Raw genomic sequence first — 57,671 nt, forward strand, 5'->3', positions numbered from 1 at the left:
AAGGATACTGTTGGGAAGACATCATCAACTCAGTGGTGGATAAGCTGGCTAAAGCAATGCCGGTTATCATGATCCTCATCTGCGTGGGTGGTTTGATTGGCACCTGGATGTTTAGTGGCACCATTCCCTACATGGTGTACTGGGGGCTAAAACTCATAAGCCCGGAATATATTTTGATTGCAGCCTTCTTTTTAACCAGCGTGGTCTCCGTCTGTACCGGTACATCGTGGGGATCCGCCGGGACGGTTGGCGTTGCGTTAATGGGGGTTGCCGCCGGGCTGGACGTGTCTCTTGCAGCAGCAGCTGGCGCCGTCGTTTCTGGCGCTTATTTCGGCGACAAAATCTCACCGTTGTCCGACTCGACTAACTTTGCCGCGATTGTCGCAGACACTACTCTGTTTGAGCATATTCAGCATTTACTTTGGACGACCCTGCCAAGTTTCCTGCTTGCCGCCGTGGTTTATCTTATCGCCGGACACAGTAATATGCTGGGCGAGGTGGCCACGCCGCAGCGCGTTACGGACATCATCCACTCGCTGGAGTCGCTATACCATTTTAATATTGTTCTTATTTTGCCGCCGGTGATCGTACTGTGGGGCGCAATTCGCAAGAAGCCTGTCATCCCATTAATGTTAAGCGCCTGCGTACTTGCCTTGTTCCTCGGCGTCATCATGCAGGGACTGAGCATCAAACAGGGACTGGACGCTTTCATTGATGGATTTGATATCGCCATGTTCCCACAAGGCGCAGAAGGTGTCGTGGCCGATGTTCCGCGACTGCTAAACCGGGGCGGAATGTTCTCGATGATGGGAACAATACTGTTAGTTTTCTGCGCTTTTTCATTTGCCGGAGCGCTAACGTTAACCGGCGCGTTAACGATCATCATTAACCGACTGCTGACCATTATTCATAGCGTTGGTCAACTCATTGCCGCCACTATCGGCACCACAATTTTGGTCACAGGAGCGACCAGCGACGGTAAACTGGCATTGTTAGTTCCCGCCGAACTGTTTAAAGATGCCTATCGTCGTATGGGGCTGGATACTAAAAACCTTTCACGGACGATAGAAGATGCCGGTACCGTTATCGAACCTCTCCTGCCGTGGACCTCGGCTGGCGTCTACATGGCAACCACGCTGGGCGTTAGCACGCTTGATCTTCTGCCCTGGGCTATCCAATGCTATGCGGCAATCTTCTTCGCATTAATTTATGGTTTTAGCGGAATTGGTATTGCCAGAACTGCCTCCGCCTCAGAAAAGTCGCCGCAATCGTCAGTGACGGAATAATAAGGAAACAAGATGGATTTTAACCAGATTATCAATCGCAACAATACTGGTTCGGTAAAGTGGGATTTTATTGAGCGTCACTTTGGCGATGGCGCAGGGAAACTGCTGCCGATGTGGGTTTCTGATTTCGATTTTGCCTGCCCGCCTGAGGTTCAGGCGGCATTGCATCAGCGAATCGAGCACGGCGTATTTGGCTATAGTGAACGTGATGAGGCCTATTTTAACGCCCTGCTTCACTGGTTTTCGTCACGCCACCAGCTCACGTTAAAACAGGAATGGGTATGCAGCGTGGAAGGCGTCGTACCAGGGTTGGCGCTCTTAGTGCAAATGTTGACGCATCCAGGCGACGGCGTAGTGGTACAGGGACCATACTATGGCTCCTTCGCCAAAATAATCACGCTTAATGGTAGAAAACTGCTGGAGAATCCCCTTAGCGAGTCGCCGGACGACGGCTACCAGATGGATTTTTGCCAACTGGAAAGGCTGTTTCGCCATGAGCGCCCTCCGCTGATGATTTTGTGTAATCCACATAATCCAACCGGGCGTTGCTGGTCGGCCAACGAGCTGGAGCAACTGCTTTTATTATGTGAAGCTTATGATGTCACTCTCATCTCGGATGAAATATGGGCCGATCTATTGCTGCCCGGCGAAACCTTTACCTCGGTACTGCATTTAGGGGAGCGCTGGCATAAACGGGTCATCTCCGCCACTGCGGCCAGCAAAACGTTTGGCTTATCGTCGTTGCGAATTTCTAATTTTCTCATTCCCGATCCTACGCTTCGCCAGCGTTTCCTGTCTCGTCTGGACGCTCATGGGCTGGATGTCTTTAACGCCCTCTCCGTTCAGGCGGCGACTACCGCATGGAATGAAAGCAGACAGTGGCTGGATTCGCTACTGGATTACCTGGCGGAAAACCGCCGCTGGTTTGTTGAACAGGCGACAGAGCACCTTCCCTGGGCAAGAATTGTCCCGGCGCAGGGAACCTATTTATTATGGATGGATTGTAAAAAACTGGGACTGGATGACGAACAGCTAAAATGGGTAATGGCGGATGTCGCGGGTATTGCTCCTTCAATGGGCAGCGGCTTTGGCCCGGCGGGCAGCGGATTTATCCGTTTAAATCTGGGATGTCCACGTACCTACCTTGAAATGGCAATAGACGGCCTGAAGCGAATATCGGTGAAGACAATCAAAGGAATACCAACAGGCGGATGAATTTTTCGGGCGGTAAACTGACAACGGTGTTATTTCTGCGACATGATATCGCCTGAGCGCCAGTAAAAAAACCGGCCATCAAGGCCGGTTGGGTCCGGAGCGCGGTTTTACTATCAGGGGCGTCTGAATAATACGATGCTGCGCCCGGCCAGATCGAAATCCATTTCTTCGGTAATCCGCATTCCCTGCTGCGCGTTATCGGCAGTCGTCAGTTCAAGTACCCAGCCGCCTTCTCCCCACATCGGAATACGGAACGGTACGCTGCCTTCAAACGGATTGAAAAGCAGTAAGGCGTCATGCCAGATCCCCGCTTCCGGCTGGAGATCGGGACGACTAATGCATACGCCTATGGTCGATCCCTCATCCCATTGTTCGGATTGCTGCGCCCCTCCGCCGGCGTTAAACCAGCGGATCTCCAGACCGTCACGCCAGCTCTCCCGGCGCAGCAACGGTTGCGTGGCGCGCAGTTGAATCAGATGACGGGTAAACTCCCGTAGCGCATTGGCGGTTTCCGGCAAATTATCCCAGTGGACCCACGATATTTCACTGTCCTGACAGTAGCCATTATTATTGCCCATCTGACTGCGGCCAAACTCATCGCCCGCTAATAACATCGGCGTGCCGTGCGAGAAAAGCAAGGTGGTCAGGAAATTGCGTTTCTGTTGCTCGCGTATCGCATTGATGCCTTCGTCGTCGGTTGGTCCTTCTGCGCCATAGTTACAGGAGCGGTTATCATTATGCCCGTCATTATTATCTTCGCCATTGGCTTCATTATGTTTGTCGTTATAAGACACCAGATCGTTCAGCGTGAAGCCGTCATGGGCAGTAATAAAGTTAACGCTTGACCAGGGGCGACGGCCGCGCAAATCATAGAGATCGCCGGAACCCAGCAGGCGTGCGGCGAAATCATTTGTGACGTTGTCACCTTTCCAGTATTCGCGTACCGTATCGCGGTATTTATCATTCCATTCGCCCCACCCTGGTGGAAAGCCGCCAACCTGATAGCCGCCCGGTCCGATATCCCAGGGTTCGCCAATCAGTTTCAGTTTTGCCAGCACCGGGTCTTGCGTTACCGCATCAAAAAAGCCGCCTCTCTGATCAAAGCCTTCCGGCTCACGACCAAGAATGGTGCCCAAATCAAAACGAAAGCCGTCGACATGCATTGACTCCGCCCAATAGCGAAGGGAATCCATCACCATTTGCAGTACCCGTGGATGAGAGGTATTGACGGTATTACCTGTCCCTGTATCGTTAATGTAATAGCGATGCTGATCGGGCATGGTGCGATAGTAAGAGAAGTTATCGATACCTTTAAATGACAGCGTGGGGCCAAGTTCATTCCCTTCTGCCGTATGGTTATAGACCACGTCCAGTATCACTTCGACGCCGGCATCATGGAAAGCGCGCACCATATCGCGGAATCCCTGAATACCTTTTGGACCATAGTAGCGCGTCGCCGGCGCAAAAAAGCCCAGCGAGTTGTATCCCCAGAAATTTTTCAGTCCTTTATCGAGCAGATGCTGATCGTCCGGGAACCAGTGAACGGGTAAAAGCTCGACGGAGGTAATACCCAGACTTTTAATGTAATCCACGCTGGCTTTATGCCCCATGCCCTCAAACGTACCGCGTAGAGGCTCAGGGATCGCGGAATTAAGCTGGGTAAAGCCTTTTACATGCGTTTCATAAATAATGGCGTTCGACCACGGTATGGAAGGCCGTTGTCTATCCTCCCAATTCGCCTCAGCCGGATCAATCACCCGGCATTTAGGCGTAAATGGCGCGCTATCCTGGTCATCAAAGGTCAAATCTTTATCGTCATGAAGTAATTGATACGCGAAATGCGCATCGTTCCACTGAATATCGCCCACCAGCTCACGGGCATAAGGGTCAATAAGCAGCTTGTTGGGGTTAAAACGATGACCATTTTCCGGGTCATAAGGACCGTAAACGCGGTACCCATACAGCGCGCCGGGCTGCAACTTCGGGACATAGCCGTGCCATATTTCGTCGGTATATTCCGGTAACTCCAGACGAGCGATTTCATGCTCCCCGCTCGGATCGTACAGACAAAGCTCGACGCGTTCCGCATGGGCGGAAAAAATAGCGAAATTCACACCTTCGCCGTCATAATTTGCGCCAAGCGTATGGTTGTATCCTGATCTGATTTCAAAAGCCCTGTTTGTTGTCATTCTCTTTCTCCACCCACGGTAAACGTTGTCCTGTCACGGCACATCAACACATAAACTCAGTCGCTCATTAAAACCAGTACGCCGCCCTGATGTGAGGCCAACGACAGGTGTTCACCAGCCATTAACCTCTCCTGGGTAAGCACATTGCGATAACGATGCTGATTAAGCTGTCCGGGTATAATAATGTCGGTTCCTGCCCAGAAACCGCTATGCGATTGTGACAATAAGCCGTCACATTCGGCGAACACCAGTCGGGGCGCAACAACAATCAGCGCATCATCATGATTGACTCTGGCGTAAGCGATGACCTTGTCGGCACGCTGACCAACAGCCCGCAGCGGTATATAGTCGCCAAAACGGAAGAGCTCATGATTCTGCTGACGCAAACGCAGTAATGCAGCGGTGACATACTGATTCACCTGCCCGTTCAGCCAACTCTCTTCGCGCGAGAAAACTCCCGGCGTTAGCTGGTCTAACTGCTGCGCCAGCGTGGCGAAATCCGGTTCGCGGCGGTTGTCGGGATCGACAAGGCTAAAATTCAACGCCTCGCTCCCCTGATAGATATCAGGTACTCCCGGCGCGGTTAATTTGATAACGGTCTGCGTCAGGCTGTTAACCAGCCCTGCGCGGATGAAGGGTTGCAAGGAACGATAAAAATCCTGCAAAAATGTCTGATTATCCGGCGCCAGTAAATAACGGGCGTAATCAAGCATTGCCGTTTCGTAAGCCTCATTACTGTCCACCCAATCGGTACGTAGCTTCGCTTCGCGTAGCGCTTTCTCCACAAAGGCTTCAAAGCGTGTTTTCAGCGCGTTTAAACCTGTTTCGTCCTGTGGTTGTAGCATCGGGGGCCAGACACCGGTCAGCGCCTGATATAACATCCACGTATCCGCCGATTTTGGCGCAGTGCCATCATTCAAAAATTTGACATGGGTCTGGTTCATCTGCCGCCAGCGGGCAAGGCATTCGCTCCACTGTTCCGGCGCTTCGGTAAGCGTATACAGGCGTGCTCGCGCATCCTCGCCTCGCTTGGTATCGTGGGTCGACGTACCGGATAACGCATCAGGCTGTCGCGACTGTCGGGTTTTCATCTCATGGTGAAAGCGTTCAATGGAGAAGTGATGCGTGACGGGCTCGGCGCCGACTTCATTTAACGCCAGTCCCATGTTTTGACGAAAGAAAAGCGTATCCTCTACCGATTTCGCCATCAGCGGACCGGTGAGTTGTTGGAACCGAACGCGAAACTGTGTCGCCTCCTCCTGGCTGGAGGTGGGAACATCGCCGGTAAGAAGACGGCTCAGAAATGTAAGCGCTTCTGGCTGCGGAGGGTTTTCAAGCGTCTTTACCCGTTCCACAATACGATGTAACAGGCAAATATCGGTCGGCGGTAGCCCTTCTGCCGTGCCGTAAGTGCGATATACGGGAAAGGCAATTAATAACTCGCGTAACGCCTGCCGAACGACGCTCTCTTCCTGTGCGATCTGTAGCTCGCTGGCAATCGACAGCGCAAGCGCGAGCAGCCGGGTAAATTCCCCCTCGAAATTGCGATCGACCATCAGCAATTTAGCTGCCCGTAATTCCGCCCGCATATCCACTGGCGCGCCTTTAACGGTCTCGTAAGCCTGGCGCAAATTGTCTATCTGCGCATCGTCAACCAGCACCTCCGCCAGCGAGGCGATGAATTCATAGCCTGTGGTGCCGGAAACCGGCCAGTCATCAGGAAGTTGCTCGCCTTTAGCGAGAATTTTTTCCACGGTGATATAGCACGCCGGCCCCACTTCCTGACGTAAACGCGCAAGATAGGCTTTCGGATCGGCAAGGCCGTCGATATGATCGATACGTAAACCGTCAACCGCCCCCGTTCTGACCAGCTCCAGAATCAGCCGATGTGTATCGTCGAAGACGGTTTTATCTTCCACCCGCATTCCTACCAGCCCTGTGACCTCAAAGAAACGCCGATATGAAAGCGAGCGAGCGGCATCGCGCCAGGACATTAATTTCCACGGCTGGCGCTCATGCAAATCAGCAATAGCGGCTTTATCGGTAAGCGCCAGTATTTCGGCCTCGCGCCCCTGCCACGTCGCCGGCGCAAGCGGATAATAGTTATCATAATAGGCGAACGTGGGTTTACCCGTAGCGGGATCGGGCTTGATCGCAATTTCTCCGTTTTCCAGCACGGCGTCAAACGTGTCGCCTAAAAAAGGCAGCGTCAGTCGGCGCGACCAGTCAATATCGAAATGGCGCGCGTAACGGCTCTCCTTGCCATATTCAAGCACGTCGCGCCACCAGGCGTTTTCCAGCGAGCTGGCCATGTGATTAGGCACAATATCGATGATCAATCCCAGACCTTGTGCTTTAAGTTCAACCACCAGTCTTTCAAATCCTTCGCGCCCGCCAATAGAAGGCTCAATCTCATTCGCATCGGTGACATCATAACCATGCGTTGACGCTTTGGTGGCGGTAAAGATGGGTGAGGCATAAAGATGGCTGATACCCAGATTTTTAAGGTAAGGCACCAGCGCCGCAGCGCGATCGAAGGTCATGCCATTGCGAAACTGAAGACGATACGTTGAAGTTGGGATCATGATGCAGACTCTCCCTGGGCTAAGCGGACAATAAGAGAATGTTGGGAAAGCGACCCGGTGGATTCATTCGGCCAGGCGAAGAGAGTCTTACCCGGTAAATCGGGCAGCAATACCGTCGTGGCGCTAATATTCAGCGCCAGTGACAGTGTTCCTCCCGGAAAACGCCAGCTAACGGCAATAAACCCGGGCGCGGTTTGCAATACCGTTCCTGAGCTCTCACGGGCAGCGGACAACAGCGGCACGATATGCTTCTGGCGCAAAAGCAGTAGTTCGCGGGTAAACGCCAGCCACGCTTTACCCTCTTCACTGTGCTGTTGCTTCCAGTTAAGTTTTGAGCGTTGAAAGGTCTCTGGCGCATTCGGGTCCGGAACATTTTCCCCTGCATGATCGGCAAACTCTTTTGCGCGACCTTCACGAACGGCGCGGGCTAAATCCCCATGGAAATCGGTAAAAAAAAGAAAAGGACGGCTTTCGCCATACTCTTCGCCCATAAAAAGCAGCGGAATATGCGGTGAAAGCAGCAACGTGGCGAGCAATACTTTTGTTCGTTCAGCACCCGCCAGGGTTATCAGTCTGTCGCCCTGGGCGCGGTTACCGATCTGATCGTGATTCTGAATAAAATCCACAAAAGCGACCGGGGGTTGTCCGGTACTTTTTACGCCGCGAGGTTCGCCGGTTTGTGGTGAAATTTCTCCCTGATAAGCGAATCCTTCGGCCAGCGCTCTTGCGAGGTGTTTTTCCGGGGCATCAGCAAAATCGTTGTAGTAGGCCTGGGTCTCTCCGGTCGCAAAAACGTGGACGGCATTATGAAAATCGTCATTCCATTCGGCGGTAAACAGCGGCGCATTGCCATCCTGATCTCGGGGATGCAGAGAAATAATATTGCGGCTATCTTCGGTGGTCAGATGAATGGGTCTGTCGGTAATGTCTTCCCGAATACGTTGTGCGATTTCAACCAGCACATGCCTGGCGCTACTGTCCTCAATCTGATCGATAGCGTCAAAGCGTAAGCCGTCGAGATGGTATTCTGTCAGCCAGTATAACGGCGCCTCGATGATATAGCGCCGCACGGCGTCGACATCATAGGCGATACCATTTCCCCACGGCGTCATGCGCTCTTTGTGGAAAAACGCCGGCGCCAATAGCGGTAAATAATTTCCCTCCGGGCCGAAATGGTTCAGCACAATATCCAGGACGACGGAAAGACCATACCCATGCGCGGCGTCAATAAACGCTTTGAAATCATCCGGCGTCCCATAGGCTGAATGCGGCGCGTAAAGCAGTACGCCGTCATAGCCCCAGCCGCGTTCGCCGCCAAATTGCGCAACGGGCATCACTTCAATAACGGTAACGCCGAGTTCAGCGAGATAAGGCAGCTTCGCTATTGCGGCGCGGAAGGTGCCTTCCGGAGTGAACGTGCCTGTATGCATCTCGTACACCACGGCCTGCTCCCAACGGCTACCTTTCCACCCGGTGTTGCGCCACGCGTAGCTGCCTGGATCAATCACATATGACGGACCGTTGACGTCAGTTTTTTGGGCGCGGGAAGCCGGATCGGGGACCACCATGCCATCGCTGAGTACAAAATTATACTCCGTACCTGGCGTCACCCCGGAGACGTCCAGCGTAAACCAGCCGTCACCGCTCGCCTGCATTTCCTGGTCTTTACCCGCAAGCCTGAGCATAACCTTTTGCTGACCGGTGGCCCAAAGACGAAAGCGGACAACATCAGCGGCGATATATTCAGCCCCCCAGCTTTTGCAAAAAATTTTTGAACTCATTTGTCGCTCCGTTTAACCCATAACCTCTACAACATCCGAAGAACAAGCATAGACTATGGGGCTAATCTTTACGTGACGCTGTCACTTAACAGGCGTTCTTTTTCGTATCTGCGTGTAAAAGCGTGGAATTATTGTCGGGATTGCTCAGATGTACCGAAGTGCGCGGTATCGCCTCGCCCGTGTTCGCCAGCGCCCTGAACACGCTGTAGCTGGATAACTTCTCCCTGCTCCCAGGCGTTAGCCCCCTTGATAACGGGATGTTCAGGCAGATCCTGCCGCTCGCGTTTAATGGCCTGGGTATCAATTCCCAGACGGCGATCCCGATCGGCCAGCAGCGCGGGGTCAAGCTGCCCGTCGCCAGTAAAGCCCATCATCAGCGCAGGGATACCCATTGGCAGGGTTTTATCCCGGTCGGTATGCCAGGTGTGCCAGGTCTTGCCATAAGTATTAACAATCTTACTCATCAACGCCTTATCAGCGACCTGCGGTAAGCCAGGCGCCACCAGGCTACCGGATTTCACCTCGTACTGGTGGCTGTGCCACAGTTTTTTCTCCTCGGGAGGAAGCGTTTTAAATAAACGTTCGCTGATAATGTACTCCACCCCCATCAGGCGCGCGTTTTTCGTATTGCCGTCGTAAATCACCGCCTGCATGACATCTTCGTTCAGGACGGTAACGTAATGGTGCGCTTCCATCTGTCCGTTTTTATCACCGCTATAAAAATGGAACCCGTCAAGGTAGGTACTGATGGCATCGACAGGTGGTCTGGATTGAATAGCCGCCGCGCCTGTTTCCAGGGTACGTAATTTGGCAGATGTTTTTTCCCCGGGAATAGGCGTTTGCGGCGGCGTATTATTGGCGCCACATCCGGCCAGAAAAGGAATGATAAAGAGTGCCAGCGGTAAAATTTTCATTAGGTCTCCATATAGTGAAAGGGCTCTAATGAAAATAGTGCAATACCACGTGATTGGTAGAAGAAATGGAAGATGTTATTTGTGACGGTGTCACAAATAGTAAAACCCGACACACAGGCCGGGTTTTGATATCAGTTTACTCTTATTTTGAGAGTTCTTTCTTGATTTCGTCTTTTATTTTGCTTAATTCACTCTGCGGGTTTTTCTTACAAAGCTCAACGGCTAGCGGCACTGCTGTCGTCTCAGTTTCCTGGAAATCAACGTAGTCCCCGCCTTTAAAATCTTCATCTTCATTCAGCACCCAGAAAGCGACTGGCGCCATCGTCTGCGGATTGAGGTCAACAAACTCCTGGCAGCTCATACCTTTAGGCGTAACGTTTGTTTTAGTAGTATCTGTTGCCGCATTCACGCTAACACTGGTTACCAGCGCTGCCACGATAATACCTGCTGTAGCAAGGGAGAATTTATTCATTGTTGTTGCTCCAATAATTATATAAATAACCTCTACATCTGCGCGTTAACCCGTTAATGTAGAACGCAGAAAATAATACCCCTCCTCTCTCAGGAATAAAGATCACCCTCCGTGATATGGCTATTATTGATATTTACGTTGACTGATTTTGATGTTTGATGAATAAAGCAACATGGCGAGCAGATTTTAGGGCGAAAAAGTAGACCACGACAATAGCAAATGACGAGGTATGCGCTACGTTGAGCTGATGAAAGAGAACTTCGCTCTGACATGCTGTCGCAATCGCGCCAGCCAGACACAAACGGTGGGCAGAACAAACATCGTAAACAGATTGCCTGTCAGCATTCCGGAGGCAACCACCAGCCCTGGCCAAAACGGCTTGCGGCGTCTACGCCGCTGGCGAACCCTATCAGGGCTAAACCAACCACTATTGCCCCGGTAGTCATCAGCACCGGGCGCAATCGGATCTACAATACAATTTCATAGCATTTACAGATAGTCGGACAATTTCAGGTTTCCGTAATCATAAAAAACACCTTTCGTACACAAACTGTATACTTCCAGTAGATTTATTGTTATTTAGCACTATAACTGCAAGCAGTTGAATCCAAAGGGTAATAATTCAGGTATTATTAGGAGGGAAATTTATATAATTAAGATAAATAAATGCTTATCGGTGAAGTGAGCGACGTTTAAGTTTTGTTGCAACCACGGCTTTATACTTTTTACGAGTGCTATTTTTTTGGCTAATTAAAAAGGTAAAGTTAATGAAACTATCCGTAACATTGGCGTTTTTCGGTTACATGATGGTATCCAGTATGGCACAAGCTAGCGATATCAATATGTGGCGTGAACCCAAACCTGTTGTGAAAGAAGGTAAATATTACAGCTTAATCATGGATCGTGGCGAGTTGCAGAAAGCAGTAAAAAGCAGCAATAACAACTATCTCTTTTCCGAAAAAGGTGCAGGAGTGAAACCGCTGGTATTGATCGGCTCTCCGGTAGAGATTAGCGAATTTATGTTGCAAAATAAAACTCGCAGCATTGAAAACCACATTAAAGGTCTACCTGACATTTATATGGGAGTGACAAAATATAAACCCAAACAACGTTTTACCGGCTTATTTCCGCTACAGGATATATTGACTCAAACTGTTGATCAGGTATCGAAATTTGTGCCCGGTACCGATATCACCGATGCGGTGGGTATCCCCTCCGACCTAAAAGCATTACAGCAAGCCATTTTGGCTATGAAGCCAAAAGATAAAACCAGCAACAATATACTGTACGTCAAATTTAGCTACTTACCGGAAGATGGGATGGTGAAAGTAGGAAGCAAAACAGTTTCTTTTGGTCGTATTCTGGAGAAAATGCAGCAGAGTAATCGTACCCAGCGTAGATAAGCAGGAAGTTGGCAGTATTTCCAGCATTCTGGAATGCTAACTTAAGCTACAAAAGCTGTCTGGAGGTAATAGGTGGGAATAAGTTATAAAACAATAGCTTAATTGCAATTTATATATTTAAAGAGGCAAATGATTATGACTGGAATATTTGCAGAACAAACTGTAGAGGTAGTTAAAAGCGCGATCGAAACCGCAGATGGGGCATTAGATTTTTATAACAAATACCTCGACCAGGTCATCCCCTGGAAGACTTTTGATGAAACCATAAAAGAGTTAAGCCGTTTTAAACAGGAGTACTCGCAGGAAGCTTCTGTTTTAGTTGGTGATATTAAAGTTTTGCTTATGGACAGCCAGGACAAGTATTTTGAAGCGACACAAACTGTTTATGAATGGTGTGGTGTCGTGACGCAATTACTCTCAGCGTATATTTTACTATTTGATGAATATAATGAGAAAAAAGCATCAGCGCAGAAAGACATTCTCATCAGGATATTAGATGATGGCGTCAATAAACTGAATGAAGCGCAAAAATCTCTCCTGGGAAGTTCACAAAGTTTCAACAACGCTTCAGGAAAACTGCTGGCATTAGATAGCCAGTTAACTAATGATTTCTCGGAAAAAAGTAGTTATTTCCAGTCACAGGTGGATAGAATTCGTAAGGAAGCTTATGCCGGTGCTGCAGCAGGCATAGTCGCCGGTCCGTTTGGATTAATTATTTCCTATTCTATTGCTGCGGGCGTGATTGAAGGGAAATTGATTCCAGAATTGAATGACAGGCTAAAAGCAGTGCAAAATTTCTTTACTAGCTTATCAGCCACAGTGAAACAAGCGAATAAAGATATCGATGCGGCAAAATTGAAATTAGCCACTGAAATAGCAGCAATTGGGGAGATAAAAACGGAAACCGAAACAACCAGATTCTACGTTGATTATGATGATTTAATGCTTTCTTTACTAAAAGGAGCTGCAAAGAAAATGATTAACACCTGTAATGAATACCAACAAAGGCACGGTAAGAAGACGCTTCTCGAGGTTCCTGACGTCTGATACATTTTCATTCGCTCTGTTTACTTTTAACGCCCGATAGCGTGAAGAAAATGAGAGACGGAGAAAAAGCGATATTCAACAGCCCGATAAACAAGAGTCGTTACCGGGCTGGCGAGGTTATCAGGCGTTAAGCTGGTAGTCGAGGGTGATTTCCGCATTCAGAACCTGCGATACCGGGCACCCGGCTTTTGCTTTCTGGATGATTTGATCGAAAGTTGAAGCATCAATATCTGCTACCGCAACTTTGCTTTGTAGCGCAATTTTGGTAATGGCGAAGCCCGCATCCACCTTATCAAGCGATACGTCAGCGGTTGTGTCAATGGATGTCGGCGTAAATCCAGCCTCTCCCAGCATGAGTGATAGCGCCATGGAGAAACAGGCCGCATGTGCGGCGCCAATTAACTCTTCCGGGTTGGTTCCCTGCGCGCCTTCGAACCGGGTATTGAATCCATACGGTTGTTGATTAAGCACGCCGCTTTCTGTTGATACAGTGCCTTTACCTCGTTTGATATCGCCTTCCCAGTGTGCCTGACCTTTCTTATGGATTGTCATTTTTGCTCTCCTGTTGGCTCAAAAAATAAAGTATAGACCATGCTGCTAATCTGCGTTGTCCATGCCGATGGAGGTAGCATGTTGTCGATTACCCGCACTTCAGATATAGAAAATAGTTGTATGCTTTTTCAGTGATGAATATTAAACCAACAGGCCTCCCTTTCTTTAAAGAATATATCCTTCTTTTTATCCTTACTTTTTCTTCCGGAGGCGTATTCCATTATGTATATTTTCATTCAAATCAAGATTTGTCTCATCTCGTTGTAATAAAGGATAAAAATCGCAATAAGTAGCCTTTTGAATGTATATTAATTGACCACTACTAGTATGAGGATATGTAATTGGCAAACGTAATATATTTTCTTCTGGGGTAAGCAATTAGAGCTCCGCCTTGCGTTAAAATAACTCCAGGACTAATCTTAACCACAGCCGCAAAATTATTTGCCATGCTGAATACGAATTAATTTTCTGCGAGCCGTACTAAATAAATACATGTTCACGGAGGCATTATATGTTTACTTATCACTCAGCAAATACCTCAGCAGCACAACCGGCCCTGGTCAACGCGATTGAGCAAGGATTACGCGCGGAGTTAGGCGTTGTCACTGAAGATGATATTTTAATGGAGCTGACCAAATGGGTTGAGGCTTCCGACAATGACATCCTCAGTGACATCTACCAGCAGACCATCAACTATGTGGTAAGCGGGCAGCACCCGACTCTGTAAAACCTGCTATGCTGTATCGGCAACCTTAGGGGTTACGTTTCTTTCGCGTAAGCGAATTTGTCCTTAAAACTAGCAACAGGATTGAGGAGTTAACATGAAATCGAACCGTCAGGCTCGTCATATACTTGGACTGGATTACAGAATTTCCAACCAGCGTAAGGTTGTTACTGAAGGCGACACCAGCAGCGTGGTGAATAACCCAACCGGCAGAAAGCGCCGCGCCGATAGCCAAAAGTAATCGTACAGTCCTGAAATGACGTTAAACACCATTGCATCTGCAATGGTGTTTTTGTTTATAGGAATGACCTTAACGTCTCACAATGCTTTATACTCAGGGTCGGTTCCCTGGTGGAAGGCAATATATGATGATAAACGACGGTGCCAGGGACAGTTATTCGAAAAAGAGTGAGTAACATGGAAACTACAACCAAGAAAGCACGTTCCCTTTATATCCCTTACGCTGGCCCTGTATTGCTGGAATTCCCCCTGTTAAACAAAGGCAGCGCTTTTAGCGTAGAAGAGCGCCGCAACTTCAATTTGTCAGGGCTGCTGCCGGAGGTCGTCGAGTCGATTGAAGAACAGGCCGAACGCGCCTGGCTCCAGTATCAGGGGTTTAAAACAGAAATCGATAAGCATATTTACCTGCGTAACATCCAGGATACCAACGAAACGCTCTTTTATCGACTGGTGCAAAACCATCTTGAAGAGATGATGCCGGTTATCTATACCCCGACCGTGGGCGCGGCCTGTGAGCGCTTCTCTGAGATTTATCGCCGGGCGCGCGGCGTATTTATCTCTTATCCGAACCGTCACAATATGGACGACATTTTGCAGAATGTGCCTAACCACAACATTAAAGTTATTGTGGTGACGGATGGCGAGCGGATTCTGGGGCTTGGCGATCAGGGCATCGGCGGGATGGGGATCCCTATCGGTAAGCTGTCATTATACACCGCCTGCGGCGGCATTAGTCCGGCCTATACCCTTCCCGTTGTGCTGGATGTCGGCACCAACAATCAACAGTTACTCAACGATCCGCTTTACATGGGCTGGCGTCATCCGCGCATTACCGACGATGAGTATTATGCGTTTGTCGATGAGTTTATTCAGGCCGTTAAGCAGCGCTGGCCAGATATCCTGCTACAGTTTGAAGATTTCGCGCAGAAAAACGCAATGCCACTGTTGACGCGCTATCGTGATGAGATTTGCTCCTTTAACGATGATATTCAGGGCACCGCAGCCGTGACCGTCGGTACGTTGATCGCCGCCAGCCGCGCTGCCGGCAGTCAGCTTAGCGAGCAGAAAATCGTTTTCCTCGGCGCGGGTTCCGCCGGATGTGGGATTGCTGAACAAATCATCGCGCAGACTCAGCGTGAAGGTTTAAGCGAAGATGCCGCCCGACAGAACGTTTTTATGGTCGATCGCTTCGGCCTGTTGACGGACCGGATGCCTAATTTATTGCCGTTCCAGGCAAAACTGGTGCAGAAATGCGACAATCTCCAGCACTGGGATACCGAAAATGACGTGCTGTCGCTGCTGGATGTGGTGCGTAACGTGAAGCCGGATATTCTGATCGGGGTTTCCGGCCAGACTGGGCTCTTTACTGAAGAGATCATCCGCGAGATGCATAAGCATTGCCCTCGCCCGATCGTCATGCCGCTCTCTAATCCCACCTCTCGCGTGGAGGCCACGCCACAGGACATTATCGCCTGGACGGAAGGCAACGCGCTGGTGGCAACTGGCAGTCCATTCTCGCCGGTCATCTGGAAAGATAAGGTTTATCCGATCGCACAATGTAATAACGCCTATATTTTCCCCGGCATCGGTCTGGGGGTTATCGCTTCCGGCGCATCGCGCATTACTGATGAAATGCTGATGTCAGCCAGTGAGACGCTGGCGAAACATTCTCCGCTGGTGAATAACGGCGAAGGATTAGTGTTGCCAGCGCTTAAAGACATCCAGGTCGTGTCGCGCGCTATCGCTTTTGCCGTAGGCAAAATGGCGCAGCAACAAGGTGTAGCGGTGAAAACCTCTGCGGAAGCGCTGCAACAGGCGATTGACGATAACTTCTGGAAACCGGAATACCGCGACTACCGTCGGACTTCCATTTAATACGTACCCGGCGGTGAATGCCGCCGGATATCACTTTCTTCTTTAGTTTTGGCGAGTCTGTCGACACACCTGAATTCCTTTCCCTGCTTATTTGTCAAGCTACTAATATTAGCTACCTTTATGTATTGAACGGGGATTTATCAGGATAATCCTGGCTAAACTATTACATTGTATTTCTGCCGCCTTGCATAACTCATCAGAAATATTAATCCTAAAGAGGTAATAGCACCTTACCTGCTATTACCTGCTATGCAGTTCACTATTAATAAAAGGAGAAGGTTATGAAAGCTGCTGTTGTCACACAAGATCATCAGGTTGATGTTACTGAGAAAACGCTGCGTCCCCTTCGCCACGGTGAAGCTTTGCTAAAAATGGAGTGCTGCGGCGTATGCCATACCGATCTACACGTGAAAAACGGAGATTTCGGTGACAAAACCGGCGTCATTCTGGGACACGAAGGCATTGGCGTCGTGGCGGAAGTCGGTCCCGGTGTCACCTCGCTGAAACCCGGCGATCGCGCGAGTGTCGCGTGGTTTTATGAAGGATGCGGACACTGTGAGTATTGCAATACGGGCAATGAAACCTTATGCCGCAACGTGAAAAATGCCGGTTACACGGTAGATGGCGGCATGGCCGAAGAGTGTATTGTCGTCGCGGATTATGCGGTGAAAGTACCGGAAGGTCTGGACTCTGCGGCGGCAAGTAGTATTACCTGCGCGGGCGTTACCACGTATAAAGCGGTGAAGATTTCTCATATTAAACCTGGCCAGTGGATTGCCATCTACGGTCTGGGCGGTCTGGGTAATCTGGCCTTGCAGTACGCGAAAAACGTTTTCAATGCGAAAGTGATCGCCATTGATGTCAATGATGGACAACTGAAACTGGCCGAGGAAATGGGCGCAGATCTGACCATTAATTCACGTACGGAAGATGCGGCTAAAATTGTGCAGGAAAAAACCGGTGGCGCGCACGCAGCGGTGGTTACCGCGGTCGCTAAGGCGGCGTTTAATTCCGCAGTAGATGCCGTTCGCGCCGGAGGCCGCGTGGTGGCAGTCGGGCTGCCGCCAGAAGCCATGAACCTTGATATCCCTCGCCTGGTGCTGGATGGCATTCAGGTTGTCGGTTCGTTGGTGGGGACACGCCAGGATCTGACCGAAGCCTTCCAGTTCGCGGCGGAAGGAAAAGTCGTGCCAAAAGTCGCTTTACGTCCGCTTGAAGATATCAATGTTATTTTTAAAGAGATGGAACAAGGGCAAATTCGTGGCCGTATGGTCATCGATTTCCGTCGTTAAACGATTTGCTGTGGTCGTCTGAGTATACAGACAGCAGATGAAAACAAGGCGCTACGAGGATAGCGCCTTGTTTATCAGATCGCGAAAGAATTACTGAATACCTTTTTCGCTCTCCTTTTTTGCTTCCGCCTTCTCGATTTCACGATACCAGCGTGGGTGATGTTTCTTCGCCCAGCGACGGCTGACCTTCCCTTCGATCATGCCTTTAATCGAGCCTTTCACCCAAAACGCCATATACATATGGATGAGGATCGCGTGCATTAAAATAATGCCCGCCGCCGCATGAATTAACAGGCTATAACGCACCACCTGCATGGGGAAATACTGCGCGAAATACGGACGCCAGATAATCACGCCAGTCACCAGCAGCACAAAAATCATGCTCATAATGGACCAGAACATCATCTTCTGTCCGGCATTGTATTTGCCGACATCCGCCACCTTATGCTCATTGCCTTTCAATACTTCGACAATATTTTTCAGCCACGGAATGTCTTTTTTATCCGGGATGTTGTGGTGGACGAAACGCACGAACATAAACATCAGCGCGATGAAGATGGCAATACCGAAGAACGGGTGCAAAATACGTCCCATCTGCGGCGTGCCGAAAGTTTGCGTCAACCATTGTAGCGTCGGGAAGAAAAACGAAATCCCCGACAGCGCTACCAGGAAGAAGCAGATCACCACCGTCCAGTGACAGGCGCGGTCGACAAATTTCGTGCGCACAATCATTTTCGACTTACTCATGATGATCCTCCTCATCGTCGTCCGTTTCTTTATTCGGGCCAATACCGATGTAGTGGTAAATCAGACCGGCGAAAGTGGCGATAAAGCCCGCTGCGGCCAGCGGTTTTAGCGCCCCTTTCCACAGATTGATTGAGGTATCGATCTGCGGATCTTTCGGCAAGCCGTGGTACAACTCCGGCTGATTGGCATGGTGCAGCACATACATGACGTGCGTACCGCCAACGCCCTGCGGGTTGTAGATACCGGCATGTTCAAAGCCGCGCGCTTTTAACTTCTCCACGCGTTGCTCACCCAGTTCCAGCATCTCTTTTTTGGTGCCGAAATGAATAGCCCCGGTCGGGCAAGTTTTGACGCAGGCCGGTTCCTGGCCCACGCTGACGCGATCGACGCAAAGCGTACATTTATAAACGCGGTTGTCCTCTTTGTTGAGGCGCGGAATATTAAACGGACACCCGGCGATACAGTAACCACAGCCGATACAGTGTTCAGATTGAAAATCAACAATCCCGTTCGCGTACTGGATGATAGCCCCGGCAGATGGACAGGCTTTAAGACAGCCTGGATCTTCACAGTGCATACAACCATCTTTACGAATCAGCCACTCCAGCTTGCCGTTCTGCTCGGTTTCGGTAAAGCGCATCACCGTCCAGGACTTGGCGCTGAGATCGGCAGGGTTATCGTACACCCCGACACAATGGCCAACGTTATCGCGAATATCGTTCCATTCAGAACAGGCTACCTGGCAGGCTTTACAGCCGACACAGGAGGAGACGTCGATCAGTTTCGCGACTTCGGCTTTGTAATCACGCGCCTGCGGAGGCGGCGTGATGGCGTTTGTTGCGGACCGTTTAATAATGTCCTGCGTTTCCATAGACATATGTTCGCCTCCCTTACGCCTTCTCGATGTTAACTAAAAACGCTTTGTATTCCGGCGTTTGCGAGTTGGCATCACCGACATTTGGCGTCAGAGTATTGGCGATATAGCCTTTGCGCGCGACACCCTCAAAGCCCCAGTGAATCGGGATCCCCACCGTTTCAACCTGCTGACCGTTGACATGCAGGGTGCGAAGACGACGAGTTACCACCGCGACTGCGCGAATAAACCCGCGTTTACTACTCACCTTCACATAGTCGCCGTTAGCAATACCTTTCGCTGCCGCCAGCGTCTCACTGATCTCCACAAACTGTTCCGGCTGAGCGATAGCGTTAAGTAGCGCATGTTTGGTCCAGGTATGGAAATGCTCTGTGAGGCGGTAAGTCGTGCCCACGTACGGAAACTGCTCCTTCTTACCCATGCGCAGCGCATCTTCTTCATACAGACGCGCCGCCGGGTTCGAGACTACATTCGGGTGCAGCGGGTTAGTGCCCAGCGGCGTTTCCATCGGCTCGTAGTGTTCAGGGAACGGCCCTTCCGCCATTTTATCAATAGCAAACAGACGTCCCAGCCCTTCCGGCTGCATGATAAACGGATTGGTCCCGCTCCCCGGCGCCGCGTTGTTAAAGTCCGGAATATCGTTCCCTGTCCACTTCGCGCCATTCCACTGGATCAGCATCCGTTTTGGATCCCACGGTTTACCCTGCGGGTCCGCCGAAGCGCGGTTATACAATACGCGACGGTTTAGCGGCCACGCCCACGCCCAACCCAGTGTATTGCCAAGCCCTGACGGGTCGGCGTTATCACGTCTGGACATCTGGTTGCCCTGCTCCGTCCAGCTACCGGTATAAATCCAGCAGGAGGAGGATGTCGTACCGTCATCGCGCAGTAATGCAAAACTACTCAACAACTGGCCTTTCCTGGCAAGCAGTGTACCGTTGGCGTCATAGAGATCTTCCAGCGCATAGCCGTTGTTCTCTTTCGCCACTTCTTCCGAATGCGGTTCATCCGGCTGCTTGTAGTTCCAGCTCATCTTCAATAGTGGTTCGGCGCCTTTACCGCCTTCTGCGCGATACATTTCACGCAGACGATGGTAAATTCCGGCCAGAATCTCGCCGTCGTTACGCGCTTCGCCCGGCGCGTCCTGACCTTTCCAGTGCCACTGTAACCAGCGACCGGAGTTAGCGATAGAGCCATCCTCTTCCGCAAAACAGGTAGACGGCAGACGGAAGACTTCGGTCTGAATCGTTGTCGGATCGACATCGTTAGATTCGCCGTGGTTCTGCCAGAATGTTGACGTTTCAGTCACCAGCGGATCGATAACGACCAGATACTTCAGTTTGCTTAAGCTTTGCACCACTTTGTTTTTGTCCGGGAAGGACGCCACCGGGTTAAAGCCCTGACAGAAATAGCCGGTGACTTTCCCGCTATCCATCATGTTGAAATATTTGATCACGTCATAGGACTGATCCCACTTAGGCAGCCAGGCAAAGCCCCAGTCATTCTCTTTCTGCGCCGCATCGCCATAGAAAGATTTCATCAGGCTGACGAAGAACTTAGGATAATTGCCCCAGTAGTTGACCTGATCGGCCAATGTCGCTTTTGGCGTGTTCGCGGCCAGATAAGTTTGCAGATCGGCCTGTTTTTCCGATGGCAGCGTCAGATAACCCGGCAGGCTGGTGGAGAGCAGTCCTAAATCCGTTAAGCCTTGAATATTAGAGTGGCCGCGCAAGGCGTTCACACCGCCGCCAGCCATCCCCATATTACCGAGCAGCAACTGGATCATCGCCATGGTACGGATGTTCTGCGCCCCGACGGTATGTTGCGTCCAGCCCAGCGCATACAGGAAGGTGGTAGTGCGATCCGGAACGCTGGTAGAGGCCAACACCTCACACACCTTCAGGAAGTCCGCTTTCGGCGTACCGCAGATGTTTTCCACGACGTCCGGCGTATAGCGCGAAACGTGCTGCTTCAGCAGATTCCACACACAGCGTGGGTGCGTCAACGTTTCATCACGTTTGGCATAGCCGTTTTCATCGAACTGGTAGTTCCAGGAGGATTTATCGTACTGACGCTTTTGGGCGTCATAGCCGCTGAAAAGACCGTCATCAAAGGCAAAATCATCCCGCACCAGCAGGCTGGCGTTGGTGTAATGCTTAACGTATTCAGCGTTGATTTTGTTATTTTCGATCAGGTACAGCAAAACGCCGGACAGAAAGGTAATGTCTGTACCGGAACGTATTGGCGCATAGATATCCGCCACCGACGCCGTACGCGTAAAGCGTGGATCAACGACGATCAACGTCGCATCGTTGTTGTTTTTCGCTTCCATCGCCCAGCGGAAACCCACCGGATGCGCTTCAGCGGCATTGCCGCCCATCACCATCACGACGTTGGCGTTTTTAATATCCACCCAGTGGTTGGTCATCGCACCGCGACCAAATGTTGGAGCAAGACTTGCTACCGTTGGTCCGTGTCAGACGCGCGCCTGGTTATCTACCGCCAGCATACCGAGAGAACGCGCAAACTTCTGCGTCAGCATACCCGTTTCATTGCTGGCCGCCGAGGCGCACAGCATCCCGGCAGAGAGCCAGCGGTTAACCGTGACGCCCTGCTCATTCTTTTCAATAAAGTTGGCGTCACGATCGGCTTTCATTAATTTAGCAATACGAGTGAAAGCGTCATCCCAGCTAATGCGCTGCCACTTGTCGGAACCCGGCGCGCGGTATTCCGGATAGCGCAGGCGATCTTCACTGTGAACATAATCCAGCAAACCGGCCCCTTTCGGGCACAGCGCGCCACGGCTTACCGGATGATCCGGGTCGCCTTCAATATGGTAAATCGCTTCTTTCGCGTTTTTTGCCCCATCTCCCAGGCTATACATTAATAGCCCGCAACCTACGGAACAGTATGTGCAGGAGTTACGGATCTCTTTTGCGCGCAACAGCTTATAGTTTCGCGCCTGAGCCAGGGCCATTTTAGGGGTAAAACCCAGTGCGGCCACCGTTGTTCCCGCCATACCGCCCGCGCAGATTTTAAAAAATTGTCTGCGGCTGACGTCCATTGCTTTCCTCTTTTTTCCACGGATGCACGCCTCCTTCGAACTGCATCAAAACCTCAGTCCAGGATGCGTGTATAACTTCGCGAGGAAACTAACAGCAAAATCGATAACTTTTTTGCGTCAAATCAATATTGAAACGGTTCCGCTATTAAATAGCCCTATTTTTAAACCGCAATAACTCCAGGGAGGTACTAAAAAATGACACTGCATGGCATCGCACTCGGAAAAAGTGCTATAAGTGGCAGTTTATTTTGCGCGGTATTCAGGACAGTCACAAAGCATGACATCACAAAAAGCAACGCTAATAGGGCTTGTTGCCATCGTTCTGTGGAGCACGATGGTTGGGTTAATTCGCGGCGTCAGCGAAGGTCTTGGACCGGTAGGCGGCGCAGCCATGATCTATTCATTAAGCGGCCTGCTGCTGATTTTTACCGTCGGATTACCTGATATCCGCCGTTTCCCGGGGCGATACCTCATCGCAGGCAGCGTACTGTTTGTCAGTTATGAAATATGCCTGGCGCTTTCTCTCGGTTATGCCGCCACTCGCCATCAGGCTATCGAAGTCGGCATGGTTAACTATTTATGGCCCAGCCTGACTATTCTGTTTGCCATTCTTTTTAATGGGCAAAAAACTAACTGGCTTATTGTTCCTGGATTGCTTATTGCACTTACTGGCGTTTGCTGGGTTCTGGGGGGCGAGAATGGTCTTAATCCCGGAGAAATTATCAGCAATGTCGCCACCAGTCCGCTAAGTTATTTACTGGCATTTCTTGGGGCGTTTATATGGGCGACGTACTGCACGGTCACCAATAAATATGCGCGTGGTTTTAACGGTATCACCGTCTTTGTGTTACTCACCGCCGTAGCGCTGTGGTTCCACTATTTTCTTACGCCGCAACCTGCCATGATATTTAGCCTACCGGTGATTGCTAAACTTTTTACCGCAGCATTAACGTTGGGGTTTGCCTACGCAGCATGGAATGTGGGCATACTTCATGGCAATGTGACTATCATGGCCGTAGGGTCTTATTTTACCCCCGTCATGTCCTCTGCTCTGGCAGCGCTGTTACTCAGCTCACCACTGTCATTCTCCTTCTGGCAAGGCGCAGTCATGGTTTGCGTAGGTTCACTACTTTGTTGGCTGGCAACGCGGCGGCGCTAATAGCGACGGGCGGGCCGATATTGATATTAAATCGACCCGCTGTACCTTGACACTCTTCATAACACAACTACGCTTTTATCTATTGCCTGTGTGTATTTGACGATTTTTCATTTTCACGTGCTCCCCCTGCGCCATACCAGGATGCGCTGGTAAAAATGGATTTTATAAAATCGTTAAATATGTTAATGCAATGATATAATCATATTAACAAATATATAATTAACGCTAGCTGGCAACTGTATTAGTGCATATAATAATCAGTGGTTACTACCAAAAATAAAACCATAAACAGCCCAATAGTCCCCTCCGAAAATATATCTTATTAGACAGTCCCTATTTGAATTAATACTCTCAAATGTATTAAGGAGATCTCGATCACACAAATTAAAATAATTTGTAATCTTATGAAACTTATTATTGAACTTATGCCACTCCGTCATTTAAAAATAGTCTGCCATTGACAAACGCCTCGTTTAACAATGGTTGAGGAAACACGCTAAGAAAATTATAAGGATTATTAAAATGAAACTTAAGTTAGTGGCAGTGGCAGTGACTTCCCTGTTGGCAGCAGGCGTTGTAAATGCAGCCGAGGTATATAACAAAGACGGCAATAAACTGGATCTGTACGGTAAAGTTCACGCTCAGCATTATTTCTCTGATGATAACGGAAGTGATGGTGACAAAACTTACGCGCGTCTGGGCTTTAAAGGCGAAACGCAGATCAACGATCAGTTAACCGGTTTTGGCCAGTGGGAATATGAATTCAAAGGCAACCGTACTGAAAGCCAGGGCGCTGACAAAGACAAAACCCGTCTGGCGTTTGCTGGTCTGAAATTCGCTGACTACGGTTCTTTCGACTACGGTCGTAACTACGGCGTTGCTTACGACATCGGCGCATGGACCGACGTTCTGCCAGAGTTTGGTGGCGATACCTGGACTCAGACTGACGTCTTCATGACTGGCCGTACTACTGGTGTTGCCACCTACCGTAACACTGACTTCTTTGGCCTGGTTGAAGGTCTGAACTTTGCCGCGCAGTACCAGGGCAAAAACGACCGTGACGGCGCGTACGAGTCTAACGGCGACGGTTTCGGTCTGTCCGCAACGTATGAGTACGAAGGTTTTGGCGTAGGTGCGGCCTATGCGAAGTCTGACCGTACTAACAACCAGGTGAAAGCAGCGAGCAACCTGAATGCTGCGGGTAAAAACGCTGAAGTCTGGGCTGCTGGTCTGAAATATGATGCGAACAACATCTACCTGGCGACCACCTACTCCGAAACGCTGAACATGACCACCTTTGGTGAAGATTCAGCGGGTGATGCGTTTATCGCGAATAAAACCCAGAACTTTGAAGCAGTTGCTCAGTATCAGTTCGACTTCGGTCTGCGTCCGTCCATTGCTTACCTGAAATCCAAAGGTAAAAACCTGGGTACTTACGGCGACCAGGATCTGGTTGAGTACATCGATGTTGGCGCAACCTACTACTTCAACAAAAACATGTCCACCTTCGTTGATTACAAAATCAACCTGCTGGACGACAGCGACTTCACCAAAGCGGCTAAAGTGTCTACCGACAACATCGTTGCTGTTGGTCTGAACTACCAGTTCTAATTTTGTTGTAGTCTGAATACAAAGCCAGTCCTTTCAGGGCTGGCTTTTTCTCTTGATGTAGACTCGGTCATAAGGAGTATGCCGTGCAGACGTTCACTGGTCGTTGTCTTTGCGGACAGAGCCATTTTACCGTTGACGTCGAAATGCTGGATGTCTATGCCTGCCATTGTACGCTGTGTCAAAAATGGTCGGGTGGAATAGCCATGTATCTGGAAGCCTGCGGGCAACCACAGCTAGCCCCCCTTTCCCCGGAACCGCCATACTTTTCATCCTCTTCGCGCGGCGAACGCTACTTCTGTTCCGGCTGCGGGTGTCCGCTGTGGTTTCGGCTTACCGATACCGATCGCTATTTTATTCCCTGGACCTTACTGGAACTGAACGAAGTTGATCGCCGTCGGCTGATTCTGGCTGCGGAAATTTATACCGAAACCCAGCCTGCCTTCTGGCGACTGACGGGGCAATACGCACGCCTCAGCGGTAAAGAGGTTGAGGAAATGGACTCCCCCTGCCAGCTAGCGCATTAAGCGCTTATCTCATCAGGCGTTATGTTATCGGCGTTGGGCTTTTGCCAGACTGAACCACATCCCTACCGCCAGCAAAAGAAGCATACTCCCGGCGCTGCTTAACGCTACACTATGCGACCAGATAAAGGCCTGTCTGGCGGCGTCCAGTATTGCCTGCCCCAGCGTGGGCGGCAGGCTATTAGCCAACTGCACGGCTTCCCCCATTGAAGATGACGCTCTGGCAATCTCTTGCGCCTCAAGCCCGGCAGGCAGACGGATAGACGCGGAGAAGCTACGGCTTAACAACAGACCGAAAATGGCGATGCCCAGTCCCGCGCCCAGTTCATAAGCCATCGTTTCGATCGCGCCGGCCGCCGCCGCTTTTTCTGCCGGCGCAGCGGCCATAATTGCCGACGTGGAAGCCAGCAATGCGCTGGCGGCGCTAAATCCCAGCAGCGCCATTAGCCCCCAGGCCTGCCATTGCTGGGTGCTGAAATCCGTCATCGCCAGGCCATAAAAACTCAGCGCGCTTAACGCCATGCCGCCCGTCGCGACCAGCCGTAGTCCCAGACGCGAGACCAGCGCGCCCGCAATCGGCCCGCTGAATCCACTGGCGACCATCACCGGCAGCATAAATACCCCGGCCTCATAAGGCGATAGTCCGTGAACAAACTGCAGCTCTTGCGCCATCAGCAGCTCAAAACCCACCAGAGTGATCATCGCGGTCATCGCCATCACGACGCCGCTCAGGATAATGCGATGGGTAAATAGCCGCATATCAATCATCGGACGCGATGTCGCAAGCTGTGTGCGGATAAAGAGTCCCAGGAGCAGCGCGCCGGTAAGCAGGGTAAACGAGATGACCCACAGCGACAGATGCCCTTTCAGCGCGGTTTTAGCGCTATAGACCAACAGCAAAATGGCAATAATCAGCATCACCGCATGGCCAAGATTGAGCGGTTGATCGCGACGGCCCGCCTGGCGAGGAACATAGCGGGCGGTTAAGCCCATGACGACCAGCACAATCGGCACGTTGATCAGGAAAACCGATCCCCAGTAAAAATGCTCTAATAATATGCCGCCGATGAGCGGCCCAAACGCCGCTCCGCCCGAACCTACCGCTGCCCAGACGCCCAGCGCCATGTTGCGATGCTTCTCTTCACAAAAGGTGGCGCGTATCCCGGCCAGCGTCGCCGGTACAATCATCGCCGCGCCAATAGCCAGTAATACCCTGGTGGCGATAAGCCAACTGGCGGTATGCGAAAACGCCGCCGCCAATGATGCCAGGCCAAAGAGCGTCCCGCCCAGCATCAGCAGGCGTTTAAAACCGATACGATCTCCAAGCGCGCCCATCGGCAACACCATGCCAGCCATGACCAAAGAATAAATATCAATGATCCACAGCAGCTCGTTGCCGTTGGCCCCCAGTGTCATACTCAGTGTCGGCGCGGCGACATGCAAGACTGTGGCATCAATGGCGACAGGAATATAGACCAGCACAATAATGACTAACGTTAACCACTGACGAAACATAACTCTCCCTTCAAAAACTCAAATTTGGACGCCTGTCCAGTTTCAGGATCCTACGGTAAGTTGAACGAATGTCCAGCTTTTTGTTACACTGCGCGCATTGGCTAATGTGGGGAAAATATGAGTTACCTTAACCGGGATGAACGCCGCGAAGTGATCCTGCAAGCGGCGATGCGCGTGGCGCTGGCAGAGGGGTTTACCGCCATGACGGTGCGACGAATCGCATCAGAAGCCGATGTCGCCGCCGGCCAGGTGCATCACCACTTCAGCTCGGCGGGCGAGCTCAAAGCGCTGGCCTTTGTCCATTTGATCCGCACCCTGCTTGATGCCGGGCAAGTTCCGCCGCCCGCCACCTGGCGTGCACGGCTTCACGCTATGTTGGGTAGCGAAGACGGCGGCTTTGAGCCTTACATAAAATTGTGGCGAGAGGCGCAAATTCTGGCCGATCGGGATCCGCACATCAGAGATGCTTATCTCCTCACGATGCAGATGTGGCATGAGGAAACGGTCACAATTATCGAGCAGGGCAAACAGGCAGGAGAATTTACGTTTACTGCTAACGCCACGGATATCGCCTGGCGGCTTATCGCACTGGTGTGCGGGCTGGACGGTATGTATGTGCTGGGTATTCCGGAAATGGCCGATCCCGCGTTTAAATACCATCTGGATCGGATGATTACGCTTGAACTCTTTGCGTAAAGTTACAAATAATTTAATAAAAATCACTTTTAGTTTACAAAAAGTAACAATTAAGAAACATAATATCTCCTCTTCGCGCCGCGCTGGCCTGGTTTTTTATCTATTCTTTCACTCAATATTCTAAAAAAACTTCAATAAGTTCTCAAAAGAGCGCGTGACGCTCTGTCTCTTTTTTGTGTTTTTTTCAAATGATATGCGCATGTGAGGGGTAAAATGACACGACAAAACGAGAATTATAACCGTTATCTCTTGAGTGACTGGCGACCCGAAAATCCAGCCTTCTGGGAGAATAAAGGGAAAGGCATCGCCAGAAGAAACTTATGGATTTCAGTAAGTTGTTTGCTCCTGGCATTTTGCGTCTGGATGTTGTTTAGCGCTGTTGCCGTCAGCCTCAATAAAATTGGATTTAATTTTACCACCGACCAACTCTTTTTATTAACCGCATTACCTTCTCTTTCCGGCGCAATATTACGCATCCCCTACTCCTTTATGGTACCACTGTTTGGTGGCCGTAAATGGACCGTATTAAGTACCGTAATATTGATTATTCCCTGCGCCTGGCTGGGGTTCGCCGTGCAAAATCCCGCCACCCCTTTCGGGGTATTTATGCTCATCGCTCTGTTGTGCGGTTTTGCGGGGGCAAACTTCGCGTCCAGTATGGGCAACATCAGTTTTTTCTTTCCAAAAGCCAGACAAGGTAGCGCGTTGGGTATTAACGGCGGACTGGGAAATCTTGGCGTCAGTGTGATGCAGTTGATTGCGCCGCTGGTTATTTTTCTGCCGATATTTACTTTTTTAGGCGTCCAGGGCGTGCCGCAACCTGATGGCTCCCTGCTCGCCCTCACTAACGCCGCCTGGATCTGGGTGCCGTTACTGGCTGTCGCGACGCTTGCCGCCTGGTTTGGTATGAACGATATCGGCAGTTCAAAAGCGTCTGTCGCTTCGCAATTGCCGGTGCTAAAACGTCTGCACCTGTGGCTGCTTAGCCTGCTGTACCTGGCGACATTCGGGTCATTCATCGGCTTTTCCGCAGGTTTCGCCATGCTCGCCAAAACGCAATTTCCCGACGTAAACATTCTGCAACTGGCGTTCTTTGGCCCTTTTATCGGCGCGCTGGCGCGATCGGCAGGCGGCGTGATCTCCGATAAATTCGGCGGCGTTCGCGTAACGCTCATTAATTTTATCTTTATGGCGCTGTTTACCGCCCTGCTATTCCTCACGCTGCCAGGCTCCGGCGCAGGCAGCTTTAGCGCGTTCTATCTTGTTTTTATGGGCCTGTTTTTGACAGCGGGTCTCGGCAGCGGTTCTACCTTCCAGATGATTGCGGTGATCTTCCGTCAGATCACGCTCTACAACGTCAAACTGCGCGGCGGGAGCGATGAGCAGGCGCAGCGCGAAGCGGTGACGGATACCGCCGCCGCGCTCGGTTTTATCTCCGCTATTGGCGCTGTGGGCGGCTTCTTTATTCCAAAAGCGTTTGGCACCTCTTTGGCCTTGACCGGCTCGCCGGTGGGCGCCATGAAAATCTTTTTGCTGTTTTACATCGCTTGCGTCCTGCTGACCTGGCTGGTCTACGGGCGTCGTAAGCCTAAACAACAATAACAACATACGCACCTGTAGGACGGCCATCCGGCAATGGTTTAACGCCAAATCGACAGGATGGCGGAAAATTTATCGAAGCAGGAGAAATGTCATGAGTAAACTGTTGGATCGCTTTCGTTACTTTAAACAAAAAGGCGATACCTTTGCCGACGGCCATGGTCAGGTGATGCATACCAACCGCGACTGGGAAGACAGTTATCGCCAGCGCTGGCAGTTTGATAAGATCGTACGCTCAACCCACGGCGTCAACTGCACGGGCTCCTGTAGCTGGAAAATTTATGTCAAAAACGGTCTGGTGACGTGGGAAACCCAGCAAACCGACTACCCGCGCACGCGTCCCGATTTACCGAACCATGAACCGCGCGGCTGCCCGCGCGGCGCCAGCTACTCCTGGTATCTCTATAGCGCCAACCGTCTGAAATACCCTCTGGTGCGTAAGCGGCTGATAGAACTGTGGCGCGAGGCCCTTTCCCGGCACAGCGATCCGGTACTGGCATGGGAATCTATAATGAACGACCCGCAAAAATGCCAAAGTTACAAACAGGTGCGCGGACATGGCGGCTTTATTCGTTCGAACTGGAAAGAGCTGAATCAGCTCATTGCCGCCGCTAACGTCTGGACAATCAAAACCTATGGTCCGGATCGTGTGGCGGGGTTTTCACCTATTCCGGCGATGTCGATGGTTTCTTACGCCGCCGGAACACGTTATCTGTCATTGCTTGGCGGTACTTGTCTGAGCTTCTATGACTGGTATTGCGATCTTCCACCCGCGTCGCCAATGACCTGGGGCGAGCAGACTGATGTGCCGGAGTCCGCCGACTGGTATAACTCAGCCTACATTATTGCCTGGGGCTCTAACGTGCCGCAGACGCGTACCCCGGACGCCCACTTCTTTACTGAAGTGCGCTACAAAGGCACTAAGACGATCGCCATCACCCCGGACTATTCCGAAGTCGCTAAACTGTGCGATCAGTGGCTGGCGCCAAAGCAAGGTACCGACAGCGCGCTGGCGATGGCCATGGGTCACGTTATTTTAAAAGAGTTTCATCTCGATAATCCCAGCGACTATTTTCTTAACTATTGCCGCCGTTATACCGACATGCCAATGCTGGTCCTGTTGGATGAGCGCGCAGACGGCAGTTATGTACCGGGGCGTATGATGCGCGCGTCGGATCTGGTGGATGGACTGGGAGAAGCCAATAATCCGGAATGGAAAACCGTCGCGCTCAACAGTACGGGCGAACTGGTCGCGCCCAACGGTTCTATCGGTTTTCGCTGGGGCGAAAAGGGAAAATGGAACCTGGAACCGGTGGCGGCGGGCGTCGAAACTGAACTGTCGCTCTCTTTACTCGGTCAGCATGATGACGTGGCGGGTGTCGCCTTCCCCTATTTTGGCGGTAACGAAAACCCACATTTTCGCAGCGTACGGCAGGAACCGGTGCTGGTACGTCAGTTACCGGTGAAATGCCTGGATCTGGCGGACGGTAGCGAGCGGATGGTCGTCAGCGTTTACGATCTGGTGCTGGCTAATTATGGGCTGGATCGTGGTCTGGATGACTGCCATAGCGCCAATAATTATAACGACGTAAAAGCCTACACGCCGGCCTGGGGCGAACAGATTACCGGCGTGCCGCGTCGACATATCGAAACTATTGCACGTGAATTTGCCGAGACCGCCCATAAAACTCACGGTCGTTCGATGATCATCCTCGGCGCGGGAGTGAATCACTGGTATCACATGGATATGAATTACCGTGGGATGATTAACATGCTGGTGTTCTGCGGCTGTGTTGGACAAACCGGCGGCGGCTGGGCGCACTATGTCGGCCAGGAGAAGCTGCGGCCGCAAACCGGCTGGCTGCCGCTGGCCTTCGCACTGGACTGGAATCGCCCGCCGCGTCAGATGAACAGTACCTCGTTTTTCTACAACCATGCCAGTCAGTGGCGCTATGAAAAACTGACTGCGCAAGAGTTGCTGTCGCCGTTGGCCGATCCGGCTAAATTTTCCGGACACCTGATCGATTTCAACGTGCGCGCGGAACGTATGGGCTGGCTACCCTCGGCGCCGCAGCTTAATCTTAACCCGCTCAGCGTGAAAGCGAGCGCCGATAAAGCCGGGCTGTCTGCGGCGGTTTATACCGTGCAGGCGTTGAAATCAGGCGCTATCCGTTTTGCCTGCGAACAGCCTGACAGTGGTCATAATCACCCGCGAAATTTATTTGTCTGGCGCTCTAACCTGCTCGGCTCCTCCGGGAAAGGTCATGAGTACATGCTCAAATATCTGCTGGGCACCGACAGCGGTATTCAGGGCGAAGCGCTGGGTTCCAGCGAAGGAATTAAGCCTGAAGAGGTGGAATGGCAGTCCGCCGCGATTGAGGGCAAGCTCGATCTGTTGGTCACGCTTGATTTCCGTATGTCCAGTACCTGTCTGTTTTCCGATATCGTTTTGCCGACCGCCACCTGGTATGAAAAAGACGATATGAATACCTCGGATATGCATCCGTTTATCCACCCCCTTTCCGCCGCGGTCGATCCTGCCTGGGAATCCAAAAGCGACTGGGAGATCTACAAAGGCATCGCCAGCGCCTTTTCTGAAGTGTGTGTCGGACACCTCGGACAGGAAACCGATGTGGTGTTACACCCGCTCCAGCATGATTCCCCGGCGGAACTGGCGCAGCCATTTGATATTCTCGACTGGCGTAAAGGCGAGTGCGAACTTATTCCGGGCAAAACCGCCCCCAATATCGTCGTGGTTGAACGCGATTATCCGGCCACCTATGAACGTTTTACCTCGCTGGGTCCCCTGCTGGATAAATTGGGCAACGGCGGTAAGGGTATTGCCTGGAATACGCAAGATGAAGTCGATTTCCTCGGTAAGCTCAATTACACCAAACACGATGGTCCGGCGAAAGGACGTCCGCGAATAGACACCGCGCTGGATGCTTCGGAAGTGATTCTTGCCTTAGCGCCGGAAACCAACGGCCAGGTGGCGGTGAAAGCCTGGCAGGCGTTGGGCGAGATGACCGGGCGCGAGCACACCCATCTGGCCATCAATAAAGAAGATGAGAAAATTCGCTTTCGTGATATCCAGGCGCAACCGCGCAAAATTATCTCCAGCCCGACCTGGTCAGGGCTGGAAAGCGAGCATGTCTCTTATAACGCCGGATATACCAACGTACATGAACTGATCCCGTGGCGCACGTTGTCGGGGCGGCAACAACTCTATCAGGATCATGCGTGGATGCGCGCTTTTGGCGAAAGCCTGGTGGCATATCGCCCGCCGATTGATACCCGCAGCGTCAGCGAAATGCGAGAAATTCCGCCCAACGGTTTCCCGGAAAAAGCGCTTAACTTCCTGACGCCGCACCAGAAGTGGGGAATTCACTCCACCTACAGCGAAAACCTGCTGATGCTGACCTTGTCGCGCGGCGGGCCGATTGTCTGGATCAGCGAAGCCGATGCCCGTGAACTGGGTATTGAAGATAACGACTGGATTGAAGCCTTCAACGCTAATGGCGCCCTTACCGCTCGTGCGGTGGTCAGCCAGCGCGTCCCGCCGGGTATGACCATGATGTACCACGCCCAGGAGCGGATTATGAACATTCCGGGTTCGGAAGTCACCGGGATGCGCGGCGGGATCCATAACTCCGTGACCCGGGTCTGTCCAAAACCGACGCATATGATCGGCGGCTATGCGCAACTGGCTTACGGCTTCAACTATTACGGAACCGTGGGTTCGAATCGCGATGAATTCATCATGATCAGGAAGATGAAAAACATTAACTGGCTGGATGATGAGGGCCGGGATCAGGTACAGGAGGCGAAAAAATGAAAATACGCTCACAGGTTGGGATGGTACTGAATCTCGATAAATGTATTGGCTGTCACACCTGCTCCGTCACCTGTAAAAACGTCTGGACCGGACGTGAAGGGATGGAATACGCATGGTTCAATAACGTCGAAACTAAACCGGGTATTGGCTATCCCAAAAATTGGGAAGACCAGCAGGAGTGGCAAGGCGGTTGGGTTCGTGATGTTAATGGCAAGATAAGGCCCCGTCTGGGCGGCAAAATGGGGGTAATTAGCAAAATTTTCGCCAACCCGGTGATTCCGCAAATCGATGATTACTATGAACCCTTTACCTTCGATTATCAGCATTTACATACAGCGCCGGAGAGTAAGCATCAGCCCACTGCCCGTCCGCGTTCACTGATTGACGGAAAACGGATGGACAAGGTGATCTGGGGGCCAAACTGGGAAGAGCTGCTCGGCGGCGAATTTGAAAAACGCGCCCGCGACCGTAACTTCGACAACATACAAAAGGAGATGTACGGTCAGTTCGAAAACACCTTCATGATGTACCTGCCGCGCCTGTGCGAACACTGCCTGAACCCCAGTTGTGTCGCCACCTGCCCAAGTGGCGCTATTTATAAGCGTGAAGAAGACGGCATCGTGCTAATCGACCAGGATAAATGCCGGGGCTGGCGTTTGTGTATCAGCGGCTGCCCGTACAAAAAAATCTACTTTAACTGGAAGAGCGGCAAGTCTGAGAAGTGCATATTTTGCTATCCGCGTATTGAATCCGGCCAGCCGACCGTTTGTTCGGAAACCTGCGTCGGGCGCATCCGTTATCTTGGCGTTCTGCTCTACGACGCCGACAGGATTGAAGACGCGGCCAGTACCGAACACGAGACAGATTTGTATGAACGTCAGTGCGATGTGTTTCTCAATCCGCACGATCCGGCGGTCATCGAAGAGGCGCTTAAACAGGGCATCCCGCAAAACGTCATCGACGCCGCCCAACGGTCGCCGGTGTACAAAATGGCGATGGACTGGAAGCTGGCGCTTCCGCTGCACCCGGAATACCGTACCCTGCCGATGGTCTGGTACGTACCGCCGCTGTCGCCCATCCAGTCATACGCCGACGCGGGCGGGTTACCGCACAATGGCAATATTCTGCCGGCGGTGGAGACGCTGCGTATTCCGGTCCAGTACCTGGCCAATATGCTCAGCGCGGGCGATACCGGTCCGGTCATTCGGGCGCTAAAGCGGATGATGGCGATGCGCCACTACATGCGCTCGCAGACGGTTGAAGGCGTGACGGATACCCGCGCGATTGACGAAGTGGGTCTGAGCGTACAACAGGTTGAAGAGATGTATCGCTACCTGGCGATTGCCAATTATGAAGATCGTTTTGTCATTCCCACCAGCCACCGGGAAATGGCGCGCGATGCCTTTCCGGAGCGCAACGGCTGCGGCTTTACTTTTGGCGACGGTTGTCACGGCTCGGATACCAAATTCAACCTGTTCAACAGTAGCCGTATTGATGCCATCAATATCACCGAAGTACGTGATAAAGCGGAGGGGGAATAATGCAAATCCTCAAAGCGATTGGCCTGTTGATGGAGTATCCGGACGACGAGTTGTGGGAATGTCGGGATGAAGCGCTTGCCCTTATCCAACACGATGCGCCAATGCTGGCCGACTTCACTCGCGAGCTGCTTTATGCGCCGTTACTGGATAAACAAGCAGAATGGTGTGAAGTGTTTGACCGAGGGCGCGCCACTTCATTGCTGTTATTCGAGCATGTTCATGCGGAGTCCCGCGATCGCGGCCAGGCGATGGTCAATTTGTTAAGCCAGTATGAAACCGTGGGCCTCCAGCTCAACTGCCGCGAACTGCCGGATCACCTGCCGCTCTATCTGGAGTACTTAAGCGTGTTGCCGGAAGCGGAAGCTCGCGAGGGATTACAGAATATTGCCCCTATTCTGGCGCTGCTGGGCGGTCGTCTGAAACAGCGAGGAGCGCCGTGGTATCAACTGTTTGACGCCCTGCTGACGCTGGCGGGCAGTACGCTTACAAGTGACAGTGTCACCAAGCAGATTGTTCAGGAATCGCGGGATGATACCCGTCAGGCACTGGACGCCGTCTGGGAAGAAGAACAGGTGAAGTTTATCGAAGATAACGCCACGACCTGTGACAGTTCACCGTTACACCATTATCAACGACGCTTTAGCCAGGACGCGGCGCCGCAGTACGTCGACGTCAGCGCGGGAGGCCCGAAATGATACAGTACCTGAACGTCTTTTTTTACGACATCTACCCCTATATTTGCGCCACGGTATTCTTCCTCGGCAGTTGGCTGCGCTATGACTACGGACAATATACCTGGCGCGCGTCGTCCAGCCAGATGCTGGATAAGCGCGGGATGGTGATATGGTCGAATTTGTTCCATATTGGCATTCTGGGGATCTTTTTTGGCCATCTGTTTGGAATGCTGACGCCACACTGGATGTATGCCTGGTTCCTGCCGATTGCGGTAAAACAGCAGATGGCGATGATCCTCGGCGGCGTGTGCGGCGTATTAACGTTGATCGGCGGCGCGGGATTACTGTGGCGTCGTCTGACCAATCAGCGTGTGCGGGCGACATCCACTACACCTGATATTATCATCATGAGCATTTTGCTGATTCAGTGCCTGCTTGGCCTGAGCACCATTCCGTTTTCGGCGCAATATCCGGATGGCAGCGAAATGATGAAGTTGGTGGGCTGGGCGCAAAGTATAGTCACCTTCCGCGGCGGGTCTTCGGAAATGCTGAGCGGTGTGGCGTTTGTTTTCCGCGTTCATCTGGTGCTGGGAATGACTATTTTCCTGCTCTTCCCGTTCACCCGTCTGGTTCATGTCTGGAGCGCGCCGTTTGAGTATTTCACCCGTCGCTACCAGATTGTTCGTACCCGCCGCTAATTCTCTTTGCCCGGGGGTACGCTTACCGGGCAAAGAAAAACGCCTGGGCGTCGTCATTCGGCAACACACAGGCTATGATGATTCTTCAGTCAAAGGAGAACATCAATGAAACCGCAGATTTACCATGTTGACGCCTTCACCAGCGAACCCTTTCGCGGCAACTCTGCTGGAGTTGTCTTACATGCGGATACGCTAAGCGACGCGCAGATGCAGCTGATTGCCCGTGAATTTCGTCACTCGGAAACCGCCTTTTTGCTAAAAAGCGAAGAGAGTGATGTGCGCATACGCTATTTTACACCGACAGTAGAAGTCCCCATCTGTGGTCATGCCACCGTGGCCGCGCATTATGTTCGGGCAACGGTACTGGGGTTGGGAAACACCACCGCCTGGCAAACCTCGTTAGCGGGCCGTCATCGCGTTGAAATTCATGCCGAACACAACGACTATCGCATCACGCTGGAACAAGGTCAGCCCTCTTTTAAACCACCGCTAGTCGGAGAGATTCGGGCTGCCATCATCACCGCGTTGAACCTGACTGAAGATGATATCGTGCCGGGAGCGCCAATTCAGGTGGCTTCAACAGGACATGCAAAAGTGATGATCCTGCTCAAACCAGACGTTGATATTGATGCCCTTTCTCCGAATCTGGCAGCCCTGACGGCAATCAGCCAGCAAATTGGCTGTAACGGCTTTTTTCCTTTCCAGATTCGTCCGGGAAAAAACGAAACCGATGGGCGAATGTTTTCCCCGGCGATAGGGATTGTGGAAGATCCGGTAACGGGAAACGCCAATGGCCCGATGGGAGCATGGCTCGTCCATCATGGCCTGATGGCGCATGACGGTAAAACGCTGCAGATTCAAGGCCATCAGGGGCGCGCTTTAGGCAAAGAGGGTACTGTTGATGTTACCGTCACCATTCGCGATAACCAGCCGGAAAACGTCACCATCTCCGGCCAGGCGGTCATTCTGTTTCATGCCGAATGGGCCATTACTTTTTAATCTTTGTCAGGCCCGCAAATCCTCGCGGCAAAAAATTATTTTCCCGCCTCCGGATGGGTATCAAATGCAGCCATTACCGCGGCCAGCTCCGCCTCGGTAAAACCGTGCTTTACATCATTTACGCCGAGACCAAACTGCTGCTGAAGTAACTGATACAACGACGGTACATCCGGTACATTGACCTGTTCAACGGCATGTCCCTGGTGGTAACGCGTGAAGTGGAAATTCGTTAATGTCAGCTTGCCGCCATCAGGCAAATGGCGGCACATCAACAAATGATGACGAAAATGGGATTGCGGCCAGTGAGCCGACCAGAAATTGCCCATTACATGATCGCTCTGCTGCTGCACCCCCAGATCAAAACAGTACATCGACTGCCAGTGCTCATGGTGCCGGAATTGTAAAATCCATGTGCTCCCCTCCTGCATCAGGCGGTATTCGCCATGCGGCGTTTGCTGGGCAATTTCAGCCTGCAGACGAAGCGGCGCGGTTAGCGTTTGGCCGCCAAAACCCACGTCAGCGATCCACTGCTCGTCCTCAACATCAACCAGCAGCAAACGGTGCGTGCGCGGCGGTAAACTGGCGGGATGAGACAGAATGACCCGCCCCAATAAGCTTCGGACGTTAAAACCGATGTCGCGTAACGCACGTTCAAACAGGCCATTCAGTTCAAAACAGTATCCACCGCGTCGGGCATAAAGCAGTTTCTCCTCTAATGCCGTCTCATCGAGCTGTATTTCACGAGGCAGTAGCACATCCAGATTTTCAAAAGGAATCGCGCAGTTGTGCGCTAAGTGAAGCGTTCTGAGCGCTTCAACCGTAGGAACCCCCAACGGCTGACAATGTAATCGCGTAAAATAAGCATGTAAAAAAGAGGTCATCTGAGGCTTCCATTAACATTAATGCTTGCGTTCGGCACACAGGCTGAGGCGGATATCGCTGCGCAACAGGATACCCTATCCGTGGAATAGCGTTGGATACTTTTGAAAAAAATAAGACAGGCCGGCTACAGCGCCGGAGGTACGTGGGATTTTGGCCTACAAACGGAAATCGGTTCTGAGAATCTCTTTGCGGCACGCCGCCAAAATAGCGGCGTGTTAAAATTTTTAACGCCAGCTCAGCGAGTCTGATTTCTAACAAAACTGGCTAAACATAAACGCTTTTTAATACTTGTCCAAATAGTTATGGTAACGATCTTTTATGTCGGCCGCCCATTGCACTTTCGCCTCCTGCATGTCGCTGGCCCGAGCGATATAATGTTCTAAACTCGGAATGGCGCCTAATGCCTGAGGTAAGGCATTATATTCTGCTATTCGCTCTCTGACGGTTTTATATTTTTCATCAATATCATAATGATAGTACGCTGGCGCTTCAAAAAAGCCCTCTTCCAGTCTCATACAAATATCTTCAAAGGACCCCTTAACCTCAACGCTATGTTCGCCATCCGATATCCTGACGATTGGCTCACGTCCAGCCATCAGCGAGAGTTGTTCGAATGTTAACATCCGACCATCAGAAAGCTCGACATCTATAATAAATTGTTCATCACGTACAGCATCTGCAAGGTGATTATGGATAGTCCCTGCATTGGCACAGAACTCCGCAACTTTAGGCGTAACATTGCAATAATGTTCAATTACTCTTGTAAATCCGTAGGCCAGCCCTGCGGTAAGCACATACAAGATGCCTTTCATGATTTTTGTTGATAATTTATTTTCATAATCTCCTGCAGCAACATGAGGTAGCTTATTTCCTGATAAAGCTCTGGCATAGGTAGAAACTGATGTATGTGGCATATCCTACTCCTTCAAATTTTGCTCAATAGCTTTATATGTCCTACTCCTCTCTCATTATGACGATATGTCAATCAACAAAATTGCTCAAAGGCATACATTTTCAGGAGAAAATGAGAATAACAGGCGCAACGGCCTTATCTTATGCTGCTGCAATATCGTCAGGTAGTTTACCGTTCGAGGTTATATCTATGACCATAAATCCCACAAGTGATTAGCGCTGGTTAATTATTGTGCAACGCAATCACTGCGGATTTGTGCTGGCGTCTTATCTGGCTGAATCGTGACCACACCGCACCACATCTGACCACACAAATAAACTCGACATCCTCATTTTGTTCTTCCCGTATGTTTTGCGTCATTTAACAATTGCAGGTAGGATGCTCCGCCGGCGGTTTTATCCTTGTCACAGAATCAGGGAAAAGCGGCATTCGCCATTGCAGGCAATCGATTGGTGAGCGCCCGTCGCGGCATAAGGAATTTTTCTGTCAGGACAGGCTATAACAGGTAACGTAATGAAAACACAGACTACGCACGCCGCAGAACAACATGCGGCGAAACGACGCTGGCTGAACGCCCATGAAGAGGGGTATCACAAAGCGATGGGGAATCGTCAGGTTCAGATGATTGCTATCGGCGGCGCGATTGGCACCGGTTTATTTTTAGGTGCAGGCGCCCGATTGCAAATGGCCGGACCGGCACTGGCGCTGGTCTATCTGATATGCGGCATTTTTTCTTTTTTCATTTTACGCGCGCTGGGCGAACTGGTATTGCATCGCCCTTCCAGCGGGAGTTTCGTCTCCTACGCCCGTGAATTTTTGGGTGAAAAAGCGGCCTACGTCGCAGGCTGGATGTACTTTATTAACTGGGCGATGACCGGGATCGTCGATATCACCGCAGTGGCGTTATACATGCACTACTGGGGCGCATTTGGCGACGTTCCGCAATGGGTGTTCGCGCTCGGCGCGTTAACCATTGTCGGTACCATGAACATGATCGGCGTAAAATGGTTTGCCGAAATGGAGTTCTGGTTCGCGCTGATAAAAGTACTCGCCATTGTTATCTTCCTGGTGGTAGGCACGATTTTTCTCGGTACCGGTCAACCGCTTGAGGGTAATGCCACCGGTTTTCACCTGATTACAGATAATGGCGGCTTTTTCCCGCACGGCCTGTTGCCCGCGCTGGTACTGATTCAGGGCGTAGTGTTCGCTTTTGCGTCGATTGAACTGGTCGGTACCGCCGCTGGGGAGTGCAAAGATCCACAGACGATGGTGCCAAAAGCCATCAATAGCGTGATCTGGCGTATTGGTCTTTTCTATGTAGGATCGGTCGTATTGCTGGTTTTGCTGCTGCCGTGGAACGCCTATCAGGCGGGGCAAAGTCCGTTTGTCACCTTCTTTTCTAAACTTGGCGTGCCTTATATCGGCAGTATTATGAATATCGTGGTGTTAACCGCCGCGCTTTCCAGCCTGAACTCCGGGCTTTACTGTACGGGGAGAATTTTACGTTCAATGTCGATGGGGGGTTCCGCGCCGAAATTCATGGCGAAAATGAGCCGTCAGCATGTGCCCTATGCGGGTATTCTGGCGACTCTGGTGGTTTACGTGGTCGGCGTATTCCTGAATTACCTGGTCCCCTCCCGCGTGTTTGAGATCGTTCTTAATTTTGCCTCGCTCGGCATTATCGCATCGTGGGCGTTTATCATGGTGTGCCAGATGCGTTTACGCCAGGCGATAAAAGAAGGCAAAGCCGCAGACGTCAGTTTTAAACTGCCCGGCGCGCCTTTTACCTCCTGGCTAACGCTGCTGTTTTTACTAAGCGTGCTGGTACTTATGGCGTTTGACTACCCGAATGGAACTTACACTATCGCCTCGTTGCCGCTGATCGCCATTCTGCTGGTTGCCGGCTGGTTTGGCGTGCGACGTCGCGTGGCGGAGATCCATCGAACTGCGCCAGTAACGGCGGATTCGACAGAGAATGTCGTATTGAAAGAAGAAGCAGCGACATAACATTCCCCTTCCCCGGCAGCCCCAGGCCTGCCGGGTTTAATGCGCGTTGCCGCCAACACCGCATCGCGCCCAATGCTTAGTCAGCCTTAATCAACTGCGCCACATCATTGCTGTTAATTTCCCGCTGGTTGCCTTCCTGATCGGTATAACTGGTCATCCCCGTCTCTTTATCTAACTGCGGCTTACCCTGAGTTACGATCGTTTGCCCATTCTTCGTCGTCATCACATAGTTGGTTGTGCAACCCGCAAGCATAAAAAACATTATGCCCAAACCTGAGCATATAAATAACTTTTTCATATTTTCCTCGTGAATATAATGAGTTAACTACAGCAAAAAGGCAGTGTAATTCTCACAGAATCATCAGGCTATCGGCGGGGTGTAACGAGGCGTATCGGTGCGTTTAAAGAGATGACTGGAGGGGTTTCCCCCTCCATACCCTATTTACAAAGCAATGCGAATAACATCATCCGGCTGCGTCGCTTCCTGCTCACGTGTCGATTTCTGCTTCACGCTGACGTAGAGCGTTTTACCATCTGCCGATAGCGCCAGACTATTCGGGTACGTCGGCGTATCGAACGTTTTAACAACGTTATAGGTCTTCGCATCGATCACGCTGACCTGCCCTGCCTGACGATGCGTCACATACGCCTCGTTACGTGTCGGATTATACAGGACGGCCAAAGAGGCAGGCGCCGCGATTTTGGCAAGAATATTGCCATTACGGGTATCGACAACCAGAACCTCAGTCGCCTTCGAGTCGGTGATAAACGCGCGATGACCTGCGGTATCGAGACTCAGGTTAATAAAGAAGTGTTCTTTACCGTCATCCAGCAACTTCTTACGACTGAGAATTTTATTGCTGGCGGTATCGATGGTGATAAATTCGCCATCCGCATTGGTGGTGTACAGGCGTTGCGCTTTACTGTCGAGCGCCAGACCCGTACTCATTTTGCCGGTATTTTCGATCGTCGTTTTCAGTTTGATGGTTTCGCCATCCACTACCCAAATAGCACTCTCTTTGCCAACACCGCTAATGTAGATCGTGTTGGTCGCCGCATCGACAACCAGCTCACGGGGCTGTAACGGACGAACCTCTTCAGTACGTTTGCGCGCATCAAGTACCAGACGACCTTTTACATCACCCGTTTTGGCATCAATCGCGGTAACAGCGCTGTTAATGGTATTGCCAAACCACAGCGTTTGGGTCGCGGCATTGATGGTGGCGCCGAACGGCTTGAGATCGTTATGAATCGCTTGCGTGATTTCCAGCGTCACCGGGTCGAGACGATAAACTACGCCGCCTTTATCCAGTTTACGGCTTTGCGATGTAGCCAGCCAGAGCGCGTTTTCTTGCTGACTCCAGGCCATCTCATAAGCGCCTTTGCCTACCGCTTTACGCAGCATGTCTTCCGCCGCCAGCGTGCTAAATGAGGATGCGACGAGGAGCGAACCTAACAATAAAGAACCACGCAGGCGCGGCGAAAAAAGATGACGTAAGTGCATGACGACTCCCTTTGATAAAAACGTGTATAGCTGCTTCACACTACTTCGCTGCGCGGGATCTTCGTTCCGCACTTATTATAAGTTGAGAATAATAATCATTATTTATCAGAAAGTGGAGCTTTTCCTCGCCTGCGAATGTCATGGCTCTTAAATACCGCACATTTTCTTAACTTAATGTGCGATTAAAATTTCAAAACTTTACATATTGACTACCCTTAATGTCACGTTTTCCGTTGATACGCTTACATTTATCCGGCATTTTCATGAAAATTATTTCCGTTAGACAGCGACTTTATCCCGCCCTCTTATTGCCTCTGACCTTCTCCCCGGTCCTTCAGGCCGCCAGCGCGCCCAATGAACAAACCATGATAGTCACCGCAACGCCGCAAACCGTATCCGAACTCGATACACCTGCCGCCGTTAGCGTCATTGAGGGAGAAGACATGCGTCTGGCGACGCCGCGCGTCAATTTATCCGAGTCTTTAACCAGCGTCCCGGGATTGCAGGTGCAGAACCGGCAGAACTACGCGCAGGATCTGCAAATCTCTATCCGTGGATTTGGCTCGCGTTCCGCCTTTGGCGTGCGCGGCATTCGTCTGTATGTTGATGGCATTCCCGCCACCATGCCGGATGGACAAGGCCAGATTTCGAATATTGATATTAACAGCATACAAGACGTTGAAGTGTTACGCGGCCCCTTCTCAGCGCTATACGGCAATGCTTCCGGCGGCGTGATAAATGTCACCACCGAAACCGGCAGACAGCCGCCTACCCTTGAGGCCAGCAGCTACTACGGCAGTTATGGAAGCTGGCGCTATGGGCTAAAAGCCACGGGCGCGATGGGTGACGGCACACAGCCAGGCGACGTGGATTACACGGTATCGACTACCCGTTTCACCACCCACGGCTACCGCGATCACAGCGGCGCGCGAAAAAATCTGGCTAATGCCAAACTGGGCGTGCGCCTTGACGATGTCAGTAAACTCTCGCTGATTTTTAATAGTGTGGACATTAAGGCGGACGATCCCGGCGGACTCACCGAATCTGAATGGAAAGCCGATCCGCAACAGGCGCCGCGCGCTGAACAGTACAATACGCGTAAAACCATCAAACAAACTCAGGCAGGATTGCGTTATGAACGTCAGCTCAGCGCGCAGGATGATATCAGCGTGATGGCCTACGCCGGAGAGCGGGAAACCACGCAATACCAGTCTATTCCCCTGGTGGCACAGCTAAAACCAGCCCAGGCTGGCGGCGTAATTACACTGCAACGCCACTATCAGGGCATTGATTCCCGCTGGACTCACCGGGGAGAATTAGGTGTGCCAGTCACCTTCACTGGCGGATTAAATTATGAAAATATGAGCGAAAACCGCAAGGGTTACAATAACTTCCGTCTCAACAACGGCACCCCTGAGTTCGGGCATAAAGGCGATTTACGCCGGGATGAGCGTAACCTGATGTGGAATGTCGATCCTTATCTGCAAACCCAGTGGCAGCTTACGCAAAAACTCTCGCTGGATGCTGGCGTGCGCTACAGTTCTGTGTGGTTCGATTCTAACGATCACTATATCGCGCCCGGCAATGGCGATGACAGCGGCGACGCCAGCTATCACCACTGGCTACCCGCCGGATCGCTAAAATATGCGTTAACTGACGCCTGGAATCTCTATCTTGCTGCCGGTCGCGGATTTGAAACTCCCACTATTAATGAGCTTTCTTATCGCGCTGACGGCCAAAGCGGGTTCAACTTTGACCTCAAACCGTCGACCAATGATACGGTGGAAGTCGGCAGTAAAACGCGGATTGGCAATGGCTTGTTGACCGCCGCGTTATTTCAAACCGATACCGATGATGAGATTGTCGTCGCCAGTAGTATGGGAGGACGCACTACCTACAAAAACGCGGGCAAAACGCGCCGCCAGGGCGCAGAGCTCGCGTTGGACCAGCGCTTCGCCGGCGACTGGCGGGTGAAAGCATCATGGACCTGGCTGGATGCGACCTATCGCAGTAACGTTTGTCAGGGGCAAAACTGTGATGGAAACCGGATGCCCGGCATCGCCCGTAATATGGGATTCGCCTCATTAGGTTTTATCCCGGATGAGGGGTGGTACGCCGGAACAGACGTTCGGTATATGGGCGATATCATGGCCAATGATGAAAATACCGCTAAAGCGCCTTCGTATACCGTTGTTGGACTAAATACAGGGTATAAATTTAATTACAGTCAGCTTACCGTCGATATTTTTGGGCGGGTAGATAATCTATTTGATAAAGAATATATCGGTTCGGTGATCGTTAATGAATCTAATGGCCGATATTATGAGCCAGCGCCAGGGCGTAACTATGGCGTGGGGATTAATCTGGCATGGCAATTTGAATAAATATCCGGCAATAGCGGGGAACCCCCGCTATTGATAAGTCATAGTCGCATGAAGGTTACATGAAGTACTGATTTTTAATCGTCGCTACGTTTTGTTGCAAAACGTTCTGTAGGCAGTGGCGACTGGCTTCTTTATCACCAGTCACTAACGCATTAAGCAATTTTCTGTACAGATTAACGCCGTTTTGATAATCATCAAGTTTAAAATTATCATATAAAAAATGCAGGCTTGGCCCCAGGCGTACCCATAATTGCTCGATCATGGCATACAGCGTTGGCATATCCGCGTAGTGGTAGATCTCAAAGCGGAATGCGCGGTTGGCCAAAAGAATTTTCTCCATAACGCCACTTTCCAGCGCCTGTTGAAATTCATCTAATAGCGCATTCAGCGTCTGCTCGCGATCCGGGGTAATCTTACCCGCAGCGGCGACCACCGCCATCTCCTCCAGGGCAGTACGAATCGTATTAATTTCCAGCAAACTTTCCAGCGAGATCTCCGGCACCATAAACGCCTGTGCTGGCGCCACCGCCAAAGCACTGGAAGAGACCAGCCTTAACAGGGCCTCACGCACCGGCGTAATACTGACGCCTAACTCTTGAGCGATATTTTTAGTGATAAGCCTTGCGCCTGGTTTTAATGCGCCAATAGACAATTGATGCTTTAACCGATTTTCAACCTGTGTGGTCAGGCTTATATGTTGTGTTTTTTCCGTACCCGGCATTTTCCTTCCTTCACCTCTTGGCAGAACAACATCGCAATCGAGTCCCGAAGAAGTTTCGGAACTTAATTGTAAAAAAGATAATCCAGGCCTGAACGGCCAAATAAATAAAAGTGATAATTTACTTGCGTGATATTCTCATCTTTTACAACAATACAGGTTTCTTTATGGCAACCGTTTTATCTCCGTCATTCCTTCATGTATCGAGATTTTTGACCGGTTCAGGCCGCTGAGGGAGATAAGCTGCCCCACCGCGATCTGAATGATGAATATAAGTAAAGCCGGAATTTTAAAATTTGCACATTTTTATGGCGACATAATGCCGCCATTTTTTCTTTACGCATCGTCCGCTAAACGTATCACGACTTTGCCAAAGTTCTTCCCCGCCAGCAGCCCCATAAACGCTTCTGGCGCATTTTCCAGCCCATCAGTAATCTGCTCCCGGTAATGTATTTTCCCTTCTTTGATCCAACGCCCCATTTCTTGCTGAAACTCATGTATCCGGTGACCATAGTCCTGGTTGATGATAAAACCTTGCAGGCGAATACGCTTTTTAAGTAATGTCGCCATCAGCAGTGGCAGTCTGTCTGGACCGTCCGGCAACGTTGTCGCATTGTAGCCGCTGACCAGACCGCAGAGCGGAATCCGCGCCGACGTATTCAGTAGCGGTAAGACGGCGTCAAAGACTTTACCGCCGACATTCTCATAATAAATATCGATACCCTGCGGGCAGGCCTGCGCAAGCTGTTGTGGGAAATTATCAGCGTGATGATCAAGGCACAGATCAAATCCCAAAACGTCTGTCGCATGACGGCATTTTTCCGCGCCGCCGGCAATACCCACGACCCGGCAGCCCTTCAGCTTGCCAATTTGCCCAACCGTTGCGCCTACGGGGCCGGTGGCGGCGGCGACAACCAGCGTTTCGCCCTCTTTCGGCTGGCCGATATCCAGTAACCCCATATAGGCGGTAAACCCCGGCATCCCTAAAACTCCCAACGACCAGGAAGGATGTTGCGGATTATCACCCAGCTTTACCAACCCTTCGCCATCTGAAATGTCATAATCCTGCCAACCATTGTAACTCAACACCCATTCGTCTGGTCGGTAATCAGGATGGTTTGACGCGACAACGCGACTGACCGTACCACCAACCATAACGCAGCCAGGTTCAACAGGCGGCGCATAAGAGGGTTCATCGCTCATGCGGCCACGCATATAAGGGTCGAGTGATAAAAAAACGGTACGCAATAGCACCTGCCCTTCACCGGGCGTCGCGACGTCATCTTCTTCGAGGCGGAAGTTATCCATCTGCGGCGCGCCGTGGGGACGCGAGGCCAAAACCCAACGACGATTTCGGTTGGTCTGTTGCTTCATTCTATTCTCCTCATGCCTGGCATAATCCATCAATAATAGTCGAACATTAGCTTTCTGAGGGAGTTAAACACTCTCAGATATCAGGCTGTGCGCTTTTATGAACGACTTTCTTTCCCCTCTCGCTAAATATGAATTCTTGCGCTAATTCGTTGATTTATGCCGCCTTCAATAGTATTTCTAACACTATCGTAAACATTCCCTGGGGTTCCCTATGACGATTCGCTTTGCCGATAAAGCAGACTGCGCCGCGATTACCGAAATCTATAACCATGCGGTATTACATACTGCGGCCATCTGGAACGATCGGACGGTCGATACGGATAATCGCCTTGCCTGGTATGAGGCCCGTCAATTACTGGGCTATCCGGTGCTGGTAAGCGAAGAAAATGGCGTGGTGACTGGCTATGCATCATTTGGCGATTGGCGCAGTTTCGACGGTTTTCGCTATACCGTCGAGCACTCGGTTTATGTTCATCCGGCGCACCAGGGGAAAGGACTGGGGCGAAAGCTGCTCAGCAGACTGATCGACGAAGCCCGACGCTGCGGCAAGCATGTGATGGTGGCCGGTATTGAGTCACAGAATGCCGCCTCGATACGCCTGCATCATTCGCTGGGATTTACCGTCACCGCGCAAATGCCACAGGTCGGCGTAAAATTTGGCCGTTGGTTAGATCTTACGTTTATGCAGCTCCAGCTTGATGAACACGCTGCGCCGGACGCCTGCTGATGAACCAGTCGCTGACGCTTATCTTTTTGATCGCCGCCGGCGTCGGGCTGGTGGTACAAAACAGTATTATGGTGCGTATTACGCAGACATCATCGACGATTCTGATCGCTATGCTGTTGAACTCGCTGGTAGGGATCGTTTTATTTGTGACGATATTGTGGTTTAAGCAAGGCGCTACGGGCTTCGGCGAGCTGGTCGCCAGCGTGCGCTGGTGGACATTGATCCCCGGTCTGCTGGGGTCATTTTTTGTATTTGCCAGCATTAGCGGGTATCAGAACGTTGGCGCCGCGACGACTATCGCGGTACTGGTCGCCAGCCAGTTAATCGGCGGACTAGCGCTGGATATCGCGCGTAGCCACGGCGTCACGTTACGCGCAATGGTCGGGCCGGCGTTTGGCGCGCTGTTGCTGGTCATTGGCGCATGGCTGATTGCGAAGCGCCAGTTTTAATGGGTTACAGGATCGTGCCGCCTTTGGTGAGCTGCTCGCGGCGCGCGTCCCGATCTTCTTGATATTGCCTGCCGTGATGCGCGATAGCCGTGCGTAAACGCTGCTGCTGCACATAACGATCTTCGCGACGTAATTCAGCGTCATCGCTCAAGGCAATCAGCAATTCATTCATATGGGCAATTACGCTCTCCGCGATGGCGGCATCCACGCGGGCGCTCACTTCCTCCAGGTGCGACATAAGCTCTCCTACTCTTTATTCTGTAACAGCATGATTCGCCTATTATACGCGTTATTGTCGCCCGATGCGGTAATTCGCCGCCGCCACCCTGATTTAACTTACGTCAAGTGGAAACACGGGGCTTAATAGACCGAGAATTCGCGCCTTTTTGCCTTTCTTCCGCCGTTTGCTTGCGTATAGACCCCGTAAAGTAGACGCGTGAAGAAGTCTAAGGGATAACAACGTGGCAAAATCTCTCTTGCGCAGCGGCAATCTGGATGATTATCAGGCCGTGGGCGGCGGCGGTCAGGCCGTATTTGAATCAGCATTGCAAATTCGCGAAACGCTTCGTCTGCGTAAACAGCAGGCGATGGTTGACTGTCTGGCGATTCCGCAACTTAACGATAATGGCGATCGGGTTGACTGGTATTCGCCGATTGAAGGTCAGGCGATAGCGTGGAAAGCGGCTGACGAAGAGACACGTTCTCGGGCTTTACGTTATTTAGCCAGCACTTTTGAAAGCGCGGCTGCACTCAGTCGCAAAAGTCTGCAATCCGGTAAAACAGCGCTTCAGCTATTTGGTTCGCTACTTGAAAAAGCGACGCAATTTCCCGGCGAAAATCATGTTTTCCTGGTTAACGGCAAACCGGTTATCACCTTCTGGGGATTCGTTAATCTCAACGAAAATACACGCGATGATGTGCTGGACTGCCTGCGGGTAACCGAGGCAATCCCCGACATCCCTCTGGTCGAGCCGGAGCCGGAGCCGGAGCCCGAAGAAAAGCCGCTGGTAGAGGCGGCGTTTAGTCAGGCGGATGAACCTTTGTTAACGTCTGTCATTGAGCCGCCGAAAATGCCGGAGGAACCTGTTGCGCCGCCCGTTATCGTTAGCGAGCCGAAGCCAGCCACACCCATCCCGGTTGCTGAGGCGAAAAGAGCTCGCCGCCTACCGCTGTGGAGCTTACCTGTCGCTGCCGTGGTTATCGCCGCCGTCGCCACGCCTTTTTTCTGGCCATCTTCATCCGTTGACGGGTCCTCTCCTGTTCGCGCCGCGCCTGTCGCTACCGCGAAAACTGACGTTACCCCATTGCCTGAACTCACCGCGCATTTGCCGCTGCATCGCGCTGAGGTGACGCCCGCCCCCAAAGCGGCGCCGCTGCCGGAAGCGCCTGTTATCATTGCCGCTATCCCCAAAGACGCGCTGGTGATGGACAGTACGCAGATGAAGCTTGGAACCACGCGCTTTTTAAACGGTAGCTGGCGGGTCAGCGTGGATGTCAAAGATCCGATTACCGGCAAGCCGCCCTCTCTGCGTTATCAGATCCAAAATAACAAAGGTATCGCGCGCGTAGTACATGGCGATAACGTGGTGTGTCGGGCGGAAATTTTCTCTGGTCTGCATCAAACGGGCGAGCTGATGATTAAAAGTCGCGGCAATGCGCGCTGCACCGACGGTTCACGTTATCCGATGCCGGAAATTACCTGTAAAGCAGGCGTCAATGACGTCGCAACCTGTACCGCCCGTTATGGCGACCACGCGGCAATTCCGTTGACGTTTAAAAAGATAGGTGCCTGATTTTATGTTGGTCAATCTGTGTGATTACAAACAGAGCGTCACGCTCATTGCAAACAGCGGCGTCCAGTTTCTTGATTTTGGCTTAACGCCGCAAGAGTCGGCCCACTACGGACGTTTTGTGCGCAAAACGGCAAACGGTCCGCTACTGCGCCTCGATTTTGATCTGACCAGCGGGCGCTACACGTTGCCTGGACGTGCTGGCGGCCAACCCGAAGTCGTGAAACCAGAAAGCACTCAGACGCTGCACTATTCTCTGGATGTACTCGACGGAATCTGGCTCCCCCTGCCGTTCCTGCGTTTTAATCCGCCGCGTACCTTTATTGACGGGCCGGATAACTGGGCGCGCATTCAGGTACGTAAACTCAGCGAGCCAGATAGCGCCGGAAACACACACCGCATCACCCTCGCCTTCGACAGTCAGCTGGCAAAAAATATGCCTGCGGCGTTGGCGCCTTGCGAAAACGATCTGCTCAATGGCACACGTTTTGCGCTCGCCTGGCGCGATGAAGAAGTTGCCGATTTTCTTGACCAGACATGGATTGACGGCTGGCTGCGCGAGTCGTTTCTTCAGTATGCCTCACAGGTGGAAAACCGTTCGGAACAGGCCATACAACAAGCGCTGCGTAGCTTTGAGTATCAGGCGCACTGGTTGAATTTACTGACGCTGTTAGGCGAACAGCTTACGGTGCCGGAAGTAAAGTTTGTGACACATACGTTAAGCACGCCCGCAATCCCGGTCGATCTGATTCTGGATGTCGGCAATACGCATACCTGCGGCGTATTGATCGAGGATCATGGCGATGCGAATGACGGGTTACGCCAGACGGCAGAGCTTCAGGTGCGTTCTTTAAGCGAGCCGCAGTATCTGAACGATCCTTTATTTACCAGCCGGGTGGAATTCTCAGAAGCGCGCTTTGGCAAGCAACACTTTTCTGTCGAAAGCGGACGAGACGACGCCTTTGTCTGGCCTTCCATTGTGCGTGTGGGCGACGAGGCTCGCGCCCTTGCTATGCAGCGTGTGGGCACCGAAGGCAGCAGCGGCATCTCCAGCCCGCGCCGCTACCTGTGGGATGAAACCCCCGCCTTGCAGGACTGGCGTTTTAGCCAGATCCACGGTAAAACGCAGCGCGAACCGCTTGCCACCGCGTTTCCGCTGATGAATCTGATGAACGACGACGGACAGCCGTTATTCCGCCTGCCGCATGAAGAAAGGCTACCGGTTTTTTCGCCGCAATACAGCCGTAGCACCTTGATGACGCATATGTTGTGCGAAATTCTGGCTCAGGCGCTGGGGCAAATTAACAGCGTCGCCACCCGGCTGCGGCTCGGCTTTCCCGCCTCGCCGCGCCAGCTACGCACCCTGATTTTAACGCTGCCTTCCGCCATGCCGAAACAGGAGCGAGAAATTTTCCGCCAGCGAATGTTTGAAGCGCTGGCGCTGGTCTGGAAAGCTATGGGCTGGCATCCGCAGGATGAGGATTTCACCACGCCTAAGCAGCGTGAAAAAAGCGTGGTGCCGGTACCAGAAATACAGATGGAATGGGACGAAGCAAGTTGCGGCCAACTGGTATGGCTTTATAACGAAGCCATTTCGCATTACGCCGGGCGTACCGAATCCTTTTTTAATGCGCTCGCCAGACCGGATCGCCAGCCTGAACCCGGCGTCGTCCCCGGACGCGCGTTGCGCGTGGCATCGATTGATATCGGCGGCGGCACGACGGATATGGCGATCGTTCACTATCAGTTAGATGACGGCGTGGGGGCCAATGTAAAAATTACGCCTCATCTCCTGTTTCGCGAAGGTTTTAAAGTCGCCGGGGACGATCTGCTATTGGATATCATTCAGCGTTGCGTACTCCCTTCCCTGCAAACGGCGTTGCAACGGGCAGGCGTTACGGATGCCGCCGCCCTGCTGGCGACCTTATTTGGCGATTCGGGACGAATTGATACTCAGGCCATTTTGCGCCAGCAAACGGCGCTGCAATTATTTATGCCGCTGGGCCATGCGGTACTTTCCGCCTGGGAGCAAAGCGACATTAACGATCCGTTTGCCGGTTTACATGCGACATTTGGCGATCTGCTGATCCGCCGCCCAACGAGCAACGTGATGAACTATATCCAGCAGGCGATCGATCATGCCTTACCGTCTGGTTCGCCGACATTTGATATATTCAATGTGCCGTTGCAAATCCAGTTTAGCCAGCTTCAGGAGGCTCTGCTGGCCGGTCAGTTTACGCTGACAACGCCGCTTCATGCGGTCTGCGAAGCGATCTCCCACTATCACTGCGATATCTTGCTGGTGACGGGGAGACCGACCTGTTTACCCGGCGTACAGGCGCTCATCCGGCACTTACAACCGGTGCCGGTTAATCGCATTGTGTGGATGGATAAGTATCAGGTACATGAATGGTATCCCTTCAGTCAGCAAGGGCGTATCGGCAATCCAAAATCCACTGCCGCGGTGGGCGCGATGTTATGCAGCCTGGCACTGGACTTACGTCTGCCGCGTTTCAATTTTAAAGCGGCTGATATTGGCGCGTATTCGACTGTGCGTTATCTCGGCGTACTGGATAATACCGTTAATACGCTTCGCGATGAAAATATCTGGTATCACGAGATCGATTTGGATAAACCCGGCGCAACGCTGGACGCTCGCCTGCATTTTCCGCTACGCGGCAACGTAACGTTGGGCTTTCGTCAACTGGCGAACAGTCGCTGGCCTGCGACCCCACTCTATTGCCTGAGCATTAATTCCGCCGAACTGGCGAAAACCATCGCAGGCGACGGCGTACTGAATGTGCGACTGAAATTACGCGGCAGTAGCAAAGATAGCGCCCCGGAATCGTTCATATTAAGTGATGCCTGGCTCCAGGACGGGACGCCGGTCGCCGCCGATGCGCTGACATTAAAATTGAATACGCTGGCTGACCGTCGCCACAGCGGCAGCCACTACTGGATAGATAGCGGGAGTGTATACCTGAAATGACAAAACCGTTAAACGCCACCCAGGCTGTTATCGAGTGGGTTAACAACACGCGCCGTTACGCAACGCGGCTGGATGACGAAGCCGACGCTCTGCTGGCGCAACTTACGCTTGCCGCGGCGGATGAGTCAACGCTCAACGCCGCCTGCGCATCACATGGCTGCGTCGGTCTGTACGGGTATGCGCAATCCGCAAAAGCGCATCTGCTAACGACGCTATGCGGTAACGAGAATGGCAAGCTGGAAATTATCACGCCGGACCGTGACTATGATTATTTCAGCCACATCAACCCGGGTCATGCGCCAGCGAATATGGCTATTCGCTTTACGCGCGACATTTTTTCAAACGAGAGCGGCTGGCCGTTGCGCCTGCGCTTGATCAGTGAAGCTGAACTGGTGCAGATCTTTATTGCCTGGACCAGCTCGTCCCCCGTTTGTCGCCAGGTCGAAAAATCCATTATCACATCACGCCTGGAGAAATGGCAATCGCTTCGCCAACCGCAGCCCGTCCCCGGCGTTACCGCTGAAGAGGTCGCGACCATCGCGAGTTTCTGGCGCTCTTGTCTTCCGTCCGCCAGACAACATATTGATGATGCGACATGGCAACACTTTGCCTCGCTCTTGCCTGCGCTGGATCTCACGACACGGGCGCACGCCTGGGCATTACTGTGGGGAGAGCAACCAGAGATCACCCAGCAATGGCTGGCGCTGGCGCATATGTTGCAACAAACCGGCCATGCCGGGGAACTGGCGGCGCCGCTCAGCCTGCTGGTCGATCATTTTGGCTTACCGGCGGAAAACTTCCTGACGCAAATGGCGCTAACCGCCAGCGATACGCAAAGCGATGTGGTGGTGCATCCGGTTAAGGAAGGCCGACTGCTCAATGCGGTCAGCCTTTCGCTTGATTCTCTGGCGCTGCTTACCCGCGAACTGGTGCTAACCGTTGAAAACAGCGTACTGGATAACGTTGATTTACTGGATATTCCGGTCGCGCCAGACAGTCATCCTCATCCGTTATGGCGGGCGAAATTAGGCTGGATGCTGGCCCATTACCGTCAGCAGGTACAGCCCGATGTTCTGGTGATTTGCAATGCTCTGGCATCTCGCTCGCAAACGTCCACCGCCGCCCGCCACTTACTGGAGTGGGTTAACGCCACGCAACCGCAGCATGAATCAGCGTTACCTGGCGTCGTCTGGGCTATTACTCCACAGGATGCCCGTTTTGCCACTCAGCAAAATCTGGATGAAGCCGTCCAGCAGTTGATGGGTAAACCTGGCGTGCACTGGGGAACGTTGCAGGCGCTGGATAAACACAGTATGCAGCGTTTGGTGGAGTGGTTATCGCAGGCGACATCGGCACCACAGCGACAGGCGCGCTTACAGGCGTTACGCGAACAACTGCGAGGCCGCGTGCGCGATCTGTTACCGATGTTTGATGACGCGCGGCTACCGGTTGAAACCGTGATCCGGCGTCTTCAGGCCCAGGCCGCCAGACATGGCGACCTGCTGGCCGGGCTGTTACCGCCGGTACAGAATTTCGAAGCGTTACTGCGCACCCGACAGTCACGAGAAGAACAGGTCAGCGGTTTATTTAATGACGCGATCGATCTCTTTGCCGACGAACCAACGCGCGTTTCAGCGTCAGAAGGTCACGAAACGGGCTACCAGGCGCACAAAATGTGGATCAATCATCTGCGCCAGTGGGCCCACTGCCGGGATAATGCGCAACGTCTGGGACTGGAACCGCAGATGCTCAACGCCGTGGCGGAGATTTTAATTACCGCCAGCTATCGCCTCGGTTTACCTCAGCAGTTACAGAAAACCATGCAGCGCGAGGAGGTTAGCGGCGCGCAGCTTCATGCCATCATTGGTAACTTCATCGCCTGGCTCGGCTACGCAAATATCGAGGAGGCCCAACGCCCGGCCAGCCGCGTTCAGAAAGGCGCAGCCATTTTCGCCGCAACGCCGCGTTCGACAATGTTGCGTCTAACAAAGCTTGACGAACAGCCCGTTCACGCCGCCAGCCGCTATGTCTATGACTGGCTTGTTGCGCTGTATACCCTGGCCAATGAGAACGCAGGATATCGGCATCCGCAGGACGTTACCGACGTAGACAGAGCGCAATTAATTGCCCTGATAGCCTGACCTGGCGGAAAAACCATGCCCGGTAACCTGTATCGGGCTTGAGGTCAGAAAAGCGAAAACAGCAATGCGACGGGGAAACTTATCGGCCATGTCGCGCCAACCAAAAAGGCGCTCAGGAAACGAATTCGTTTTTTGTCATGAGTCAAAAACCAGGTGATCAGGGATGATATCACCGCCATGACGGCGTAAAAAATTAATATCTTTTGAAAGAGGGTCATATCAGGCATCCGCGCCAACCAGAGGAAAAAACGCGCGCAATATGCTCTTTTTATTTGACACACATCAAGGTTTATCAGCCTTAACAGCAAAACGTTCTCAATGCACGGCTCCGCTCACAGAATATCCTGTTTACGTATTATTGCGGATCTCGCCAACCCGTACTATACCCATAGGGGTTATGATGAAAGGTGGCGAAAATGAATGTTTCCAGTAAAACCGTCGTGCTGATTAATGTCTTTGCTGCTGCAGGACTTTTGGGTCTGATCTCGTTGAGATTCGGCTGGTTTGCTTGAGGTGTTCAACCTTTGAGTACTTGCTGCGCATGTTGGCGGGGAGGTCCCCCTCTCCGCCGACACCCGCCTATTTTTTCACGATTTTTCTGAACAGTAAATGATCCTTAATGCTTAACCATGATGTGGCGGACAAGGGTGTAGTCTTCCAGACCATACAATGACATATCTTTGCCGTATCCCGACTGTTTTTGCCCTCCATGCGGCATTTCGCTAACCAACATGAAATGGGTATTAATCCAGGTACAGCCATACTGCAATCTGGCGCTAAGCCGGTGCGCCCGCCCGACGTCCTGAGTCCAGACGGAGGATGCCAGACCATAGCGAGAATCGTTGGCCCACCTCAGAACCTGATCTTCATCATCAAAGACGGTTATACTGACCACCGGGCCGAAGACCTCGCGTTGCACGATGGCATCTTCCTGTTTTGCGTCTGCCAGCAACGTCGGAGCGAAATAGTAACCTTTACCTTCCGTTTGACTTCCACCAGTAATCACACGGATATGGCTGAGGGCCTTCGCCTCCTCTACAGCCGCTGTGACGCGCTTCAGGTGCGCCAGCGAACTTAACGGCCCCAGCTCTGTCGACTCATCCTCCGGCGCGCCCATTTTCAGGCTGCTCACCGCGTTCCCCAGCTTTTCGACCAGCGCATCATAGATACCGCGCTGCGCGTATATACGGCACGCCGCAGTACAATCCTGTCCGGCATTATAGAAACCAAAAGTCCGGACGCCCTGCGCCACCGCATCCAGATCGGCGTCATCAAAAACAATCACCGGGGCTTTACCACCGAGTTCCATATGCGTACGTTTTATCGCTGGCGCAGTATGGCGCAGAATATGCTCCCCGGTCGCGATAGAACCGGTTAAAGAGACCATGCGTACTTTTTCATGACCGGTCAATACATCGCCAACAGTCTGCCCTCGTCCGAACAGGACATTGAGCACCCCCGGCGGAAAGATATCCTTCGCCAGCGCGGCAAGTTTAAGCGCCGTCAGCGGCGTGATTTCAGAAGGCTTAATCACCACGCAGTTACCTGCCGCCAGCGCTGGCGCCAGCTTCCAGGCCGCCATCATGAGCGGATAATTCCACGGCGCGATAGAGGCAACCACGCCAATCGGATCCCGGCGGATCATCGACGTATGCCCTTCCAGATATTCGCCCGCCGCCAGCCCACTCAAACAACGGGCCGCGCCGGCAAAAAAGCGAAAGACATCCACGATTGCCGGAATTTCATCATTAATTGCGCAGTGCAAAGGCTTACCGCAGTTTTGCGATTCAAGCCGGGCGAACTCAAGGGCGTTTTGCTCGATGCTGTCCGCCAGTTTTAACAGACATTCCGCCCGTGCTTTGGGTGTGGTCTGCCCCCATTCGGCAAACGCGCTATCGGCGGCCAGCACTGCGGCGTCAACCTGCGCGGGCGACGCTTCCGCAATCTCAAGTATGACCTCGCCTGTCGCCGGGTTATAAACGGACTGCCTTTCTCCCTCGCCGTCCACCAGCACGCCATTAATCAGTAATTGATATTGCATAGCATTTTCCCATATCGTCATTAATCGATTTCCGGCGAACGGGCCGCCGCTTTCCTAAAAATAGACGGCGCGCCAGATGCTCACCCGGCACACTCGGGAAATTTAGTCAGGTTGTGAGCTGACACGCATTCCACCTCACACAAGGCTTTTAGCGCTCAGCATCTCGCGAATCAGGCTGCCAAGCTGTTTTACGGCCTGTTCTTCCCGTTCTCCCCAATGCCATGCGGTGTTAAAACGAAAGAAACGCGTCCAGGCGCCGGACGTTGAAAACATTTTCCCCGGCGCGATACTGATAAGGTGTTCAAGCGCTTTGGCGCTAAGTTCACCGGCATCAAGCTGCTCAGGTAGCTCCAGCCAAAGAAAATAACCGCTATCGTTATGGTGAATTTTTACTTCCGCCGGGAGATGGCGCAAAAGGGTTTGCCAGGCTTGCTGTTTACGTTCGGCAAGCTGCCTTCGCAATCGGCGCAGATGCGCGTCATATCGACGTGTCGAGAGATAATCCACTAACGCCAATTGCATGGGGGAACTGGTGGATAATGTGCTCATTAACTGCAAACGCTGAATTTGTCTGGCATGGCTTCCTCCCGCAACCCAGCCAATGCGAAAACCGGGAACCAGACATTTGGAAAAAGACGAACAAT

At 51.9% G+C, this 57,671-nt stretch carries 46 protein-coding genes and 1 pseudogene (2 of these 47 running past the window's edge); 26 read left to right on the plus strand and 21 right to left on the minus strand.

Going from position 1 to position 57,671, the window contains the following annotated elements; all coding sequences use genetic code 11:
• Together nhaC and ACLD4F_RS02870 are read left to right on the plus strand one after the other, a co-directional pair.
• Window positions 1-1,286 carry the 3' portion of a Na+/H+ antiporter NhaC gene (nhaC, locus tag ACLD4F_RS02865; RefSeq protein WP_001276631.1) on the plus strand. The gene continues 166 nt to the left of window position 1, outside the view, so 1,286 of the gene's 1,452 nt are visible here — the last part of the coding sequence; the start codon falls outside the window, past its left edge; its stop codon occupies window positions 1,284-1,286.
• Between the two features lie 12 nt (window positions 1,287-1,298).
• The gene (locus ACLD4F_RS02870; RefSeq protein WP_000347156.1) at window positions 1,299-2,501 is read left to right on the plus strand and encodes a MalY/PatB family protein; all 1,203 of its coding nucleotides are present in this window, start codon (window positions 1,299-1,301) and stop codon (window positions 2,499-2,501) included.
• Between the two features lie 113 nt (window positions 2,502-2,614).
• On the opposite strand, the gene glgX is transcribed toward ACLD4F_RS02870, so the two are convergent.
• The 6 genes and pseudogenes from glgX to ACLD4F_RS02900 form a co-directional block, all read right to left on the minus strand.
• Window positions 2,615-4,690 carry a glycogen debranching protein GlgX gene (glgX, locus tag ACLD4F_RS02875; RefSeq protein WP_031605339.1) on the minus strand — a complete coding sequence of 692 codons (2,076 nt, stop codon included), beginning with the start codon at window positions 4,688-4,690 and terminating at the stop codon, window positions 2,615-2,617.
• Between the two features lie 56 nt (window positions 4,691-4,746).
• A complete protein-coding gene (gene treY, locus ACLD4F_RS02880) occupies window positions 4,747-7,275 on the minus strand; it encodes a malto-oligosyltrehalose synthase (protein WP_350387435.1) in 2,529 nt (842 codons plus the stop codon).
• The gene (gene treZ / locus ACLD4F_RS02885; protein ID WP_350387437.1) at window positions 7,272-9,056 is read right to left on the minus strand and encodes a malto-oligosyltrehalose trehalohydrolase; all 1,785 of its coding nucleotides are present in this window, start codon (window positions 9,054-9,056) and stop codon (window positions 7,272-7,274) included. The genes treY and treZ overlap by 4 nt, the downstream gene beginning before the upstream one ends.
• Before the next feature lie 128 nt (window positions 9,057-9,184).
• The gene (locus ACLD4F_RS02890) at window positions 9,185-9,970 is read right to left on the minus strand and encodes an OBAP family protein (protein WP_000698596.1); all 786 of its coding nucleotides are present in this window, start codon (window positions 9,968-9,970) and stop codon (window positions 9,185-9,187) included.
• A gap of 142 nt (window positions 9,971-10,112) precedes the next feature.
• Window positions 10,113-10,442, minus strand: a complete 330-nt coding sequence (gene hdeB / locus ACLD4F_RS02895) for an acid-activated periplasmic chaperone HdeB (RefSeq protein WP_001032161.1) — start codon at window positions 10,440-10,442, stop codon at window positions 10,113-10,115.
• A 234-nt stretch (window positions 10,443-10,676) separates the two neighbouring features.
• Window positions 10,677-10,909, minus strand: a pseudogene (locus tag ACLD4F_RS02900) (efflux RND transporter permease subunit); the annotation flags it as partial.
• Window positions 10,910-11,209: 300 nt separating this feature from the next.
• Here ACLD4F_RS02900 and ACLD4F_RS02905 point away from each other — a divergent pair.
• Together ACLD4F_RS02905 and hlyE are read left to right on the plus strand one after the other, a co-directional pair.
• Window positions 11,210-11,845, plus strand: coding sequence for a hypothetical protein (locus tag ACLD4F_RS02905; protein WP_000778347.1), 636 nt, complete (start codon window positions 11,210-11,212; stop codon window positions 11,843-11,845).
• Between the two features lie 135 nt (window positions 11,846-11,980).
• Window positions 11,981-12,892, plus strand: coding sequence for a hemolysin HlyE (gene hlyE / locus ACLD4F_RS02910; RefSeq protein ID WP_115400742.1), 912 nt, complete (start codon window positions 11,981-11,983; stop codon window positions 12,890-12,892).
• A gap of 120 nt (window positions 12,893-13,012) precedes the next feature.
• On the opposite strand, the gene ACLD4F_RS02915 is transcribed toward hlyE, so the two are convergent.
• Complete coding sequence (locus tag ACLD4F_RS02915; RefSeq protein ID WP_023218048.1) at window positions 13,013-13,444, minus strand: OsmC family protein; 432 nt, start codon at window positions 13,442-13,444, stop codon at window positions 13,013-13,015.
• Window positions 13,445-13,955: 511 nt separating this feature from the next.
• Here ACLD4F_RS02915 and bdm point away from each other — a divergent pair.
• The 4 genes from bdm (at window position 13,956) to adhP (ending at window position 17,575) form a co-directional block, all read left to right on the plus strand.
• Window positions 13,956-14,171 carry a biofilm-dependent modulation protein gene (gene bdm / locus ACLD4F_RS02920; protein ID WP_000495700.1) on the plus strand — a complete coding sequence of 72 codons (216 nt, stop codon included), beginning with the start codon at window positions 13,956-13,958 and terminating at the stop codon, window positions 14,169-14,171.
• 94 nt (window positions 14,172-14,265) lie between these two features.
• On the plus strand, window positions 14,266-14,409 hold the full coding sequence (sra, locus tag ACLD4F_RS02925; protein WP_000841559.1) for a stationary-phase-induced ribosome-associated protein: 144 nt from the start codon (window positions 14,266-14,268) through the stop codon (window positions 14,407-14,409).
• 176 nt (window positions 14,410-14,585) lie between these two features.
• Entirely contained in the window at window positions 14,586-16,283 is a 1,698-nt protein-coding gene (locus tag ACLD4F_RS02930; RefSeq protein WP_000450511.1) for an NAD-dependent malic enzyme, read from the plus strand.
• A 281-nt stretch (window positions 16,284-16,564) separates the two neighbouring features.
• Entirely contained in the window at window positions 16,565-17,575 is a 1,011-nt protein-coding gene (gene adhP / locus ACLD4F_RS02935) for an alcohol dehydrogenase AdhP (RefSeq protein ID WP_000642447.1), read from the plus strand.
• 90 nt (window positions 17,576-17,665) lie between these two features.
• Here the strand turns inward: adhP and fdnI are convergent, their stop codons facing one another.
• The 3 genes from fdnI to fdnG are packed head-to-tail and all read right to left on the minus strand — an operon-like array spanning window position 17,666 to window position 22,260.
• Window positions 17,666-18,322, minus strand: coding sequence for a formate dehydrogenase-N subunit gamma (gene fdnI / locus ACLD4F_RS02940; protein WP_000045658.1), 657 nt, complete (start codon window positions 18,320-18,322; stop codon window positions 17,666-17,668).
• Complete coding sequence (gene fdxH / locus ACLD4F_RS02945; RefSeq protein ID WP_000061599.1) at window positions 18,315-19,199, minus strand: formate dehydrogenase subunit beta; 885 nt, start codon at window positions 19,197-19,199, stop codon at window positions 18,315-18,317. Before fdxH ends, fdnI begins: the two co-directional genes overlap by 8 nt.
• Before the next feature lie 13 nt (window positions 19,200-19,212).
• Entirely contained in the window at window positions 19,213-22,260 is a 3,048-nt protein-coding gene (gene fdnG, locus ACLD4F_RS02950) for a formate dehydrogenase-N subunit alpha (protein ID WP_079945029.1), read from the minus strand.
• A 277-nt stretch (window positions 22,261-22,537) separates the two neighbouring features.
• Here fdnG and yddG point away from each other — a divergent pair, with 277 nt between their 5' ends.
• The 3 genes from yddG (at window position 22,538) to ACLD4F_RS02965 (ending at window position 25,554) form a co-directional block, all read left to right on the plus strand.
• Window positions 22,538-23,419 carry an aromatic amino acid efflux DMT transporter YddG gene (yddG, locus tag ACLD4F_RS02955; RefSeq protein WP_000203795.1) on the plus strand — a complete coding sequence of 294 codons (882 nt, stop codon included), beginning with the start codon at window positions 22,538-22,540 and terminating at the stop codon, window positions 23,417-23,419.
• A 522-nt stretch (window positions 23,420-23,941) separates the two neighbouring features.
• Window positions 23,942-25,030 (plus strand): porin OmpD, encoded by a 1,089-nt coding sequence (gene ompD, locus ACLD4F_RS02960; RefSeq protein ID WP_000769037.1) that lies wholly within the window; start codon window positions 23,942-23,944, stop codon window positions 25,028-25,030.
• A gap of 143 nt (window positions 25,031-25,173) precedes the next feature.
• Complete coding sequence (locus ACLD4F_RS02965; protein WP_014343841.1) at window positions 25,174-25,554, plus strand: GFA family protein; 381 nt, start codon at window positions 25,174-25,176, stop codon at window positions 25,552-25,554.
• 24 nt (window positions 25,555-25,578) lie between these two features.
• Here ACLD4F_RS02965 and smvA read toward each other — a convergent pair whose 3' ends face one another.
• On the minus strand, window positions 25,579-27,066 hold the full coding sequence (gene smvA, locus ACLD4F_RS02970; protein ID WP_079944351.1) for a methyl viologen efflux MFS transporter SmvA: 1,488 nt from the start codon (window positions 27,064-27,066) through the stop codon (window positions 25,579-25,581).
• A gap of 117 nt (window positions 27,067-27,183) precedes the next feature.
• On the opposite strand from smvA, the gene ACLD4F_RS02975 reads away from it, so the two are divergent.
• From ACLD4F_RS02975 to ACLD4F_RS03005, 7 genes are all read left to right on the plus strand, one after another.
• Complete coding sequence (locus tag ACLD4F_RS02975; RefSeq protein ID WP_000121049.1) at window positions 27,184-27,762, plus strand: TetR family transcriptional regulator; 579 nt, start codon at window positions 27,184-27,186, stop codon at window positions 27,760-27,762.
• Between the two features lie 213 nt (window positions 27,763-27,975).
• Window positions 27,976-29,364 (plus strand): NarK family nitrate/nitrite MFS transporter, encoded by a 1,389-nt coding sequence (locus tag ACLD4F_RS02980; protein ID WP_079944350.1) that lies wholly within the window; start codon window positions 27,976-27,978, stop codon window positions 29,362-29,364.
• A 91-nt stretch (window positions 29,365-29,455) separates the two neighbouring features.
• Window positions 29,456-33,196: a nitrate reductase subunit alpha gene (locus ACLD4F_RS02985; RefSeq protein WP_079944349.1), complete on the plus strand. Its 3,741-nt coding sequence runs from the start codon at window positions 29,456-29,458 to the stop codon at window positions 33,194-33,196.
• The gene (narH, locus tag ACLD4F_RS02990; protein WP_000702601.1) at window positions 33,193-34,737 is read left to right on the plus strand and encodes a nitrate reductase subunit beta; all 1,545 of its coding nucleotides are present in this window, start codon (window positions 33,193-33,195) and stop codon (window positions 34,735-34,737) included. Before ACLD4F_RS02985 ends, narH begins: the two co-directional genes overlap by 4 nt.
• Window positions 34,737-35,432, plus strand: coding sequence for a nitrate reductase molybdenum cofactor assembly chaperone (narW, locus tag ACLD4F_RS02995; protein ID WP_023218153.1), 696 nt, complete (start codon window positions 34,737-34,739; stop codon window positions 35,430-35,432). Before narH ends, narW begins: the two co-directional genes overlap by 1 nt.
• Window positions 35,429-36,109, plus strand: coding sequence for a respiratory nitrate reductase subunit gamma (gene narI, locus ACLD4F_RS03000; protein WP_000617106.1), 681 nt, complete (start codon window positions 35,429-35,431; stop codon window positions 36,107-36,109). The genes narW and narI overlap by 4 nt, the downstream gene beginning before the upstream one ends.
• Window positions 36,110-36,214: 105 nt before the next feature.
• A complete protein-coding gene (locus ACLD4F_RS03005) occupies window positions 36,215-37,108 on the plus strand; it encodes a PhzF family isomerase (protein WP_411010666.1) in 894 nt (297 codons plus the stop codon).
• A 35-nt stretch (window positions 37,109-37,143) separates the two neighbouring features.
• Here ACLD4F_RS03005 and nhoA read toward each other — a convergent pair whose 3' ends face one another.
• Entirely contained in the window at window positions 37,144-37,989 is an 846-nt protein-coding gene (nhoA, locus tag ACLD4F_RS03010) for an N-hydroxyarylamine O-acetyltransferase (protein WP_000200329.1), read from the minus strand.
• 282 nt (window positions 37,990-38,271) lie between these two features.
• Complete coding sequence (gene steA, locus ACLD4F_RS03015; RefSeq protein ID WP_061383167.1) at window positions 38,272-38,904, minus strand: type III secretion system effector SteA; 633 nt, start codon at window positions 38,902-38,904, stop codon at window positions 38,272-38,274.
• 512 nt (window positions 38,905-39,416) lie between these two features.
• On the opposite strand from steA, the gene ansP reads away from it, so the two are divergent.
• Complete coding sequence (ansP, locus tag ACLD4F_RS03020; RefSeq protein ID WP_000857110.1) at window positions 39,417-40,910, plus strand: L-asparagine permease; 1,494 nt, start codon at window positions 39,417-39,419, stop codon at window positions 40,908-40,910.
• 76 nt (window positions 40,911-40,986) lie between these two features.
• Here ansP and ACLD4F_RS03025 read toward each other — a convergent pair whose 3' ends face one another.
• Both ACLD4F_RS03025 and ACLD4F_RS03030 read right to left on the minus strand, forming a co-directional pair.
• Entirely contained in the window at window positions 40,987-41,208 is a 222-nt protein-coding gene (locus ACLD4F_RS03025) for a YgdI/YgdR family lipoprotein (RefSeq protein ID WP_079944346.1), read from the minus strand.
• Window positions 41,209-41,352: 144 nt separating this feature from the next.
• On the minus strand, window positions 41,353-42,414 hold the full coding sequence (locus ACLD4F_RS03030; protein ID WP_079944345.1) for a YncE family protein: 1,062 nt from the start codon (window positions 42,412-42,414) through the stop codon (window positions 41,353-41,355).
• 263 nt (window positions 42,415-42,677) lie between these two features.
• On the opposite strand from ACLD4F_RS03030, the gene pqqU reads away from it, so the two are divergent.
• Window positions 42,678-44,798, plus strand: a complete 2,121-nt coding sequence (gene pqqU, locus ACLD4F_RS03035; RefSeq protein ID WP_000692034.1) for a TonB-dependent receptor PqqU — start codon at window positions 42,678-42,680, stop codon at window positions 44,796-44,798.
• Between the two features lie 55 nt (window positions 44,799-44,853).
• Here the strand turns inward: pqqU and mcbR are convergent, their stop codons facing one another.
• Both mcbR and ACLD4F_RS03045 read right to left on the minus strand, forming a co-directional pair.
• Entirely contained in the window at window positions 44,854-45,519 is a 666-nt protein-coding gene (gene mcbR, locus ACLD4F_RS03040; protein ID WP_001119592.1) for a colanic acid/biofilm transcriptional regulator McbR, read from the minus strand.
• A 333-nt stretch (window positions 45,520-45,852) separates the two neighbouring features.
• The gene (locus ACLD4F_RS03045) at window positions 45,853-46,890 is read right to left on the minus strand and encodes an NADP-dependent oxidoreductase (RefSeq protein ID WP_001537891.1); all 1,038 of its coding nucleotides are present in this window, start codon (window positions 46,888-46,890) and stop codon (window positions 45,853-45,855) included.
• 211 nt (window positions 46,891-47,101) lie between these two features.
• Between ACLD4F_RS03045 and mddA the strand changes: the two genes are divergently transcribed.
• Both mddA and ACLD4F_RS03055 read left to right on the plus strand, forming a co-directional pair.
• A complete protein-coding gene (gene mddA / locus ACLD4F_RS03050) occupies window positions 47,102-47,617 on the plus strand; it encodes an L-methionine sulfoximine/L-methionine sulfone acetyltransferase (RefSeq protein ID WP_000155373.1) in 516 nt (171 codons plus the stop codon).
• Window positions 47,617-48,066, plus strand: coding sequence for a DMT family transporter (locus ACLD4F_RS03055; protein WP_001076571.1), 450 nt, complete (start codon window positions 47,617-47,619; stop codon window positions 48,064-48,066). Before mddA ends, ACLD4F_RS03055 begins: the two co-directional genes overlap by 1 nt.
• 4 nt (window positions 48,067-48,070) lie before the next feature.
• Here ACLD4F_RS03055 and ACLD4F_RS03060 read toward each other — a convergent pair whose 3' ends face one another.
• A complete protein-coding gene (locus ACLD4F_RS03060) occupies window positions 48,071-48,304 on the minus strand; it encodes a YdcY family protein (protein ID WP_000018720.1) in 234 nt (77 codons plus the stop codon).
• 223 nt (window positions 48,305-48,527) lie between these two features.
• Here ACLD4F_RS03060 and srfA point away from each other — a divergent pair, with 223 nt between their 5' ends.
• Genes srfA through srfC form a run of 3 tightly spaced genes read left to right on the plus strand, consistent with a single transcriptional unit; the run spans window position 48,528 to window position 54,986 of the window.
• Window positions 48,528-49,859 carry a virulence-associated effector SrfA gene (gene srfA, locus ACLD4F_RS03065; RefSeq protein ID WP_079826705.1) on the plus strand — a complete coding sequence of 444 codons (1,332 nt, stop codon included), beginning with the start codon at window positions 48,528-48,530 and terminating at the stop codon, window positions 49,857-49,859.
• 4 nt (window positions 49,860-49,863) lie between these two features.
• Window positions 49,864-52,845, plus strand: coding sequence for a virulence factor SrfB (locus tag ACLD4F_RS03070; protein ID WP_000960830.1), 2,982 nt, complete (start codon window positions 49,864-49,866; stop codon window positions 52,843-52,845).
• Window positions 52,842-54,986: a virulence-associated effector SrfC gene (gene srfC / locus ACLD4F_RS03075; RefSeq protein ID WP_079944344.1), complete on the plus strand. Its 2,145-nt coding sequence runs from the start codon at window positions 52,842-52,844 to the stop codon at window positions 54,984-54,986. The genes ACLD4F_RS03070 and srfC overlap by 4 nt, the downstream gene beginning before the upstream one ends.
• 44 nt (window positions 54,987-55,030) lie before the next feature.
• Here the strand turns inward: srfC and ACLD4F_RS03080 are convergent, their stop codons facing one another.
• Window positions 55,031-55,204 carry a GhoT/OrtT family toxin gene (locus ACLD4F_RS03080; RefSeq protein WP_000171943.1) on the minus strand — a complete coding sequence of 58 codons (174 nt, stop codon included), beginning with the start codon at window positions 55,202-55,204 and terminating at the stop codon, window positions 55,031-55,033.
• A 198-nt stretch (window positions 55,205-55,402) separates the two neighbouring features.
• Here ACLD4F_RS03080 and yncL point away from each other — a divergent pair, with 198 nt between their 5' ends.
• Window positions 55,403-55,498, plus strand: coding sequence for a stress response membrane protein YncL (yncL, locus tag ACLD4F_RS03085; protein ID WP_001103198.1), 96 nt, complete (start codon window positions 55,403-55,405; stop codon window positions 55,496-55,498).
• Between the two features lie 104 nt (window positions 55,499-55,602).
• Here yncL and patD read toward each other — a convergent pair whose 3' ends face one another.
• Together patD and ycdR are read right to left on the minus strand one after the other, a co-directional pair.
• Entirely contained in the window at window positions 55,603-57,048 is a 1,446-nt protein-coding gene (patD, locus tag ACLD4F_RS03090; protein ID WP_350387457.1) for an aminobutyraldehyde dehydrogenase, read from the minus strand.
• Window positions 57,049-57,162: 114 nt separating this feature from the next.
• Window positions 57,163-57,671, minus strand: partial view of a GntR family transcriptional regulator YdcR gene (gene ycdR / locus ACLD4F_RS03095; protein WP_000760692.1) — the final stretch only. Its footprint extends 916 nt past the window's final position; the window shows 509 of its 1,425 coding nt (coding positions 917-1,425); its start codon lies beyond the right edge, outside the window; it ends in the stop codon at window positions 57,163-57,165.

Source organism: Salmonella sp. 741265050_HSA, assembly GCF_046569445.1.
GTDB classification, from domain to species: Bacteria; Pseudomonadota; Gammaproteobacteria; order Enterobacterales; family Enterobacteriaceae; genus Salmonella; species Salmonella enterica.

Bases quoted from the DNA above. Each gene is read 5' to 3' on its own strand.
- ACLD4F_RS02930 (WP_000450511.1), top strand. From the start codon at position 14,586: ATGGAAACTACAACCAAGAAAGCACGTTCCCTTTATATCCCTTACGCT.
- ACLD4F_RS03005 (WP_411010666.1), top strand. From the start codon at position 36,215: ATGAAACCGCAGATTTACCATGTTGACGCCTTCACCAGCGAACCCTTT.
- ACLD4F_RS03060 (WP_000018720.1), bottom strand. From the start codon at position 48,304: ATGTCGCACCTGGAGGAAGTGAGCGCCCGCGTGGATGCCGCCATCGCG.
- mcbR (WP_001119592.1), bottom strand. From the start codon at position 45,519: ATGCCGGGTACGGAAAAAACACAACATATAAGCCTGACCACACAGGTT.
- yncL (WP_001103198.1), top strand. From the start codon at position 55,403: ATGAATGTTTCCAGTAAAACCGTCGTGCTGATTAATGTCTTTGCTGCT.
- ACLD4F_RS02980 (WP_079944350.1), top strand. From the start codon at position 27,976: ATGACACGACAAAACGAGAATTATAACCGTTATCTCTTGAGTGACTGG.
- fdxH (WP_000061599.1), bottom strand. From the start codon at position 19,199: ATGTCTATGGAAACGCAGGACATTATTAAACGGTCCGCAACAAACGCC.
- bdm (WP_000495700.1), top strand. From the start codon at position 13,956: ATGTTTACTTATCACTCAGCAAATACCTCAGCAGCACAACCGGCCCTG.
- ansP (WP_000857110.1), top strand. From the start codon at position 39,417: ATGAAAACACAGACTACGCACGCCGCAGAACAACATGCGGCGAAACGA.
- hlyE (WP_115400742.1), top strand. From the start codon at position 11,981: ATGACTGGAATATTTGCAGAACAAACTGTAGAGGTAGTTAAAAGCGCG.
- patD (WP_350387457.1), bottom strand. From the start codon at position 57,048: ATGACGATATGGGAAAATGCTATGCAATATCAATTACTGATTAATGGC.
- ACLD4F_RS02890 (WP_000698596.1), bottom strand. From the start codon at position 9,970: ATGAAAATTTTACCGCTGGCACTCTTTATCATTCCTTTTCTGGCCGGA.
- ACLD4F_RS03070 (WP_000960830.1), top strand. From the start codon at position 49,864: ATGTTGGTCAATCTGTGTGATTACAAACAGAGCGTCACGCTCATTGCA.
- ACLD4F_RS03055 (WP_001076571.1), top strand. From the start codon at position 47,617: ATGAACCAGTCGCTGACGCTTATCTTTTTGATCGCCGCCGGCGTCGGG.
- ACLD4F_RS02905 (WP_000778347.1), top strand. From the start codon at position 11,210: ATGAAACTATCCGTAACATTGGCGTTTTTCGGTTACATGATGGTATCC.
- narI (WP_000617106.1), top strand. From the start codon at position 35,429: ATGATACAGTACCTGAACGTCTTTTTTTACGACATCTACCCCTATATT.
- sra (WP_000841559.1), top strand. From the start codon at position 14,266: ATGAAATCGAACCGTCAGGCTCGTCATATACTTGGACTGGATTACAGA.
- fdnI (WP_000045658.1), bottom strand. From the start codon at position 18,322: ATGAGTAAGTCGAAAATGATTGTGCGCACGAAATTTGTCGACCGCGCC.
- smvA (WP_079944351.1), bottom strand. From the start codon at position 27,066: ATGTTTCGTCAGTGGTTAACGTTAGTCATTATTGTGCTGGTCTATATT.
- ACLD4F_RS03045 (WP_001537891.1), bottom strand. From the start codon at position 46,890: ATGAAGCAACAGACCAACCGAAATCGTCGTTGGGTTTTGGCCTCGCGT.
- ACLD4F_RS02870 (WP_000347156.1), top strand. From the start codon at position 1,299: ATGGATTTTAACCAGATTATCAATCGCAACAATACTGGTTCGGTAAAG.
- treZ (WP_350387437.1), bottom strand. From the start codon at position 9,056: ATGAGTTCAAAAATTTTTTGCAAAAGCTGGGGGGCTGAATATATCGCC.
- yddG (WP_000203795.1), top strand. From the start codon at position 22,538: ATGACATCACAAAAAGCAACGCTAATAGGGCTTGTTGCCATCGTTCTG.
- ACLD4F_RS03030 (WP_079944345.1), bottom strand. From the start codon at position 42,414: ATGCACTTACGTCATCTTTTTTCGCCGCGCCTGCGTGGTTCTTTATTG.
- ACLD4F_RS02965 (WP_014343841.1), top strand. From the start codon at position 25,174: ATGCTGGATGTCTATGCCTGCCATTGTACGCTGTGTCAAAAATGGTCG.
- ompD (WP_000769037.1), top strand. From the start codon at position 23,942: ATGAAACTTAAGTTAGTGGCAGTGGCAGTGACTTCCCTGTTGGCAGCA.
- ACLD4F_RS02975 (WP_000121049.1), top strand. From the start codon at position 27,184: ATGAGTTACCTTAACCGGGATGAACGCCGCGAAGTGATCCTGCAAGCG.
- ACLD4F_RS02915 (WP_023218048.1), bottom strand. From the start codon at position 13,444: ATGACAATCCATAAGAAAGGTCAGGCACACTGGGAAGGCGATATCAAA.
- treY (WP_350387435.1), bottom strand. From the start codon at position 7,275: ATGATCCCAACTTCAACGTATCGTCTTCAGTTTCGCAATGGCATGACC.
- hdeB (WP_001032161.1), bottom strand. From the start codon at position 10,442: ATGAATAAATTCTCCCTTGCTACAGCAGGTATTATCGTGGCAGCGCTG.
- narH (WP_000702601.1), top strand. From the start codon at position 33,193: ATGAAAATACGCTCACAGGTTGGGATGGTACTGAATCTCGATAAATGT.
- glgX (WP_031605339.1), bottom strand. From the start codon at position 4,690: ATGACAACAAACAGGGCTTTTGAAATCAGATCAGGATACAACCATACG.
- adhP (WP_000642447.1), top strand. From the start codon at position 16,565: ATGAAAGCTGCTGTTGTCACACAAGATCATCAGGTTGATGTTACTGAG.
- nhoA (WP_000200329.1), bottom strand. From the start codon at position 37,989: ATGACCTCTTTTTTACATGCTTATTTTACGCGATTACATTGTCAGCCG.
- ACLD4F_RS02985 (WP_079944349.1), top strand. From the start codon at position 29,456: ATGAGTAAACTGTTGGATCGCTTTCGTTACTTTAAACAAAAAGGCGAT.
- ACLD4F_RS03025 (WP_079944346.1), bottom strand. From the start codon at position 41,208: ATGAAAAAGTTATTTATATGCTCAGGTTTGGGCATAATGTTTTTTATG.
- pqqU (WP_000692034.1), top strand. From the start codon at position 42,678: ATGAAAATTATTTCCGTTAGACAGCGACTTTATCCCGCCCTCTTATTG.
- narW (WP_023218153.1), top strand. From the start codon at position 34,737: ATGCAAATCCTCAAAGCGATTGGCCTGTTGATGGAGTATCCGGACGAC.
- srfC (WP_079944344.1), top strand. From the start codon at position 52,842: ATGACAAAACCGTTAAACGCCACCCAGGCTGTTATCGAGTGGGTTAAC.
- mddA (WP_000155373.1), top strand. From the start codon at position 47,102: ATGACGATTCGCTTTGCCGATAAAGCAGACTGCGCCGCGATTACCGAA.
- steA (WP_061383167.1), bottom strand. From the start codon at position 38,904: ATGCCACATACATCAGTTTCTACCTATGCCAGAGCTTTATCAGGAAAT.
- ACLD4F_RS03080 (WP_000171943.1), bottom strand. From the start codon at position 55,204: ATGACCCTCTTTCAAAAGATATTAATTTTTTACGCCGTCATGGCGGTG.